51 protein-coding genes and 1 riboswitch (2 of these 52 cut by a window edge) are annotated in these 56,347 nt (G+C 68.3%); of the genes, 26 read left to right on the top strand and 25 right to left on the bottom strand.

What is annotated here, in order from left to right:
* Positions 1 to 1,391, top strand: the 3' portion of a protein-coding gene (locus tag ABZS29_RS07545) for a dihydrolipoamide acetyltransferase family protein (protein ID WP_355459473.1). The gene continues 22 nt to the left of window position 1, outside the view; 1,391 of the gene's 1,413 nt are visible here — the last part of the coding sequence; its start codon lies off the left edge, out of view; its stop codon occupies positions 1,389 to 1,391.
* Positions 1,392 to 1,538: 147 nt separating this feature from the next.
* Here the strand turns inward: ABZS29_RS07545 and ABZS29_RS07540 are convergent, their stop codons facing one another.
* On the bottom strand, positions 1,539 to 2,243 hold the full coding sequence (locus tag ABZS29_RS07540; RefSeq protein WP_355459471.1) for a TetR/AcrR family transcriptional regulator C-terminal domain-containing protein: 705 nt from the start codon (positions 2,241 to 2,243) through the stop codon (positions 1,539 to 1,541).
* A 95-nt stretch (positions 2,244 to 2,338) separates the two neighbouring features.
* On the opposite strand from ABZS29_RS07540, the gene ABZS29_RS07535 reads away from it, so the two are divergent.
* Positions 2,339 to 3,487 carry a hypothetical protein gene (locus tag ABZS29_RS07535; RefSeq protein ID WP_355459469.1) on the top strand — a complete coding sequence of 383 codons (1,149 nt, stop codon included), beginning with the start codon at positions 2,339 to 2,341 and terminating at the stop codon, positions 3,485 to 3,487.
* On the opposite strand, the gene ABZS29_RS07530 is transcribed toward ABZS29_RS07535, so the two are convergent.
* The gene (locus ABZS29_RS07530) at positions 3,484 to 4,311 is read right to left on the bottom strand and encodes an aldo/keto reductase (protein WP_355459467.1); all 828 of its coding nucleotides are present in this window, start codon (positions 4,309 to 4,311) and stop codon (positions 3,484 to 3,486) included. The two genes, ABZS29_RS07535 and ABZS29_RS07530, sit on opposite strands and share 4 nt — an antisense overlap.
* Positions 4,308 to 5,483, bottom strand: coding sequence for an MFS transporter (locus ABZS29_RS07525; protein WP_355459465.1), 1,176 nt, complete (start codon positions 5,481 to 5,483; stop codon positions 4,308 to 4,310). The genes ABZS29_RS07530 and ABZS29_RS07525 overlap by 4 nt, the downstream gene beginning before the upstream one ends.
* A 123-nt stretch (positions 5,484 to 5,606) precedes the next feature.
* Here ABZS29_RS07525 and ABZS29_RS07520 point away from each other — a divergent pair, with 123 nt between their 5' ends.
* Positions 5,607 to 6,059 (top strand): MarR family transcriptional regulator, encoded by a 453-nt coding sequence (locus tag ABZS29_RS07520; RefSeq protein WP_355459463.1) that lies wholly within the window; start codon positions 5,607 to 5,609, stop codon positions 6,057 to 6,059.
* On the opposite strand, the gene ABZS29_RS07515 is transcribed toward ABZS29_RS07520, so the two are convergent.
* Entirely contained in the window at positions 6,052 to 6,909 is an 858-nt protein-coding gene (locus ABZS29_RS07515) for a LysR family transcriptional regulator (RefSeq protein ID WP_355459461.1), read from the bottom strand. The genes ABZS29_RS07520 and ABZS29_RS07515 overlap by 8 nt on opposite strands.
* 71 nt (positions 6,910 to 6,980) lie before the next feature.
* Here ABZS29_RS07515 and ABZS29_RS07510 point away from each other — a divergent pair, with 71 nt between their 5' ends.
* The 6 genes from ABZS29_RS07510 to ABZS29_RS07485 all read left to right on the top strand — a co-directional run bounded on the left by ABZS29_RS07510 (position 6,981) and on the right by ABZS29_RS07485 (position 13,539).
* Positions 6,981 to 8,033, top strand: coding sequence for an SDR family oxidoreductase (locus ABZS29_RS07510; protein ID WP_355459459.1), 1,053 nt, complete (start codon positions 6,981 to 6,983; stop codon positions 8,031 to 8,033).
* Positions 8,034 to 8,166: 133 nt separating this feature from the next.
* Positions 8,167 to 8,745, top strand: a complete 579-nt coding sequence (locus ABZS29_RS07505) for an XRE family transcriptional regulator (RefSeq protein WP_355460839.1) — start codon at positions 8,167 to 8,169, stop codon at positions 8,743 to 8,745.
* A gap of 72 nt (positions 8,746 to 8,817) precedes the next feature.
* Positions 8,818 to 9,969 (top strand): FAD-binding oxidoreductase, encoded by a 1,152-nt coding sequence (locus tag ABZS29_RS07500; RefSeq protein ID WP_355459457.1) that lies wholly within the window; start codon positions 8,818 to 8,820, stop codon positions 9,967 to 9,969.
* Positions 9,966 to 11,642, top strand: coding sequence for an FAD-dependent oxidoreductase (locus ABZS29_RS07495; RefSeq protein WP_355459455.1), 1,677 nt, complete (start codon positions 9,966 to 9,968; stop codon positions 11,640 to 11,642). The genes ABZS29_RS07500 and ABZS29_RS07495 overlap by 4 nt, the downstream gene beginning before the upstream one ends.
* Positions 11,639 to 12,541, top strand: a complete 903-nt coding sequence (locus ABZS29_RS07490) for a dihydrodipicolinate synthase family protein (protein WP_355459454.1) — start codon at positions 11,639 to 11,641, stop codon at positions 12,539 to 12,541. Before ABZS29_RS07495 ends, ABZS29_RS07490 begins: the two co-directional genes overlap by 4 nt.
* Entirely contained in the window at positions 12,538 to 13,539 is a 1,002-nt protein-coding gene (locus ABZS29_RS07485) for a proline racemase family protein (protein ID WP_355459452.1), read from the top strand. The genes ABZS29_RS07490 and ABZS29_RS07485 overlap by 4 nt, the downstream gene beginning before the upstream one ends.
* Here the strand turns inward: ABZS29_RS07485 and ABZS29_RS07480 are convergent, their stop codons facing one another.
* A complete protein-coding gene (locus tag ABZS29_RS07480) occupies positions 13,540 to 13,887 on the bottom strand; it encodes a UBP-type zinc finger domain-containing protein (RefSeq protein WP_355459450.1) in 348 nt (115 codons plus the stop codon).
* 44 nt (positions 13,888 to 13,931) lie between these two features.
* Positions 13,932 to 14,570 carry an HD domain-containing protein gene (locus ABZS29_RS07475; RefSeq protein ID WP_355459448.1) on the bottom strand — a complete coding sequence of 213 codons (639 nt, stop codon included), beginning with the start codon at positions 14,568 to 14,570 and terminating at the stop codon, positions 13,932 to 13,934.
* 35 nt (positions 14,571 to 14,605) lie between these two features.
* Between ABZS29_RS07475 and ABZS29_RS07470 the strand changes: the two genes are divergently transcribed.
* The 4 genes from ABZS29_RS07470 (at position 14,606) to ABZS29_RS07455 (ending at position 20,357) form a co-directional block, all read left to right on the top strand.
* Positions 14,606 to 15,580, top strand: coding sequence for a GlxA family transcriptional regulator (locus tag ABZS29_RS07470; RefSeq protein WP_355459446.1), 975 nt, complete (start codon positions 14,606 to 14,608; stop codon positions 15,578 to 15,580).
* Between the two features lie 111 nt (positions 15,581 to 15,691).
* Positions 15,692 to 18,742 (top strand): glycoside hydrolase domain-containing protein, encoded by a 3,051-nt coding sequence (locus tag ABZS29_RS07465; RefSeq protein WP_355459444.1) that lies wholly within the window; start codon positions 15,692 to 15,694, stop codon positions 18,740 to 18,742.
* Between the two features lie 86 nt (positions 18,743 to 18,828).
* Positions 18,829 to 19,443, top strand: a complete 615-nt coding sequence (locus ABZS29_RS07460; RefSeq protein ID WP_355459443.1) for an RNA polymerase sigma factor — start codon at positions 18,829 to 18,831, stop codon at positions 19,441 to 19,443.
* Entirely contained in the window at positions 19,440 to 20,357 is a 918-nt protein-coding gene (locus ABZS29_RS07455) for a hypothetical protein (protein ID WP_355459441.1), read from the top strand. Before ABZS29_RS07460 ends, ABZS29_RS07455 begins: the two co-directional genes overlap by 4 nt.
* Here the strand turns inward: ABZS29_RS07455 and ABZS29_RS07450 are convergent, their stop codons facing one another.
* Genes ABZS29_RS07450 through ABZS29_RS07440 form a run of 3 tightly spaced genes read right to left on the bottom strand, consistent with a single transcriptional unit; the run spans position 20,358 to position 22,536 of the window.
* A complete protein-coding gene (locus ABZS29_RS07450) occupies positions 20,358 to 21,188 on the bottom strand; it encodes a biotin-dependent carboxyltransferase family protein (protein ID WP_355459439.1) in 831 nt (276 codons plus the stop codon).
* Positions 21,185 to 21,790 carry an allophanate hydrolase subunit 1 gene (locus ABZS29_RS07445; protein ID WP_355459437.1) on the bottom strand — a complete coding sequence of 202 codons (606 nt, stop codon included), beginning with the start codon at positions 21,788 to 21,790 and terminating at the stop codon, positions 21,185 to 21,187. The genes ABZS29_RS07450 and ABZS29_RS07445 overlap by 4 nt, the downstream gene beginning before the upstream one ends.
* Complete coding sequence (locus ABZS29_RS07440; protein WP_355459435.1) at positions 21,790 to 22,536, bottom strand: 5-oxoprolinase subunit PxpA; 747 nt, start codon at positions 22,534 to 22,536, stop codon at positions 21,790 to 21,792. The genes ABZS29_RS07445 and ABZS29_RS07440 overlap by 1 nt, the downstream gene beginning before the upstream one ends.
* An 85-nt stretch (positions 22,537 to 22,621) precedes the next feature.
* Between ABZS29_RS07440 and ABZS29_RS07435 the strand changes: the two genes are divergently transcribed.
* The 3 genes from ABZS29_RS07435 to ABZS29_RS07425 all read left to right on the top strand — a co-directional run bounded on the left by ABZS29_RS07435 (position 22,622) and on the right by ABZS29_RS07425 (position 25,204).
* Entirely contained in the window at positions 22,622 to 23,344 is a 723-nt protein-coding gene (locus ABZS29_RS07435; protein ID WP_355459433.1) for a GntR family transcriptional regulator, read from the top strand.
* A gap of 40 nt (positions 23,345 to 23,384) precedes the next feature.
* On the top strand, positions 23,385 to 24,812 hold the full coding sequence (locus ABZS29_RS07430) for an aminopeptidase P family protein (RefSeq protein ID WP_355459431.1): 1,428 nt from the start codon (positions 23,385 to 23,387) through the stop codon (positions 24,810 to 24,812).
* 164 nt (positions 24,813 to 24,976) lie between these two features.
* Positions 24,977 to 25,204, top strand: coding sequence for a hypothetical protein (locus ABZS29_RS07425; RefSeq protein WP_355459429.1), 228 nt, complete (start codon positions 24,977 to 24,979; stop codon positions 25,202 to 25,204).
* Between the two features lie 3 nt (positions 25,205 to 25,207).
* Here the strand turns inward: ABZS29_RS07425 and ABZS29_RS07420 are convergent, their stop codons facing one another.
* On the bottom strand, positions 25,208 to 26,629 hold the full coding sequence (locus ABZS29_RS07420) for an alpha/beta fold hydrolase (RefSeq protein WP_355459427.1): 1,422 nt from the start codon (positions 26,627 to 26,629) through the stop codon (positions 25,208 to 25,210).
* Between the two features lie 98 nt (positions 26,630 to 26,727).
* Here ABZS29_RS07420 and ABZS29_RS07415 point away from each other — a divergent pair, with 98 nt between their 5' ends.
* The 5 genes from ABZS29_RS07415 (at position 26,728) to ABZS29_RS07395 (ending at position 30,329) form a co-directional block, all read left to right on the top strand.
* Entirely contained in the window at positions 26,728 to 27,090 is a 363-nt protein-coding gene (locus ABZS29_RS07415) for a DUF3817 domain-containing protein (protein WP_355459425.1), read from the top strand.
* Positions 27,091 to 27,237: 147 nt separating this feature from the next.
* Positions 27,238 to 27,332: riboswitch (glycine riboswitch) on the top strand.
* A 77-nt stretch (positions 27,333 to 27,409) separates the two neighbouring features.
* Positions 27,410 to 28,783 carry an L-serine ammonia-lyase gene (locus ABZS29_RS07410; protein ID WP_355459423.1) on the top strand — a complete coding sequence of 458 codons (1,374 nt, stop codon included), beginning with the start codon at positions 27,410 to 27,412 and terminating at the stop codon, positions 28,781 to 28,783.
* A 1-nt stretch (position 28,784) separates the two neighbouring features.
* Positions 28,785 to 29,636: a DUF3592 domain-containing protein gene (locus ABZS29_RS07405; RefSeq protein WP_355459421.1), complete on the top strand. Its 852-nt coding sequence runs from the start codon at positions 28,785 to 28,787 to the stop codon at positions 29,634 to 29,636.
* Positions 29,637 to 29,661: 25 nt separating this feature from the next.
* Positions 29,662 to 29,895 (top strand): CopG family transcriptional regulator, encoded by a 234-nt coding sequence (locus tag ABZS29_RS07400; RefSeq protein WP_355459419.1) that lies wholly within the window; start codon positions 29,662 to 29,664, stop codon positions 29,893 to 29,895.
* Positions 29,896 to 29,897: 2 nt separating this feature from the next.
* Positions 29,898 to 30,329 (top strand): PIN domain-containing protein, encoded by a 432-nt coding sequence (locus tag ABZS29_RS07395; RefSeq protein ID WP_355459417.1) that lies wholly within the window; start codon positions 29,898 to 29,900, stop codon positions 30,327 to 30,329.
* A gap of 2 nt (positions 30,330 to 30,331) precedes the next feature.
* Here the strand turns inward: ABZS29_RS07395 and ABZS29_RS07390 are convergent, their stop codons facing one another.
* From ABZS29_RS07390 to lysX, 3 genes are all read right to left on the bottom strand, one after another.
* Positions 30,332 to 31,162, bottom strand: a complete 831-nt coding sequence (locus tag ABZS29_RS07390) for an alpha/beta hydrolase (RefSeq protein ID WP_355459415.1) — start codon at positions 31,160 to 31,162, stop codon at positions 30,332 to 30,334.
* A gap of 34 nt (positions 31,163 to 31,196) precedes the next feature.
* On the bottom strand, positions 31,197 to 32,102 hold the full coding sequence (locus tag ABZS29_RS07385) for a hypothetical protein (RefSeq protein WP_355459413.1): 906 nt from the start codon (positions 32,100 to 32,102) through the stop codon (positions 31,197 to 31,199).
* Positions 32,103 to 32,182: 80 nt separating this feature from the next.
* The gene (gene lysX, locus ABZS29_RS07380) at positions 32,183 to 35,539 is read right to left on the bottom strand and encodes a bifunctional lysylphosphatidylglycerol synthetase/lysine--tRNA ligase LysX (protein WP_355459411.1); all 3,357 of its coding nucleotides are present in this window, start codon (positions 35,537 to 35,539) and stop codon (positions 32,183 to 32,185) included.
* Between the two features lie 110 nt (positions 35,540 to 35,649).
* Between lysX and ABZS29_RS07375 the strand changes: the two genes are divergently transcribed.
* Together ABZS29_RS07375 and ABZS29_RS07370 are read left to right on the top strand one after the other, a co-directional pair.
* Positions 35,650 to 36,336, top strand: coding sequence for a DUF998 domain-containing protein (locus ABZS29_RS07375; RefSeq protein WP_355459409.1), 687 nt, complete (start codon positions 35,650 to 35,652; stop codon positions 36,334 to 36,336).
* On the top strand, positions 36,333 to 37,076 hold the full coding sequence (locus ABZS29_RS07370) for an alpha/beta hydrolase (RefSeq protein WP_355459407.1): 744 nt from the start codon (positions 36,333 to 36,335) through the stop codon (positions 37,074 to 37,076). The genes ABZS29_RS07375 and ABZS29_RS07370 overlap by 4 nt, the downstream gene beginning before the upstream one ends.
* Here ABZS29_RS07370 and ABZS29_RS07365 read toward each other — a convergent pair.
* The 5 genes from ABZS29_RS07365 to ABZS29_RS07345 form a co-directional block, all read right to left on the bottom strand.
* Complete coding sequence (locus tag ABZS29_RS07365) at positions 37,073 to 38,302, bottom strand: ROK family transcriptional regulator (RefSeq protein ID WP_355459405.1); 1,230 nt, start codon at positions 38,300 to 38,302, stop codon at positions 37,073 to 37,075. The two genes, ABZS29_RS07370 and ABZS29_RS07365, sit on opposite strands and share 4 nt — an antisense overlap.
* A gap of 69 nt (positions 38,303 to 38,371) precedes the next feature.
* On the bottom strand, positions 38,372 to 41,296 hold the full coding sequence (locus ABZS29_RS07360) for an AAA family ATPase (protein WP_355459404.1): 2,925 nt from the start codon (positions 41,294 to 41,296) through the stop codon (positions 38,372 to 38,374).
* A gap of 106 nt (positions 41,297 to 41,402) precedes the next feature.
* A complete protein-coding gene (locus ABZS29_RS07355) occupies positions 41,403 to 41,615 on the bottom strand; it encodes a hypothetical protein (RefSeq protein WP_355459402.1) in 213 nt (70 codons plus the stop codon).
* Positions 41,616 to 41,754: 139 nt separating this feature from the next.
* A complete protein-coding gene (locus ABZS29_RS07350) occupies positions 41,755 to 41,970 on the bottom strand; it encodes a hypothetical protein (RefSeq protein WP_355459400.1) in 216 nt (71 codons plus the stop codon).
* A 27-nt stretch (positions 41,971 to 41,997) separates the two neighbouring features.
* On the bottom strand, positions 41,998 to 44,880 hold the full coding sequence (locus ABZS29_RS07345) for a type 2 lanthipeptide synthetase LanM family protein (protein WP_355459398.1): 2,883 nt from the start codon (positions 44,878 to 44,880) through the stop codon (positions 41,998 to 42,000).
* 421 nt (positions 44,881 to 45,301) lie between these two features.
* On the opposite strand from ABZS29_RS07345, the gene ABZS29_RS07340 reads away from it, so the two are divergent.
* The gene (locus tag ABZS29_RS07340; RefSeq protein WP_355459396.1) at positions 45,302 to 46,345 is read left to right on the top strand and encodes an MsnO8 family LLM class oxidoreductase; all 1,044 of its coding nucleotides are present in this window, start codon (positions 45,302 to 45,304) and stop codon (positions 46,343 to 46,345) included.
* 20 nt (positions 46,346 to 46,365) lie between these two features.
* Entirely contained in the window at positions 46,366 to 47,823 is a 1,458-nt protein-coding gene (locus ABZS29_RS07335) for an NAD-dependent succinate-semialdehyde dehydrogenase (RefSeq protein ID WP_355459395.1), read from the top strand.
* Here ABZS29_RS07335 and ABZS29_RS07330 read toward each other — a convergent pair whose 3' ends face one another.
* From ABZS29_RS07330 to ABZS29_RS07300, 7 genes are all read right to left on the bottom strand, one after another.
* Complete coding sequence (locus ABZS29_RS07330) at positions 47,824 to 49,044, bottom strand: glutathionylspermidine synthase family protein (protein WP_355459393.1); 1,221 nt, start codon at positions 49,042 to 49,044, stop codon at positions 47,824 to 47,826.
* Complete coding sequence (locus ABZS29_RS07325) at positions 49,044 to 49,463, bottom strand: hypothetical protein (RefSeq protein ID WP_355459391.1); 420 nt, start codon at positions 49,461 to 49,463, stop codon at positions 49,044 to 49,046. The genes ABZS29_RS07330 and ABZS29_RS07325 overlap by 1 nt, the downstream gene beginning before the upstream one ends.
* 39 nt (positions 49,464 to 49,502) lie before the next feature.
* Complete coding sequence (locus tag ABZS29_RS07320) at positions 49,503 to 50,402, bottom strand: polysaccharide deacetylase family protein (RefSeq protein ID WP_355459389.1); 900 nt, start codon at positions 50,400 to 50,402, stop codon at positions 49,503 to 49,505.
* A 16-nt stretch (positions 50,403 to 50,418) separates the two neighbouring features.
* Entirely contained in the window at positions 50,419 to 52,860 is a 2,442-nt protein-coding gene (locus ABZS29_RS07315; RefSeq protein ID WP_355459387.1) for a glycoside hydrolase family 2 protein, read from the bottom strand.
* Positions 52,861 to 52,937: 77 nt separating this feature from the next.
* Positions 52,938 to 53,546: an SGNH/GDSL hydrolase family protein gene (locus ABZS29_RS07310; RefSeq protein ID WP_355459385.1), complete on the bottom strand. Its 609-nt coding sequence runs from the start codon at positions 53,544 to 53,546 to the stop codon at positions 52,938 to 52,940.
* Between the two features lie 10 nt (positions 53,547 to 53,556).
* Positions 53,557 to 54,654 carry a Gfo/Idh/MocA family oxidoreductase gene (locus ABZS29_RS07305; protein WP_355459383.1) on the bottom strand — a complete coding sequence of 366 codons (1,098 nt, stop codon included), beginning with the start codon at positions 54,652 to 54,654 and terminating at the stop codon, positions 53,557 to 53,559.
* Complete coding sequence (locus ABZS29_RS07300) at positions 54,651 to 55,400, bottom strand: sugar phosphate isomerase/epimerase (RefSeq protein ID WP_355459381.1); 750 nt, start codon at positions 55,398 to 55,400, stop codon at positions 54,651 to 54,653. Before ABZS29_RS07300 ends, ABZS29_RS07305 begins: the two co-directional genes overlap by 4 nt.
* A 283-nt stretch (positions 55,401 to 55,683) precedes the next feature.
* Between ABZS29_RS07300 and ABZS29_RS07295 the strand changes: the two genes are divergently transcribed.
* Positions 55,684 to 56,347: the 5' portion of a LacI family DNA-binding transcriptional regulator gene (locus ABZS29_RS07295; RefSeq protein WP_355459379.1), read on the top strand. It continues 350 nt past the right edge of the window; only the first 664 of its 1,014 coding nucleotides appear in the window; it begins with the start codon at positions 55,684 to 55,686; the stop codon falls past the right edge of the window.

Here is a 56,347-nt window from a genome sequence, read left to right as displayed (position 1 = left end):
ACCTCGGCGAAGGGCTGACCGAGGGCGAGATCGTGCGGTGGCTGGTCTCCGCGGGTGATGTGGTGGCGGTGGATACGCCGGTCGCCGAGGTCGAGACCGCGAAGTCTGTCGTTGAGCTGCCGTCGCCTTATGCGGGGGTTGTCGAGGAACTGCACGGTGAGGTCGGGACGGTCATTCCTGTGGGGAAGCCGTTGATCACGATTGGTGCTGGTGGTGGTGCGTCCTACCGTGAGGAGGAGCGCGCGGGGTCGGGGAACGTTCTGATCGGTTATGGGACGGGGGAAACCAGCTCTGCTGGACGTCGGCGCAAGCCGCGTGGTTCTGTCGCTCCTGTCGAGTCGCGGGTGGTGCGCGTGGTCTCACCCCTCGTACGGCGGTTGGCACGCGATGCCGGCGTGGATCTGCGGACGGTGGTCGGGTCCGGCGCGGATGGGCTGATTGTTCGGCGGGACGTGGAGCTGGCAATCGCTCGCGCTGGTGGCCATGCGGCGGATGAGGTCGTGCGTGGTTCCGCCGCTGCCGCCGTGGATGTTGTTAGCCAGAGCCCGGTCCCTGTGGCTGAGCTGGATGCGGCGGCGCCGGCCGGTGCTGCGGGAGCCGCAGGCAGTGGCACGAGCGCCACAAGTGCCGTGGGTGCTCGTGAGAGCGCGCAGCCTGTGGTTGCGGCCGTTGGCGCAGTTGACGCTCGTACCGGCCTGCCGGAGTTGCGGCGGGAGGGGATGAGCGGGTTCCGGAAGGTGGTGGCTGCCACTCTGAGTCGGAGCCGGCGGGAGATTCCGGAGGCTACGACGTGGGTGGACGTGGATGCGACCGCACTGCTCGACCTGCGGGAGTCGTTGCGGTCGGCAACTGATTCGGGGCCCGGGCTGCTGGCGTTGATGGCTCGGTTCGTGGTGGCGGGGCTGGCGAAGTATCCGGAGCTGAACGGGGTTGTGGATACGGAGCGGGAAGAGCTTGTTCAGTTCGACGGGGTGAACCTGGGGCTGGCGACGCAGACTGAGCGTGGGCTGGTGGTTCCGGCGGTGGCCAATGCGCATCAGTTGACGGCGCGCGGGCTGGATCGGGAGATCAAGCGCTTGACCGAGACTGCGCGTGCGGGGCGGCTGACGCCGTACGAGTTGGGGTGTGGGACGTTCACGCTCAACAACTACGGGAGTTTCGGCGTGGACGGCAGTGCGGCGATCATCAATCATCCGCAGGTCGCGATCCTCGGCGTCGGACGGATCATCGACCGGCCGTGGGTTGTGAACGGCGAGCTCGCGGTGCGCAAGCTGACGCAGCTGTCGCTGGTGTTCGACCACCGGGTCTGCGACGGCGGGACGGCCGCCGGCTTCCTGCGGTTCGTGGCCGATGCATTCGAGAATCCCCAGTCCGTCTTGGCGGATCTCTGAAAGGCATGAGAAGTGAGTGGCCGGCCCCGTGAGCCGGCCACTCAAGCGGAGCGGACCCGGTAACCGAGAAGAGTTGTACGGCGACAGCCAGTAGCGCAAGCGATTGATTGGGCACAGTGGTGACGGGTCATCCCTGTGTCACGAAGGTCAGGAAAGTTGCCTCGGGCGCAGACCGACCAGAATCACCCGGAGTCCCGCGGAAAACCGGGCTTCGGGGCCGGCCCGGTTGGCCCGGTTGAGGTACGCGGCGAGACTTTCGGCGCCGACGCCGAGCTGGTCGCCGGCCTTGTTCGCCCACTGACGCTCGGTGAGTCCGCTGCGCCGAACCATCGCCGACCAGGCGGAGTCGGTGACCGCTGAACCAATCAGGTAGTGGAAGACGGCCGAGACGGCTGAGTCGAGATGCTCACCCTTGAAGCGGGCGCCGGCCAGGATCGTGACCAGCTGATCAGTGAAGGCCTGGTAGTTCGGCCCGAGGCCGGCATGCGTTGCCAGCAGCTGCGGCGCCCACGGGTGCTCCCACAACGCCCGGTACGCCGCTGTGCACGCGGTCGTGAGGTGGTCGCGCCAGTCGCCGGCGGTCGGCGGGGTGAGCGCCGTACTGAGGATTTCGTCGACCGCCAGCTCGAGCAGGTCGTTCTTGTTGGCGATCCGCCAGTAGAGGGCTGAGGTCGCGGCGGTGCCGAGCGCGGTCGCCATCTTCCGCATCGAGAAGCCGTCGAGACCGTCGCGGTCGAGAAGCTCGATCGCGGTCCGGACGATCTGCTCGCGGGTCAGCGGGGCGCGGGTCGCCTCTGCTTCGGTCCGGAGCCATACGGAACCGAGGGCTGTTCGTTCGTCTGCTGCACGCACTGAAACAGTGTGTCAGATTCTGGGACGGTGTGCTCGCAACCAAAGTTTGGCGGCTGACGGACCAAAGGTGCCGCCGGTCGGCGAAGACTCGGGGCATGGATGAATCGCGGATCGATCGGGCGCAGTTCCTGCGGCGGGCGGTGGCTCTTGGGCTGGTGACCACCGTTGGTTCGGCGGGGCGAGCCTTTGGTGCGGGAGGTGGCGCCGAGCCCGGGGTCGGTGGGCGGCGCGGGTTGAAGCTGAAGGGCGTGGCTTACGACTGTGGGACCGGGTTCTTGGGGGACGACAGCCGGGTGCGGTGGAGCCGGGAGCTGATGGCTGGGGAGGTTCGTGCGATCAGGGAGCGGTTGCGGGCGAACTGGGTGAGTGTTTACGGGAGCAGCGTCGAGCGGTTGATGGAGACGGCGACCGAGGTGCATCGGCGCGGGATGGCGGTTTCGCTGCAACCTCGGTCGTTCGACGAGCCGCAGGCGGATGCGTTGGCGAAGCTGCGGGAGGTGGCGGTCGCGGCGGAACGATTGCGGCGGCGGGGTGGGCCGGAGGTGATTCTGGTGGTCGGGTGCGAGTTCATGTTGTTCACGCCGGGGATCGTGCCGGGGGCGGACTTCTTCGAGCGGGTCGCCTATCTGACCGCGGGTGAGTTCGACATGGCTGAGCTGCAACGGAAGTTCCGGGCTTTCACCGCGCAGATGGTGAAGGTTGCCCGGCGCCACTTTCACGGCCGGATCACGTACGGCGCCGCGCACGATCTCGAGGATGTGGACTGGTCGCTGTTCGACATCGTGGGGCTGGACTACTACAGCTACCACGAGGATCCGGCGGATCACACAAAGGAGCTGGCGCCGTTCCGGCGGTGGGGCAAGCCGATCCTGGTGCTGGAGTTCGGTTGCTGCACGTTCACCGGGGCGCCGCAGCTCGGCGGGATGGGCTGGGACATCGTCGACTTCAGTGGTCCGGAGCCGGTGATCCCGCCGCAGTACGTGCGGGACGAGCGGGCGCAGGCCGACCATCTGGTGAACATGCTCGAGGTCTTCGCCGACGAAGGCTTCCTCGGCGCCTCGATGTACACGTTCATCTCACCCGACGCCCCGCATCGGCCGAACGACCGCCCGCACGACGAGGACATCGCGGCGTTCAGCCTCTGCAAGGTGATCCGGCGGACCTCCTCGGACCCGGCGTCGCCGTACCGCTGGGAACCGAAGAAGTCCTTCCATGCCGTCGCGCGGTACTACGCGAAACACTAGGCCACGTTGAAGGTGTCCGGGTGCGGGCCGGTGCGCTCGTCGCGGTCGAGCGGGGCGATCGCGGCGAGATCCTCGTCGGAGAGGACGAAGTCGAAGACGTCGAGGTTCTCCTTGATCCGGGCCGGGGTGACGGACTTCGGGATGACGATGGTGCCGAGCTGGAGGTGCCAGCGCAGGACGATCTGGGCCGGCGTGCGGTCGTGCTTCGCGGCCAGCGCCCGGATGACCGGGTCGGCCAGCAGCGCGCCGCCCTTGGCCAGCGGACTCCATGCCTCGGTGCGGATGCCGAAGTCGGCGCCGTACGCGCGGACGTCGTGCTGCTGCAGGAACGGATGCAGTTCGACCTGGTTGACCGCCGGCGTGATTCCGGAGACCTCGGCGAGCCGGTCGAGGTGATGCGGCTGGAAGTTGGAGACGCCGATCGCGCGGACCCGGCCGTCGGCCTGCAACTTCTCCAGCGCGCGCCAGGTGTCGACGTACAGGTCACGCTCGGGGGTGGGCCAGTGGATCAGGTAGAGGTCGAGATATTCGAGACCGAGCAACGAAAGGCTGCGGTCGAAGGCTCGCAAGGCATTGTCGTAGCCCTGATCGGCGTTCCACAGCTTGGTGGTGATGAAGAGCTCGTCACGATCGATGCCGGAGGCAACCAGTGCCTTCCCGACGCCGGCCTCGTTCTGGTACGCCGTCGCTGTATCGATACTGCGGTAGCCGGCTTCTAGCGCCGCGGTCACGGCGGTCGTGGTCTCGTTGTCGGGCACCTGGAACACGCCGTACCCGAGCTGGGGCATTTCGACGCCGTTGTTGAGTTTCACGGTCGGGATCATGAGTAGCTTCCTTGGGGTACCAGTGCGTGGGAGTTCCGGTCGAGGGCTCCGGAGACGAGAGCGACGGTCAGCCCGGCGACCGCCAGCGCGGCGCCGACCCAGTTGGGAGCGGTGTAGCCGAGGCCGTGCGAGATGGTCAGGCCGCCGAGGTAGGCGCCGATCGCGTTGCCGAGGTTGAAGGCGGCGATGTTGGCCGCGGACGCGAGCGCCGGAGCGCCGGCGGCCTTGTCCATGACCCGCTTCTGCAGCGGAGCCACGGTCGCGAACCCGGCGGCGCCGAAGAGCGCGATGGTGATGGCCGACGGCACCTTGGCGTGGGCGGTGAAGACGAACACGACCAGGACGGCGGCCAGCAAGGCGAGGATCAGGTACAGGCTCGGCATCAGCGAGCGGTCCGCCGCCTTGCCACCGAGCAGGTTGCCGACGACCAGACCGCCACCGAACAGCACGAGCAGCCAGGTGACCGCGCCGGCCGAGAAGCCCGCCACCTCGGTCATCATCGGCGCGATGTAGGTGAACGACGCGAACACTCCGGCGAACCCGAGCGCGGTCATCGCCAGTGCCAGCCACACCTGCACGTTCTTGAAGACGGCCAGTTCAACGCGCAGGCCGGGGCCTTCAGCCGTGTCCTGTCGCGGGACCAGGAAGACGATCCCGAGCAGTCCGATCACTCCGAGCGCCGTCACCGCCCAGAACGTCGACCGCCAGCCGAACTGCTGACCGAGCGCCGTACCGCCGGGGACGCCGAGCACGTTGGCCACCGTCAGTCCGGTGAACATCAGTGCGATCGCGCTCGCCTGCTTGGCCTTGGGTACCAGCGAAGCGGCGACCACCGAGCCGACGCCGAAGAAGGCTCCGTGTGCCAGAGCGGCGACGATCCGGCCGGTCATCAGTACGCCGTACGTCGGCGCGACCGCGGAGAGTAGGTTGCCGGCGATGAACACGCCCATCAGCGCGATCAGGACGGTCTTGCGGGACACCTTGGAGCCGATCGCGGTCAGCAAAGGAGCGCCGACCACCACACCGAGCGCGTAACCGGAGATCAGTAGGCCGGCCGACGGGATGCTGACCCCGAAGTCGGTCGCGACCTCGGGCAGCAGCCCCATGATCACGAACTCCGTGGTGCCGATCCCGAACGCACCGATCGCCAGAGCGAGTAGCGCCGCAGGCATGTTCCTTCTTCCCGTCGAATGTAGTCTTGTGACTGTTACCGGCGTGCGCGATAGTTGTACACGCGGGTTATTGCATAAGCGCCATGATGGCGCATGCAATCGTAAAGTTCAAGTGGAGGAGCCGTGGGACTACCGGACGACGCTGCCGAGGCGCGGGCACAGGGCTGGCGCACGCTGGCCGCTCTGCACGCCCGGATCGAGGACGAGCTGGAGCGCGCACTGCAGAAGCAGCACGGTCTCTCCGTGAGTGAGTACGGCGTGCTCGACGTGCTGGCCCGGCAGGACGAGCACCACCTGCGGATGAACCAACTGTCGACCGCGGTCGTGCTCAGCCAGTCCGCGACCACGCGACTCGTGAGCCGCCTGGAGGACCGCAAGCTGCTCGAGCGCTACCTCTGTCCGACCGATCGCCGTGGCATCTACACCGAGGTGACCGAGGCCGGTCGTGAGCTGCTCGACCAGGCCCAGCCGACGCACGACGCCGTACTGACCGAGGCGCTGCGCAAGGCCTCGGAGCTCCCCGAGCTCGCCCCACTGGTCGCCGCCCTGGACAAGCTTCCGCTGTCGGTCAGCTGACGAGCTTGATGAAGGCTGCCGCCAGTGCGTCCGGGGTGCCGCGGGTGTAGGCGGTCAGGCCGCGGGTGATCGGCGGTTCGGGGCGCAGGATGTGGCCGTCGTACGAGGCGGGCAGGATGTTCTGCGGGACCAGCGCGGGACCGAGCCCGGCGGCGGCGAGGGCCGGTGCGGCGGCGGTCTGTTCGGTCCGTACGGCGATCCGCGGCTCGAAACCTGCTTGTGCACAAGCAAGATCCAGTACGTCGGACAGTCCGTGACTCGGAGCGTAGTGAACCCACGAGCGGTCGGCGAGGTCGGTCAATCCGACCGTGTCGCCGACGGCCGCTGGATCGTCGGCGGCGACCACGACGACGAAGTCCTCGGAACCCAACGAGTGCAGTTCGCCCGGCCAATCGATGGGTTCGGGGCCGATCGCGAGGTCGGCCTGGCCGGCGGACATTGCTTCGACGAGTTCGTCGGTGTGACGGTGTTCGAAGAGGCGGATGCCGACGCCGGGATAGGCCTGGCGCCAGCGGCGTAGGGCGGCCGGAAGGACGCCCAAGGTGATCGAGTAGAGCGTGGCGATCTGGAGCTCGCCGACCTCGAGACCGGCCGCCTGGCGGGCGGCGCAGTGTGCGCGGTAGGCGTCGGCCAGCGCGGCCCGGGCGTGCGGGATCATCGCGCGACCGGTCGCCGTGGGCCGGACGTTGCGAGGCAGGCGCTCCAGCAGCGGACCGCCGGCAGAGCGCTCGAGGGCGCGGATCTGGTGCGACAGGGCCGGTTGAGTGACGTGCAGTTGCTCGGCGGCCTTGGTGAACGAGCCGGTGTCCACGACGGTGACCAAATACTCGAGCTGCCGCAGAGTCGTCATGAGCACAGCTTATGACTCCGGTGAAAACTATGCCTTGGTGTTATCCGTGCAGGTCAGACAGGCTGTTGGGCATGGAGAATGTGGCGTTGGTGGTCGGTGCGCGAGGTGTCATCGGGACGAATCTGGTCGAGCATCTGGCCGCATCGGGGGAATGGCGAGTGATCGGACTCTCGCGGCGCGGAGGCGTCGACGTACCGGGGAAGGTGCGGCAGATCGCGGTGGATCTGCTGGATCCCGACGACACGCAGGTCAAGCTGGCCGAGCTGACCGACGTGACGCACGTGTTCTACGTGGCGTATCAGGATCGGCCGACCTGGGCCGAGCTGGTGGCGCCGAATCTGGCGATGCTGGTCAACGTCGTCGATGCGATCGAGCCGGTGGCGCGGGGGTTGCGGCACGTCAGTCTGATGCAGGGCTACAAGGTGTACGGCGCTCATCTGGGCCCGTTCAAGACGCCGGCGCGGGAGGACGATCCGCCGCATCTGCCGCCGGAGTTCAATGTCGATCAGCAGAACTTCCTCGAGCATCGTCAGGTCGGCAAGGCCTGGAACTGGTCGGCGTTGCGGCCGTCCGTGGTCGGCGGTGTTGCCTTGGGCAACCCGATGAACCTCGCGGTCGCGATCGCCGTCTACGCCTCGCTGTCGAAGGAACTCGGCGTACCGCTGCGGTTCCCGGGCGAGCCGGGCGCCTATGAGACGTTGCTGGAAGTGACCGACTCCGGCCTGCTGGCGAAGGCCGCGGTCTGGGCGGCGACTGCACCGGCCGCGGCGAACCAGGCGTTCAACATCGCGAACGGTGACCTGTTCCGCTGGAGCGAGTTGTGGCCGAAGATCGCCCGCTGGTTCGAGATGGAGGTTGCTCCGCCGCTGCAGATGTCGCTGCAGGATGTCATGGCCGACAAGGAACCGGTCTGGAAGCAGCTGCAGGCGACCCATGACCTGGCGGCAACCTCCTTCGCCGAGGTCTCCTCCTGGCCGTTCGCCGACTTCGTCTTCGGCTGGGACTACGACTTCTTCGCCGACGGCTCCAAGGCCCGGCGAGCCGGCTTCCACGAGTACATCGCCACCGACGAGATGTTCTTCAGCATCTTCGCCGAGCTCCGCCGCCAACGGGTGATCCCGTGAACGGCGTACCGACGGACTGTTAGTGCGCGTGGTCCGCGCTGGGTCGCAGGGCGTGGATCGCCGTCGCCGGCCGCTTGAATGCCGCCTAGTACCAGTCCTTCGGTACACCCTCTAAGCTCCCGGTGTGGCGGCGATGGGTGCGGGACGAGTGCTGGGCGCGAACCTGCGGGCGCGCCGCGACGAGCAGGGGATCTCGCTGTCCGAGCTGGCTCGGCGCTCGGGGATCGCGAAGGGGACGCTGTCGCAGCTGGAGTCGGGGAGCGGGAATCCGACGATCGAGACGGTGTTCAGTTTGTCGAACGCTCTCGGCGTGCCGGTCTCGGCGCTGCTGAGCGACGCCCCGACGGCTGATCTGGTCCTCGTGCGGGCGGCGGAGGTCGAGGTGCTGTCCGGGGAGGCGATCGATCTGCGGATGCTGCGGCGGCTGGAGCCGGCTGGTGGGCTGTTCGAGATCTATACGCAGGACGTACGGCCAGACGCTGTGCAGCATTCGGACGGTCATCCGGGGATCGAGCACCACGTAGTTTTGAGCGGGCGCCTGCGGGTGACCTCGCGGGGGCGGACCGAGGAGCTCGGGCCGGGGGATTACCTGGCCTTTCGGGCGGGTGGGCCGCACGAGTACGAGGCGGTGGACGGGCCGGTGCGCTCGGTCCTGCTGCTGGAGTACCCGCCGGATGCCGCTCCGACCGGGCCGGGACCGCATCTCAGCTGATTGACCGCGGGCCGATCGGCGTCGTACTCTCGAAATCGTTCAGTTTAATGAACGTTTCGCGAGGAGGTCGCCGTGCTGCCCGACGTGGTGGTCGTGGGTGCCGGGATGGTCGGCGCGGCCTGTGCCGAGGCGCTGTCGGCGGCCGGGGTCCGGGTGCTGGTGATCGACCGCGACGGACCAGCCTCCGGTACGACGGCCGCCGGCGAAGGGAACGTGCTGGTCTCGGACAAGGAGCCGGGTCCGGAGCTCGAGCTGGCGCTGGCATCGCGCGCTGAATGGGAGACCGTGCTCGCGCGGCTGCCGGAGCGAGCCGCCGACGTCGAGTGGGAAGCCAAGGGCGGCGTGGTCGTCGCGACCGGCGATCCCGCGCCGCTGAGGGCGTTCGCGGCGAAGCAGCAGGCGGCCGGTGTTGATGCTCGGGTGATCTCGGCGGCCGAGGCCTTCGAGCTGGAGCCGTTGCTGACGCGTCGGGTCACGGTCGGGGTGCACTATCCGGACGACGCGCAGGTGCAACCGGTGCTGGCGGCAACGGCCTTGCTGACCGCAGTTCGTGAGCGGGGCGGTGAGGTTCGGTCGGGGGTGACCGCGCTGGGAGTGCGGCGGTCTGCGTCCGGGCGTGTCATCGGGCTGGAGACGACCGCGGGCGTGATCGCGTGTGGCGCCGTACTGAATGCTTGTGGGCCTTGGGCCGGCGCGTTCAGCGCGGAGGCCGGAGCGCCGATTCGGGTCTTGCCGCGGCGCGGGATGATTCTCGTGACCGCGCCGCTGCCGGAGTGTGTGCGGCACAAGGTCTATGACGCTGACTATGTGGGTGCGGTCGGGAGTGGGGACGCCGAGCTGCAGACATCGACGGTGGTTGAGTCGACGCGGGCTGGGACGGTGCTGATCGGATCCAGCCGGGAGCGGGTCGGGTTCGACGAGTCGCTGCGGATTCGGGTACTGCGCGAGCTGGCGCGGAAGGCCGTGGGGTTGTTTCCGTTTCTGGCCGAGGTGGCGGTGATGCGCGCGTACGGCGGGTTTCGGCCTTATGCGCCTGATCATCTGCCGGTGATCGGGGCCGATCCGCGGGTGCCGGGGTTGTGGCATGCGACCGGGCATGAGGGTGCCGGGATCGGGTTGGCGGCTTCGACCGGACGGTTGATGACCGAGCTGTTCCTGGGGTTGGCCCCGCATGTCGCAGCTGAGCCGTTCCGCGTGGATCGGGAGGCGGTGATCTCCGGATGACTGCGTACTTCGCTCATGAATCTGAGGACGTCGTACCGGTGACTGTGGATGGTGAGCCGGTGGAGGCGGTTGCCGGACAGACAGTTGCCGGGGTGATGCTTGCGCGGGGGCAGGAGGCTTGGCGGATGACGCGAGGTAATGGGCGGCCGCGGGGTGTGTTCTGTGGGATCGGGGCTTGCTACGACTGCTTGGTTGTGGTGAACGGGGTTTCGGATGTGCGGGCTTGTCAGCGGACTGTGTCTGCCGGGGATGAGATTCGGTCGCAGGCTGGGGCCGTGTTGCCTCGAGGTGGGGCTGGTGGTTCGGCTGGCGAGTCGCTGACAGCTGATGTTGTGGTCGTGGGGGCCGGGCCGGCGGGGATGGCTGCCGCCTTGGCTGCTGCTGATGGTGGCGCCTCGGTGGTGCTTGTCGACGCTGGGCGTGCTGTGGGTGGGCAGTTCTATCGGCAGGCTGCGCCGGAGTTCGGCGTACGGCGGAAGTCGTTCAGTGGCGAGCGGGTGCTGTCGCATGAGCTGATCACGTATCTGCCGGAGTCTTCGGTGTGGGCGGTCGAGGGGCTGCGCGTGTGGGTGCAGCGTGGTCCGGCGGACGCGGCTGGGCGGTCGGTGCTTGCTGTTGACGGGCAGGCACTGGTGCTGGCTACTGGTGCTTACGATCGGGTTTTGCCCTTTCCTGGTTGGGATTTGCCGGGGGTGTACACGGCGGGTGCGGCGCAGGCGTTGGCGAAGGGGCAGCGGATCGCGGTGGGGCGGCGGGTGGTAGTTGCGGGCACGGGGCCGTTCCTGCTGCCGGTCGCGGAATCGCTGGTCGGGGTGGGTGCGTCGGTGGTGGGGCTGTTCGAGGCCAATCGGTTGTCGACGGTTCTTCGCGGGTGGGCGCCTGACGCGTTGGTTGCTGTGGGCAAGGTGTGGGAGTTGGCGGGGTATGCGAGCACGCTGGCGCGGCATCGGGTTCCGCTTCGGCATGGGTGGACTGTGGTCGAGGCGCACGGGACTGATCGGGTGGAGGCTGTCACGGTCGTCCGGTTGGACTCGGGGTGGAAGCCGGTGGTGGGTTCGGAACGGCGGATCGAGTGCGATGCGGTGTGCGTGGGCTTCGGGTTCACTCCGCAGTTGGAGTTGGCGGTTGCGGCTGGGTGCGAGCTGACCGACGACGGGCTGGCCGTGGTGGTGGATGGATCGCAGGAGACCAGTACGCCGGGTGTGTACGCCGCCGGTGAGATGACGGGCATCGGAGGCGCAGCCCTGTCAGCCGCCGAAGGTGAGATCGCCGGGGCGGCTGCAGCGCGACACGCTGGCGCGGCGCGAAATGAGAGTGCGCAGGAGGCGCTCACGGCAGGGCTGAGGGACAAGCGGCTTGCGCGGTTGCGGCGGTTTGCGGGTGCGCTTGCGCGGGCGTATCCGGTTCGGGACGGGTGGCGGAGTTGGAGTACCGGCGAAACCATCGTCTGCCGGTGTGAGGAAGTTCGGCGCGGTGAGGTTGAGGCCGTGGCCGAGTGTGGAGTTGCGGGGCGGGCGTCGCGGCTGAGTAGCCGGGCGGGGCTCGGGTTGTGCCAAGGGCGAGTCTGTTCACGCAATGTGGCGGAGCTCCTGGGCGAGAAGACATCGATGAAACGACCGATCGCCGTACCGGTGCGGCTGGGCGATCTGGCAGAGGCTGAGGAGACGTTGTGACGGAGAAGCTGGACGGCGTGATCGTGGCGACGGCGTTGCCCTATCTGGAAGATGCGGGGGCGCCGGCGGGGTTGCGGCCGGACCTGGATCGGTATGCGGAGCACTGCCGGTGGCTGGTGGAGAACGGGTGCCGGGGCGTCGGCCCGAACGGGTCGCTCGGGGAGTACTCGTCGCTGAGTGATGACGAGCGCCGGGCGGTGGCCCGTACGGCGATCGATGCTGTGGGCAACGATGGCGTCGTCGTGGTCGGCGTGCACGGGGTCGGGGCGCACCAGGCGCGGGCGTGGGCGGAGAAGGCGGCGGAGGACGGCGCGGACGGCGTACTGTGCCTGCCGCCGACGATGTACCGGGCGAACCGGGGCGAGGTGATCCACCACTTCACCGAGGTGGCGAAGGCCGGACTGCCGGTGATGGTCTACAACAACCCGATCGACACGAAGGTCGACCTGACGCCGGCGCTGCTCGCGGAGATCGCGCAGATCGAGAACGTGGTCGCGGTCAAGGAGTTCTCCGGTGACGTGCGGCGGATCCTCGAGATCCGCGAACTGGCTCCGGACCTCGCGGTGATCGCCGGGGCGGACGACCTGACGCTGGAGGCGCTGCTGATGGGCGCGACCGGCTGGTTCGCCGGCTTCCCGAACGTGTTCCCGGCCGAATCGGTCCGCTTGTACGACCTGGCCCTGGAAGGCAAGCTGGAGGAGGCCCGGGCGTTGTACGAGCCGTTGGTCGCGGCGTTCCGCTGGGACTCGCGGGTCGAGTTCGTGCAGGCGATCAAGTACGGCATGGACTACGTCGGTCGGTACGGCGGCCCCTGCCGCCCGCCGCGGGGCCCGCTGGTTCCCGAGCACGTCGCACAACTGGAGCAGGACATGAAGAAGGCTGTGGGGTCCTTGCGATGAGGTCCGTCCGGACGATCTCCGCGATCGACTCGCACACCGAGGGGATGCCGACCCGGGTCGTCACCGGCGGGGTCGGAGTCGTCCCCGGTACGACGATGGCCGAGCGGCGCGAGTACTTCATGAAGCATCTCGACGGGCTGCGGCTGTTCCTGATGAACGAGCCGCGCGGTCACGCGGCGATGAGCGGCGCGATCCTGCAACCGCCGACCCGGTCCGACGCGGACTGGGGTGTGCTCTACATCGAGGTCTCCGGCTGCCTGCCGATGTGCGGTCACGGCACGATCGGCGTCGCGACCGTGCTCGTCGAATCCGGCATGGTCGAGGTGCAGGAGCCGGTGACCGTCGTCCGCCTCGACACCCCGGCCGGGTTGGTCGTGGTAGACGTTGCCGTGAGCAACGGTCGCGCGGAACACGTCACGCTGCGGAACGTCCCGTCGTACAGTCATGCTTTGGATGCCGTGGTCGAGGTGCCCGGGCTGGGTCCGGTGACCTACGACCTCGCGTACGGCGGCAACTTCTACGCGATCCTGCCGCTGGAGCAGCTCGGCCTTCCGTTCGACCGCGCGTACAAGGATCAGATCCTCGCCGCGGGCCTCTCGCTGATGGACGCGATCAACGCGGCCGACCGCCCGGTGCACCCCCTCGATCCCGGCATCCACAGCTGCAAACACGTCCAGTTCACCGCACCCGGCCTCGACGGCGCCCACTCACGCAACGCGATGGCGATTCACCCCGGCTGGTTCGACCGCTCTCCCTGCGGCACCGGTACGTCGGCCCGGATGGCCCAGCTGCACGCCCGTGGCGAGCTTGCCCTGGACACCGACTTCGTCAACGAGTCCTTCATCGGCACCCGCTTCACCGGCCGCCTCGTCGAGGAAACCACCGTCGGCCCCCACCAAGCCGTCGTACCCACCGTCACCGGCCGAGCCTGGATCACCGGCACCGCCAACTACTTGCTCGACCCCGACGACCCGTTCCCCACCGGTTTCGTGCTGTAGCTAGTTGAGGTGGTTCTGCCAGTCGCTCGGGACGTTGCCGGCGGGGCCGGGGACTGGCTGGTCGGCGGGGCGGGACTGGGGGTCGGCGAGGGCCGGGCCGTCGTAGTACTGGGATTCGCCGTAGTGCCAGAACCAGTCTTCGCCGGGCTCGAAGCTGCGGACGATGGGGTGGCCGGTCTCGGCGAAGTGGGCCGAGGCGTGCTGGGCGGGTGAGGAGTCGCAGCAGCCGATGTGGCCGCATTCGGCGCAGCGGCGGAGGTGAAACCACCAGCCGTCGTTGCTCAGGCACTCCGCGCAGCCGGTACCGCTCGGCGGGACTGTGCTGTCGATCCCAGAACTCTCCGTCATACCGCACATCCTTACCTGCCCGAGGCCGCCGGACAAGCGACCTGCTACTCGGGCCAGGCGGAGTTCTGGATGATCTCGACGAAGTCGGTACGGCGGTAGCCGGGCTGGAAGTGGGCGAGTACGTCGGCCTTGACGTTGCCGAAGGTGGTGACGGGGCGGTCGACGAGGCCTTCGGTGAAGGCGGCGAGGATCTGCGGCTTGAAGTCGGGGCGCGGGTGCGCAGCGACCACGGCGGCGCGTTGGGTGGCCGACAGGGAGTCGTAGTCGAGGCCCAGTACGTCGTACTCGACGCCGCGGGTGACGAGCGCGATCTCCGGGGCCATGTGAAGTGGGATCTCGGGCGTGGTGTGCAGGGCGATGGCGGTCCAGACCCGGTCGGCCTCGAACACCGGGACGCCGTGCGACGCGAGGAAGCGGCGGGCCTCGTCGGCGCCGTCGATCTCGAAGCGCTGGTCGGTACGGCGGTAGCGCTCGGTCAGGCCGAGGTCGTGGAACAGGGCGCCGACGTACAGGAGTTCGGGATCGAACGGGAGGCCGTCGGCGAGGCCGCGGAGGGCGCCGAACAGGTAGACCCGGCGGGAGTGGTGATAGACGAGCGGGGTGGCGGCGTCCCGGACCAGTTCGGTGGCTTCGCGGGCCATGGTGCTGTCGGGGATCTTGATACCGGCGATCTCTTCGGTCATGCCTTCAGGTTGGCGGGTCCGGCTACGCTGCTGCCATGTCCAAAAGGCCAGGTGAACCACAGATTCGGACACGCCGGATGGCGTTCGTCGTGTACGACGACGTGACGCTGCTCGACGTGAGCGGGCCGCTCGAGGTCCTGCACCAGGCCAACCGCGACACCCCGCGGTACGAGACGGTCCTGGTCTCGCCGACCGGCGGGACCGTGCGGACATCCACCGGTCTGACGCTGGCCGACACGGTCGCTCCGAGGGAGGTCGATTACGTCGACACCGTGGTCATCGCCGGTGCCGATCACCTCGCCGAGCATGTCCCGGACGACCTCCGCGAGACCGTCGCCGTACTGGCGGATCGGGCGGGCCGGGTCGCCTCCGTCTGCACCGGGGCCTTCGTGCTCGCCGCGCTCGGAGTGTTGGACGGCAGGATAGCGACCACGCACTGGCGGCATGCCGCAACCCTCGCGCGGCAACATCCGAAGGTCCACGTCGAGCCTGACGCGCTGCACATCACCGACGGCCAGTACGTCACCTCGGCCGGCATCAGCGCTGGGATCGACCTGATGCTGGCGCTGCTCGAGGCCGACCATGGTGCGGAGGTCGCCCGCGAGGTCGCACGTGAGTTGGTCGTATTCATGCAGCGTCCGGGCGGGCAGTCACAGTTCTCGACCGCGATCGCGACCCCGCCGGCCAAGAGCGATCCGCTGCGCCAAGCGACCGCGGCCGTGATCGCTGATCCGGCAGCCGACCACAGCCTGCCAACGCTCGCACAACAGGTCGCGGTCAGTCCGCGGCATCTGACCAGGCTGTTCCAGCTTGAGCTGCAGACCACACCGGGCCGCTGGATCGAGCGTGTTCGGCTCGACCGGGCGCAGCAACTGATCCTCGACGGACACAGCATCACGTCCGCGGCCCGGCACAGTGGTCTGGGCAGCGACGAGACGCTGCGGCGAGCATTCGCCCGGCATCTGAGCACCACGCCCTCGGAGTACAAGCGTCGCTTCCAGGCGGTTTGATCAGGCGGATATACGAATTCGGTGGAATGGTCTAAACGGGTTGCTGGACCACTTCGGCTGTAGCCGTAGATCGTTGACGGCATCAGATGGCCGCCCCCGGAAGGACCCAGCATGCCGTCAGTCCGCCGTCTCGTCATTGCCGCCCTGGTGGCCGCCGTGGCCTTCGCTCCGAACGCCCAAGCCGGTACGCCGCCGGCGCGTGCCGCCGTCCAGACCGCACCCGGAATCGACTACTGGACCGAGCCCGCCAGCACCAGCGTGTTCCGTGACACTCTGCCCAGCAAGGAGTCCGGACGCGCGATCGCCCTCGACACTGCGATCAACGAGGAGGAGAGCGCTCAGATCGTGCTGCGCTCGGCCGCCGGGTTCACCGTGGACGGGGTCACGTTCTCCGCGCTCACGAACGGCGGGCAGTCGCTGGCCGCGAGCAACCTGTCGTACACCTTCGTCGACTACAAGTACCTGAACCGCAACACCGGCTTCGGTAATCAGCAGATGTATCCGCCCGTCCGCAAGGCGCCCGGCGACTTCCCGGATCCACTGTCCAACGCGCGGACCGCGACCGTGGCGCCGCGAACCACACAGTCCATCTGGGTGACCGCCGCGGTCCCGAAGGGCACGGCCGGCGGCGTCTACACCGGTACGGCGAAAGTTGCCACCAGCAAGGGAGAGGTCGCGGTACCGATCTCGGTCGACGTCCGCGCGGTGACGCTGCCGGACCCGAAGGACCAGACGTTCGAGACGACGCTGTGGAACGTGTTCTTCGGTGAGATCTCCTGGGCGCCGGACGGGCAGACGATGGAGCAGACCTACAAGTACCCGCGGTACAGCGCGCAGTACTGGGATCTGATGGACAAGGTCGCGACCCAGCTGAAGCGGCACCGGACGAACACGCTCACGCTGCCACTGGTGAACATGCTGGTCGACGGCAACACCACCGTGACCGACAACAGCAACGCCGGCGGCGTCTACAGCTTCGACTGGAGCCGGATCGACGAGGTCGTCCAGTTCATGCTGGACCGGGGCGTGGTGAAGCGGCTGGAGGGCTTCTGGGTCTCGGCCGACACCTACAACTGGGGGCGTCCGCAGGACGGCGTCCGCGAGGTCGAGATCATCGACGGGAGCGGTGGCAAGGGCCGCCGCAACTACGTGAACTGGAACTCGGCGAAGGCGAACAACTTCATCGACCAGTTCATCCCGCAGCTGAAGCAGCACCTCGACGCCAAGGGCTGGACCGAGAGCCTGAAGTACTGGATGCACGTCGGTGACGAGCCGGTCGGCGACGCCGAGGAGACGGCGTACCGGGGGATCGCGCAGCGGATGCGGTCGCACTGGCCGGACGTCCGGATCGGTGACGCGGCGTTCCACGAGCCGACCGCGTCGAACCTGGCCTCGACGATGTCGGTGATGGTCCCGAACCTGCTCAACTACGACGGCAACCGGGCGACCTATGACAATTTGCGGGCTCAAGGCAAGGATCTGTACTTCTACAACTGCAACATCCCGGTCGGCAACTTCCTCAACCGCTTCATCGACCAGCCGCAGTTCAACCAGCGCCTCACTCCGTGGTACGCCTACTCCCGCGGCGCCAACGGCTACCTGCACTACTCGATGAACGGCTGGCTGGCCAAGCTCGACGACACCGAGTCGAAGGGTGACCACGAGATCGTCTGGCCCGATGTCGCGAACAACACCATCCAGTCGACGATCCGGTACGAGTCGCTCCGGGACGGCATCGAGGACTACGAGGTGCTGAACCTGGTCGGGAAGCGGAATCTCAAGCTGGCAAGGGATCTGGCCTCCGCGCTGACCCAGACAGCGGACAAGTACAGCCCGGACACGGGCTACCAGGCAAGGATCCGGCGGATCGCCCTGGACGCGGCAGCCGGTACGCCGATCGCTCCCGACCTGGCGCGGAACGTCATCGCGACCGCATCGAGTGCGGCTGCCGGCCACGAGGCTGCGAAGGCAGTCGACGGGGACGACGCGACTAGCTGGCAGCCGAGTGGTACGGGTGCGCAGTGGTTGCAGCTCGACTTCGGGCGGCAGGTGCAGCTCGACGGTCTGCAGCTGAACTGGTCCGGAGTTGCGGCCGGCAACTACTCGGTGCAGGTCTCGTACGACGGCACTCGCTGGAGCACGGCGTACACCGGTGGTGGCGGTGCCTTCGCGGGCATCAACGGAAAGGCGCGGTACGTCCGGCTCGACTTCAGCAGCGGAGTATCGGGGCTGAACGGCGTGGTGGCGGCGGGTAGTCCGCTCGCGAAGCAGAACGTGCTGGGCGGTCGCACCTACACCGTCAACCCGGTGCCGAACAACAAGCCGGACAGTGGGATCGAGTCGACCGACGGTGTCCTGGCCGACGCCCACGACGACGGCCGGACCTACGGATTCGGCGCCGGTCAGACGACCGCGACGGTCACATTCGACCTCGGGTCGGTGCGCACCCTCGACGAGGCCCGGATCCACGCGTACGAGGAGTATCCGTCGTACCGGCCGGACAAGCTGACGATCTCGACCAGCACCGACGGCACGACCTGGGCGCAGAAGGGATACCTCCCGGGGACGCCGAACGATCGGTCGAAGATCTGGTACCAGTTCGACTTCACCCCGACCAACGCCCGCTATCTCAAGGTGACCCTGACCAAGGCGTACGGCGGGGACGCGTCGGTGATGCTCGTCGACGAGATCGAGGCGTACGCGAGCACCGGCCCGGCCAACCTCGCCGCGGGCGCGTCGTACACGAAGAGTTCGCCACCGCACGCCAACTACCCCGACACCGGCGCCAAGGAGTCGACCGACGGCGTGATTGCCGGGCACCACGAGGACACTTTCAACTACGGCTATACCTTCGCCGTCGGTACGACGGGGAGCGCGAAGGTGACCGTGGATCTGGGCTCGGTGAAGTCGATCGGGCGGGTCGAGGTGCACGACAACTTCGACGGGGTGACGAAGTACTCGCCGGACACGGTGCGGATCTCGGTCGGTGATACTCCGGACGCGGTGACGCAGGTCGCTTCCGGCGGGGTCTCCTCGGCCCAGTGGTTCCGGTTCCCGGTGCAGGCCACGGGACGGTACGTGCAGGTCGAGTACGAGAAGTACTCGCAGGGCGTCGCCGCGGACTGGATCTTCGTCGACGAGATCGCGGTCTACCCCAACTGACCCACCACCCCCCGGGATCCCGGCCGGCGCTTCACGACACATACCCAGTGAGAACCCCCGATGGGGGACGATCTGGAGGTGATGGCGTGACGACAGCGCTGGCTGGGAGACCTGAGGGGTTGCCGACGACGATGAGTGACGGCGAGCTCTGGCGGCGGGCGGTCGAGGGGGAGACCGAGGCGTTCGGAGCGCTGTTCGACCGGCATGCCAAGGCGGTCTACAACTTCGTCTTCCGGCGGATCGCGTCGTGGAGCGATGCCGAGGACCTGACGTCGCTGGTGTTCCTGCATGCCTGGCGACGAAGGGCCGAGGTGGTTCTCGTCCACGACTCGGCCCTGCCGTGGTTGCTGCGGACGGCCGACTACGTGCTGCGCAACGAATGGCGCAAGCAACACTTCCGGCGGCTCAATTTGTTGCGCCAGGCACCGACCGGCGACGAGCCGGACCATGCCGAGCACGTGGCCGCCCGGATCGACGACGAGCGCGAGGCCAAGCGCCTGCGGGCCCTGCTGCGCAAACTGCCGCGGCACGAACGCGAGATCGTCGAACTCTGCTTCTGGTCGGGCCTCGACGCGGCGGCCGCCGCGGTCGCCCTCGACATCCCGCTCGGCACCGTGAAGTCCCGGATGTCGCGCGCTCGCAAACGTCTTCGCGACCTGAGCGTCGCTGTCGGTACGGAATCCCTGGAGGACCTGTCATGAGAGAGCTGCTCAACCGCCGCCCTGACCGCCCGCTGCCGCCGGCGCAGCACGAACGGATGCGTGCCGACCTGTTGGCCGAGCTCGACAGCGAATCAGCCCGGACGCCGCGTCGGACGCTGGTTCCGGTCGCCGCTGCTGCTGCGGTGCTGCTGGTCGCGGCCGGCCTGGCCGTCGTCGTACCGGCGCTGCAGAAGAACGACGCCGGTACGCCGGTCGCCGGGGCCGGTGAGCCGGTCGTGCGGGACCTGTCGGCGGCCGACACCGCGGCGTTGCAGCAGCAATGCCTGGCCGAGGCCGACCGGATCACGGTCAAGCAGCTGCCGCGGCCGTTCCGCTCGTACCAGCCGGTGCGGGCCTTCGAGTTCGTCGATGTGAAGGATCCGAAGGTCGTGAAGACCTGGCTGATCGCCAAGGGCAGGGCCGACGTCTGGCAGGACGGCGTACCGCCCGTGATTGACCCGGCGACGGAGCCGGACGGCTACTGGCTCTGCTCCCGGACCGCGGGCGGTGCGATCAGCGAGTCGAGCATCCGGCAACCGGGCGGCGACCTGCCGTCGGAGGTCCGGCGGGTGGCCCGGAACGCGGGCGTCTTCGCGGGATCGGTGCAGCGGGTCACGATGCAGCCGAAGGGGCAGCCGGAACGCGACGCCTATCTGACCGACGGATTCTGGTTCGCGCCGACCGTCGGCCGGGTCGGCTGGGGCCTGTACGACGCCGACGATCCCGACTTGGCGGACTTCGTGTTCCGCGCGTACGACGCCGATGGTCGCGAGGTCTACTCCAGTGCCAACCCGCCCAAGCCGCTCGTTTGTACCCACCAGTGGCAGAAGGTCGACAAGGACGGCACCAGGACGCCGGAAGGCCCGGCGAACCCGACTCCGCCGCCCTGCCCGACGTACAAGTGGCCGTCCTGATCAGAGGGTGAAACGGACCGGCTGCCCTGGTCGTAGCTGGGCGCAGGCCGGCAGGGACGCGGCGGCGACGTAGGCGATCACCGGGTAGCCGCCGGTGACCGGGTGGTCGGCGAGGAAGACCACGGGGATGCCGGACGGCGGGATCTGGATCGCGCCGAGGGCCATGCCTTCGCTGGAGAGTTCGCCGTCGCGCGAGCGCTCCAGCGGGGTGCCGTCGAGGCGGACGCCGACCCGGTTGCTGTTGCTGCTGACCTCGTAGGTCTGGCCGAGGAACGACGACCAGCCCGCATCGGTGAACCAGTCGCGGCGAGGTCCCGCGGTGACGTGGACGGCCACGGTGCCGGCTGCGGGGTCGGCGACCGGGGCGAGGTCGACGCCCGGCATCGGTCCGCAGGCTCGGCCGATCGGCAACGAAACGCCGGCCTGCAAGGGCGCCGGGCCGAGGCCCGAGAGCAGGTCGGTCGAACGCGAACCCAGCACAGCCGGTACGTCGATGCCGCCGCGAACCGCGACGTACGTCCGCAGACCGGAGCGCGGCGGACCGAATCGCAGGACCTCGCCGGCCCGCAGGAGGGAAGGCGCGTTCAGCGGTACGCCGGTGCACGGGGCGCCGGTCACCGCGATGGTCAGGTCGGTGTCGGCGTGCAGCACGAGACCGCCGAAGGTGATCTCGATCGCTGCGGCACCGGGGTCGTTACCAACCAACCGGTTGGCTAGTGCGTACGACGCCGGATCGCAGGCACCGGAGGCCGGGACGCCAAGGGCCGCCTGACCGATCCGGCCCCGGTCCTGAATAGTTGCCAATGGCCCCGTTTCCAGGATGGTGATCATCCGCGCCCCGCGTCGACGAAGCGGACCCGGCGGCCGGGGTGGAACAGGGCCGCCGGATCGCGTTGCTGGTCGAAGATCTTCAGGTCGGTGTGCCCGATCAGTTGCCAGCCGCCGGGCGACTCCCGTGGGTAGACGCCGCTGAACTCACCGGCCAGGGCGACCGCGCCGACCGGGACCTTGGTGCGTGGTGACGAACGGCGTGGGATGTTCCAGTCCGCCGTACCGGTGAGGTAGCCGAAGCCGGGAGCGAAGCCGCAGAACGCGACGGTCCAGTCCTCGCCGGTGTGCCGCTCGACGACCTCGGTGACGGTGCAGCCGAGCAGGTCGGCGACATCGGCCAGGTCGGCGCCGTCGTACACGACCGGGACCTCTAGCAGCTCTCCGGCGCTGCGGGCTGCCCTCAACGGCTGCACGTCCAGCAGATGATTGCGCAGGATGTCGAGGCTGCCGGTGGTCGTGACCAGCACGGTTCGCGCGGCCGGGACGATATCGACAGCGTGCGGCGGCGGGTCGGCGACGAGCGCGGCGTAGTAGCCGAGCACCTCGTCGAGGTCGTCGAGCTCGACCAGCAATGAGCAATCGCCCGCGGGCAAGATGCGCATCAGAACGGACTCAGCGTGACGCCGGCGTCCTCCAGTGCGGCCCGAACCCGGCGAGCGATGCCGACCGCGCCCGGTGTGTCCCCGTGCACGCAGATCGAGGCGGCATCGACCGTCAGCTCACCACCCGCGCTGTCAGTGATCGGCCGGCCGGTGGCCATCGCCGTACAGCGGGCGGCGATCTCGTCGGCGTCGTGCAGCACCGAGCCGGCCTCGCGCCGGGAGACCAGCGTGCCTTCAGGCGTATAGGCCCGATCGGCGAAGGCTTCGTGAACCACTGTGAGCCCCGCTTCGGCGGCCAGCCGCAGCCAGGCCGAGCCGGGCAGACCGAGCACGGGAAGAGTGCGGTCGTAGTCGGCGACCGCGCCCACGACTGCGGCCGCCTGCGCCTCGTGATGGCCGATCGTGTTGTAGAGGGCGCCGTGCGGCTTGACGTAGCGGACGCGGTCCCCGGCGATCCGGGCGAACGCGTCGAGGGCTCCGATCTGGTAGACGACCTCGTCGCGCAGCGCAGCCGGCTCGATGTCGACGAACCGGCGGCCGAACCCGGCCTTGTCCGCGTAGCCGACATGGGCGCCGATGGCGACACCGCGCTCGACCGCCTGACCGGTCACCCGGCGCATGATCGAGGGATCGCCGGCGTGGAAGCCGCACGCCACGTTGGCGCTGGTGACGACATCGAGCAGTGCGCTGTCGTCGCCCATCGCCCAGGAGCCGAATCCCTCACCGAGGTCTGCGTTGAGGTCCATACGTCATGCTAAGAGATTGTTCAACAATCCTGCAAGAGGCTTGTTCTACTTTCGCGGTGACCTGAAGTAGGCGATGATGCCTGCCATGAGCACGGGTGAGGCCGACGGGAGCCGGCAGGCGTGGTTGCGGACGGTCGCGGCGGATGTCGCGCGGCTCGACCGCAGTAGCTCCGCCGAGCGGGCCGCCGACATCCTGCGCCGCAGTATCACCGAAGGCGCCCTGCCGCCCGGTGCCCAGCTGTCCGAGGTCGAACTCACCGAGGTGCTGGAGGTCAGCCGCAACACGCTGCGCGAGGCGTTCCGGCTGCTGACCCACGAGGGTCTGCTGATCTACAAATTGCACCGCGGTGTCTTCGTCCCGGAGCTCGACGAAGCCGACGTGGTCGACCTGTACCGGCTGCGCCGCGTGCTCGAGGTCGACGTGGTGCGCGGTCTCGCCGAGCGCGACCCCGAACTGCCGGACGCCCGGCTCGAACCGCTGCACGACGACGTCGAGGCGGCCGAGGCCGCGGCGCGCGCGGACCGCTGGCCGGCCGTCGGTACGGCGAACATGCGGTTCCATCAGCACCTGATCGGCCTGGCCGACAGTGCCCGGATGGACGCGATGACCGGCCGGCTGCTCGCGGAGCTGCGACTCCTCTTCCATGTGATCGCGACACCGCGGGAACTGCACGAGCCGTACATCGCCCGGAACCGCGCTTTGCTGGAGTTGCTCGAGGCCCGCCGGTACGACGATGCCGCGGCGAACCTGCACCAGTATCTGCTCGAATCCGAGATCGCGATCCTCGAGGCTTTCCGGGCCCGATAAGGGGTTGCGCGGCCCCGGCGCGACCTGAGTTGATGAGGGTATGAGTGACGAGCGGACCGACCAGACGCCCAAGTCGTATCGCCCCATCGACGCAGCAGGTTTCCGCGAGTCCATAGCGCGCGGCTGGGGGCCGGTCGACCGGTCCGTCAGCGTGCCCGCCGGGCTGGCCGAAGCGGCTGCCGAGCATCGGCGCAAACTGACCGCGGCGCTGCCGGGCCGCCGGATCGCGCTGGGTGCCGGCCACGCGCCGGTCCGCTCCAACGACACCGACTACGACTTCCGCGCCGACAGCGACTTCGTCTGGCTGACCGGTTGTCAGGCGGAGGGCGCCGTACTGGTGCTGTCGGCCGACGGCGACGCCACCTTGTACCTGCGAGAGGCGGCCGGGCCGGAGGAGGCGGACTTCTTCGCGAACGCGCGCGACGGTGAGTTGTGGATCGGCCCGGTGCCGGGCCTGAAGGACTGGTCCGAGGCGCTGCAGATCGCCTGCCGTCCGATCGAGGAGCTGCCGTCCGCGCTCCGCGGCGCGGTGCCGGCCATGCTGTCGGTGCCTGGCGTCGATCCGATGCTCGACGCGCTGGTCCGGACCTCGCCGTACGACGGGAACGCGTTGCGGCAGGCCATCTCGGAGCTGCGCCGGATCAAGGACGACTGGGAGCTCGACCAGTTGCGGGATGCGGTCGACGCGAGCGTGCTCGCGTTCCAGGATGTCGCGCGCGAGTTGCCCGAGGCGATCCGCGGCGGTGGTGAGCGCTGGCTGCAGGGCACCTTCGACCGACGCGCCCGGACGGCGGGCAACGGTGTCGGCTACGCGTCGATCGTTGCCGCTGGCAAGCATGCGCCGGTGCTGCACTGGGTCCGCAACGACGGTGCGGTGAACGAGGGTGACGTGATCCTGCTCGACGCCGGAGTCGAGACGCGCACGCTCTACACGGCAGACGTGACCCGCACGTTCCCAGCCACCGGCGAGTACACGGCAGCACAGCGGCAGGTTCACGACCTCGTACACAAGGCTCAGCTGGCGGCTCTCGATGCTGTGAAGGCAGGAGCGCCGTACCGGGCGTTCCAGCATGCGGCGATGGTCGTACTGGCCGAAGGGCTGCGGGACTGGGGTCTGCTCGACGTGTCGCTGGACGAGTTGCTGGGGCCGGATGGTCAGCAGCACCGGCGGTTCATCGTCTGTGGCACTGGGCACTACATCGGGCTCGACGTGCACGACTGTGACGCGGCCCGGCCGGAGACGTACTTCGCTGGTGAGATCGAGGCCGGGATGGCGCTGGCGGTCGAGCCTGGGCTGTACTTCCACCCGAACGACGAGACCGTGCCGCCGGAACTGCGCGGGATCGGCATCCGGATCGAGGACAACGTGGTCGTGCATGCGGACCGGCTGGAGATCCTCACCGAGGCGCTGCCGATCGACACCGACGGCCTCGAAAAGTGGACCCAGAAACACTTGCACGGAAAGTAGTCATACGATCACTTAAAATTATTGGTGACGTCTAGTAACACATTCCGGCGGCAACACGATGTAGTCGTCGGGGAGGGTCGAACTCGGCCCGGCGCGTGACAGTGGGGGGCCGCGGTCACGCGCCGGCCGAATTCCGACACCGGGGGATCACTTGGGGAGTGATGATGAATCTGCATGTCAGGGTGGTGCATTACGGGGACCGGCACTGGTACGCCGATATCGATGATGTCGACGATCCTCAGCCTGACAACCCTTTCTGGTACGCCGATCACTGCCGCAGTCACGCGCAGGCCCTCGAGGCCGCGTGCGCCGAGCTGATCGCGCTGTCCGATCGCACTCGGCGCGGCGACCACTTGTACCGCGTTCTCGAGATCCACGGCATCGCCGTCTGAGCGTCAGCCCGTCGGCGGTACGGCGGCACACGACGTACCGCGCTGGGGAACCTTGCGGTCGACGAGGTAGCGGTCAATGGTCGTGGTCATGCATGGGCTCTTGTTGTAGCTGCCATGACCCCAGCCGTCGTAGGTGAGCAAGACGCCGTCGCGACCCAGCTGGCGCTGCACGTTCTGCGCCATCGTGTACGCCGTGGCCGGGTCGTGGCGGGCGTTGGAGAGCAGGATCGGCGTCCGAAGGTTGTCGACGTCGAGCCGGTGCTGAGGATTGTTGGCAGGCGGCGCGCCCAGACAGAGCGAGATCGCCATGAACTGACCCGGGTACGGCATGTCCGGGTTGTTGCGGGCCAGCCGGTCGAGGAGAGCGGCGTACTCGCGATAGGAGCCGACGCGCAGATTCCAGTCCTGGCAGAACGGGACGAGCGTGTTGGCGACGAGCTCGGTGGTCGGCGGTGGCGGCGTGGGGATGACACCCTTCTGCAGGGTGGTCGCCAGTGCGTTCCACTGCGGGGCGTAGAGCATCCGGAAGACCGCGAACGATGCCATGAACGGGTTGTCCGCTGTGCTGCGAAGCTCGGCCCAGCGGGCGCGAACGTCTTGGCCGTGCAGGGCGCACGTGGTCGTCCGGTCGCACCAGCTGACGAACTCGTCGAACGAGTCCTGGACGGACACGGCCTGCGGATCGAGGAACTGGCGCGGCGTCGCGAGGCTGTGGTCGAGGACGCTTTCCAAGACCACGGCGCGGACTCGGTTCGGGTAGGTCTCGGCGTACTGCGCTCCGAGGGGCGTGCCGTACGAGCTGCCGTGGAAGGTGATCGTCTGCTCGCCCAGTGCACGGCGGATCGCATCGACGTCGCGGACGGTCTGCCACGTGTCGACGTGGTCGTAGAGCGGGCCGGTGTGTTGACGGCAGTCGGCCGCGAGGCGGCGGTTGTAGTCGATCAGCGCGTCGAACTCGGCTTGGTCGCGGACGAGCGGTGACGGCATCGCGGCGTACAGGCTGCTGGTGCACTTGACGGGGTTGCTGCGGGCGATGCCACGCGGATCGAAGCTCACGATGTCGAAGCGGTTCTGCAGCTCGGGACTGAAGCGATCCATCCCGGTCTTGATCCGGTCGACGCCCGAGTCGCCCGGTCCGCCGGGACCGAACATGAGGACGCCGACGCGCTGCTGTTTGGCCGTCCGACGGGCGATCTCGAGGCCGAAGGTCGGGCCGCTCGGGTTTCGCCAGTCGATGGGGAGCTGGAGTACGGCGCACTCCGAGCCCTTGACCTCCTCGGGGTCGTCCTTGCCTTCGGCCTTGCAAGCGGTCCAGTGCACTGTCGGTGCGGCGGCCGCGGCCGGCACGGTGGCGAGGCCGGCCGCCGTGACTGTCAGGACCGCACCCCACGCGGCGGTCCTGTGCAGTAATTTGAAGTTCGTCATCTTGCCGATCCTGTCGGCAACCGCTTGCTCACCACATCGGGGACAGCCCCTTAGACCACCCCGGCGTGGGCTTGGGGGACTTGTTAGGGTCGGCGGCGATGACACACTCACGGTGGTTCCGGACGGTGGCGATCGCTGAAGCGATCTCGTGGACCGGCCTGTTGATCGGCATGCTGTTCAAGTACGTGCTGTCCGACAACGAGCTCGGCGTGAAGATCTTCGGCCCGATCCACGGCGGCATCTTCGTCGTGTACGTCGTGACCGTGCTGCTCGTCCGCGGCCCGCTGCGCTGGTCGTGGCCGGTCACCCTGGCCGCGCTGGCCGCCAGTGTTCCGCCGCTGTTCACTTGGTTCTTCGAGATCTGGGCTAGAGGTCGGGAGGGACGGCCTGACGCCTACTGCGCGGCACCCGGCACGGCACCTCGCCGCACGGGTGCAAAGGGCAAGATGCTCCGCATCTAACCCTCCGCCCCCGCGCACCGAGCTACCGCACCGGGCACCTGCTCGCTACGGCGCCAGCCCGCCCCTCCCGACCTGCGCACCGGCCGGATTGACGGCAGCCAGCAGGCCGCCGTACCGTCGCGTCCGGAAGCTAACTCAACAGCCGCATGAACCCGTGCGGGAGAGACCCGGCCACCTGAGCCGGGCGCCGTAGGAGCAACTCTCCCCAAGAATCTCTCAGGCACCTTCACCGTACGGGCGAGGCACCTCTGAAAGGCAACAGCCTGACAGAGCGGGGAGGACACCAATCGGTCAACGTCGACCGGAAGGGACCTCCGTCATGGCGATCAGTGTCTTCGACCTGTTCAGTATCGGGATCGGCCCGTCGAGCTCACACACCGTGGGCCCGATGCGAGCGGCCCGCACGTTCGTCCTCGGCCTCCGCGACGCGGGTCTGCTGACCGCGACCGCCCGGGTCGAGTCGCAGCTGTTCGGCTCGCTCGGTGCGACCGGGCACGGCCACGGCAGCAACAAGGCGGTGCTGCTCGGGCTCCAGGGTGAAGACCCGGAGACTGTCGCGACGCACTCGGTGGACGCCCGGGTCGAGACGATCCGCGAGCTCGGCCGGCTGCGGCTGGCCGGCACCCACGAGATCCGGTTCGACGAGAACACCGACCTGATCATGCATCGCCGCAAGGCGCTGCCGTACCACCCGAACGGGATGACGTTCGTGGCGCGCGACGCGGACGGCGCCGTACTGCGGGAGCGGACGTACTACTCGGTCGGCGGCGGGTTCGTGGTCGACGAGAACGCGGCCGCCGGCGACCGGATCGTGCCGGACAGCACGGAGCTGAAGTACCCGTTCCTGAGCGGCGCCGAGCTGCTCGACCGCTGCCGAGAGTCCGGGCTGTCGATCGGCGAGGTGATGCTCGCCAACGAGCTGGCCTGGCGGACCGAGGAGGAGATCCACTCCGGCCTGCAGAAGATCTGGCAGGTGATGCAGGACTGCGTCAAGGAGGGCTGCGAGACCGAGGGCGTGCTGCCCGGTGGTCTGAAGGTGCCCCGGCGCGCGCACGCGTTGCACGCCAAGCTGACCCGCGATCCGTGGTCGGTCGATCCGCTGAAGGTGATGGACTGGGTCAACCTGTTCGCCCTCGCGGTCAACGAGCAGAACGCGTCCGGTGGCCGGATCGTCACCGCCCCGACGAATGGTGCCGCGGGCATCATTCCCGCCGTACTGCACTACTACCGGCGGTTCGTGCCGGGGGCAACCGACGATGGTTGTGTTCGGTTCCTGCTGGTGGCCGGGGCGATCGGCGTTCTGTACAAGGAGAACGCGTCGATCTCCGGTGCCGAGGTCGGCTGCCAGGGCGAGGTCGGTTCGGCCTGCTCGATGGCGGCGGCCGGTCTGTGCGAACTGCTCGGCGGTACGCCGGAACAGGTCGAGAACGCGGCCGAGATCGCGATGGAGCACAACCTCGGCCTCACCTGCGACCCGGTCGGCGGCTTGGTGCAGATCCCTTGTATCGAGCGGAACGCGATGGCCGCGGTGAAGGCGATCAACGCGGCCCGGATGGCGATGCACGGCGACGGCGTGCACGTGGTCACGCTCGACAAGGTGATCAAGACGATGCGCGAGACCGGCGCCGACATGAAGATCAAGTACAAGGAAACTTCTCGTGGCGGCCTGGCCGTCAACGTGATCGAATGCTGACGTGCTGCGTTACTGGTGGGTGCTGCCGGGTGGACTGGCGGTGGTCGGGTATCTGCTGTCGTTCGCGGGAGTGACGCGGGCACAGCGAGCCCAGTGGGTGAATGGCCGGATCGTCGACCTGGAGTCACCCGGGCACGGTGACAGCAAGGACGGCGGCATCCCGGTCACCGTCGCCTTCCGCGACCCCGGGTCCGGCCGCGAGCTCAGACTGTCCAACACCGGCGGCAAACACGGTTTTCCGCTCCGGGCGGCGTGGATCGGTCGCGAGGTCGCCGTCCACTATCCGAAGGGCCGGCCGGAGAAGTTCCGGATCGCTCTCGACGACTCCGATCGCGACGGCCGCGGTTTTCCGCTGCTCATGCTCGTCATCCTGCTGGTCGGCCTGGTCATCCACGCAGGCATCGCCTGGGGCTACGAATGGGCCATCGTCGGCACCGGCGTTCTCGCGATCCTGATCGGCCTCTTCGGTCGCGACGCCCACTTCGCCCGCATCCGCGGCAACCTCCTCGCCGACGCGGTCGCCGTACCGGCCCGGGTCGTCGCGGTCACCACCGACGTCCACACAGACGGCGAAGGCAGCGAGATCATCAACCACGCCCCCGTCGTCGCCTTCACCACCACCGACGCCCGCGCCGTCCTCGTCCAGCCCCTCGACCACTTCCCGAACCCAGGCCAATCCCTCGGCCGCGAGTTCACCCTCCACTACGCCCGCACCGACCCCACGGTCTACACCCTCGACCTCGACTACGACCGCGAGGACCGCCGCAAAACCACCCGCTACACCACCTGGCCCCTAGCCTTCGGCCTCGCCGCCATCACCACCGCCGCCGTACTGCTCTGGAGGAGTACGTAACAGGTACGTGTGTTAGGGTTGGTACATGTCGATGAAGCGCACCAACGTCTACGCCGATTCCGAGGATCTGGCGTTGATCAAGGAAGCAGCACGTCGGCGGGGTATTTCGGAGGCCGAGATCATTCGCGAGGGTATTCACCTGGCGGCGATGGCGAATCGGGTGTGGGACGAGCCGCTCGACTGGCCGACCTTCGAAGGCAGCGGTGAGCCGGTCACGAAGGCTGACATCCGTGCGGAAGTAGTCCGGCGTACCGCCTGATGATGCTGCTCGCCGACACCTCCGGCATCATCGCGGCATTCGACCGCAATGCTCCGGAAGCTTCTCTGTGCCGACGACTGCTGCAAGAGGCAGGGACGGTCATCTTGTCGCCGCTGGTGCTGGCCGAGGTCGATCATCTGTCCCGGGCGCGGCTGGGGCGCGAGGCTCGGACGACGATCTTGAACCTGCTCCAGGACCAAGTGGCGAAGCTGCGCTTTCACATCCCGGATGTCGGAGCCGAGACGCTGGCGACGGCATTGGATGTGATCGATCGGTACGCCGATCTGGATCTCGATCTTGCCGATGCAGTCACTGTCTGCCTGGCCGCCGACTACCGGACCGACAGCATCCTGACGCTCGACCGACGCGACTTTCGTGCGGTCCGGCCGCTCACTCCGCACAAGGCGTTTCGGCTGTTGCCCGACGACCTCTGAAGTCAGCTCTTCGCGGTCGTTTGCAGGATGGTTCGGGTGACCAGGTCGGGGGCGTCGTTCATGGGGACGTGGCCGGCGTTCAGGAGGGGGATCATCCGGGCCTGGGGGAGTTGGAGGTGGGCTCGGGCGGCTTGGACGGGCAAGAGGATGCGGTCGTGGGTGCCCCAGGCGATGGTGACCGGTACGTCGGGGACGTCGCCTTCGAAGGTGGTGCCGCGGCGGGCGTGGGCGGCGACGCGGTCGAAGGCGACGCAGTCGCGGAGGGCGCGGGACTCGGCGACGACGGCTTCGGGGGAGCGGAGGGCGGGGCGGTGGTAGATGGTGCCGGTCAGGACGCGGCGGCCGGCGGGGGTGCGGGACAGGCGGTGGACCGTGGCTTCCGGCGTACGGCGGGCGACGCGGCGGAGGTTGGTGAGCAGGCTGATGGCCCAGCGGTTCTCGCGGGGTGACCAGAAGCCGGCCGGGGAGAGTGCGGTGACCGAGCGGGCCAGGCCGAGTTGGCCGAGGCGCAGGGAGACCAGGCCGCCGAGGGAGTTGCCGGCGACATGCGGGTGGTCGAGGTTGAGTGACTTGCAGAGCGCGTCGACGGTGTGAGCCAGGCTGTCGAGTTCGTCCGGTACGCCGACGGGAACGTCGGGGGACGCGCCGAAGCCGGGGAAGTCGAGCGCGATCACGTCGTGGTGCTCGGCGAGCTGGTCCAGGACCGGGTCGAACGCCTGCCAGTGGTGACCGATGCCGTGCAGCAGCACCAGCGGTTCGCCGGAGCCTTGGCGGGTGTAGGCGACCTCGACTCCGGGGACACCGGCCACGGTCACGCTCGCGGTTGCACTCATGTGCCCATCGTGACACAACCAATGTCACATAGCCTCAGTAAGCTTCGACCTCACTGGTCGACGCGTTGCCGGTCACGCTCGGGCGCAGGTCGATCTTCCACGACTTGTCCGGCCCGAACGCCTGGTCGAACTTCAGGAACGAGCACCCCGTCGCGAAGGCCCGTCGCTCGGTGTTCCAGTCCGCACCGCTCTTGTAGTACAGGTGGTAGGCCCCGCCGATCCGGGTGATCGCGGCCGCCTTGCCGGCCCGGATGTACGTCATCACATGCGGTTCCCGCGGCGGCTTCCCGTCGGTGACGACCGAGATCACGACATCCTTCGCCGTACCGTTCGTGATCGACAACCGTCCGGTTCCGGCCGGCCCTCGCCGTACCAGGGTCTCGGCGTTCTCCGGGCGGACCAGCTTGGGTGCCTTGCCCGGGTTCGGCAGCCTCCCGCCGAAGGCGAGCTTGAGCTTCGTCAACGCCACGAGCGCCGGCGCGAGGTCGGCCCGCAACTGTCGTTGGACCTTCTGTGAGGTGTAGGGCCCGCCACCGCAGCGCGCGTCGAGCTCGGCCTGCTCCGGATCGGACAGCTTGTACGCCGCCACCCCGATCCGGTCCTGCAGCAACTGGTGTACGGCGCTCAGCCGCCCCTCGACCGTCAACGCGGCGAGCCGCCCGGAGGCGGCGTTCAGCGCTTTCGACACATCACCCATCGCCTGCGCGAGGCCCTCGGCGGTCTGTGCGCCGGCCAGCGCTCGCAGACTCGGCGCCAGCGACTTCTCCGCCTTGCTCAACTCACCTTGGTACGCCGCCTGCCCCAGCGTCCCTTGGGGCACTGACGAAACGACGGCCGACGAGCCACCGACGGGCGTCGGTGGTGTTCCACCGTCGACCAGCGGTCCCGCGCATCCCGCCGTGACGCACAGCAGCGCCCCAACTACCGCAACCTGCCTCATCAACCCCGCCCCAGTAAGCCCAGCCCCGCGCCCTGCTCCAGGCTACGGGGCCGACCCACCGGGGACGACCCGGTGCAACGTTAAGAATCGCGCGAGGCCGGGCGGACGAACGGGAACGCGAGCGTGGCGCGGATGTTCTGGCCGGTCAGCATCATCATCACCCGGTCGACGCCGATGCCCAGTCCACCCGTCGGCGGCATCGCGTACTCGAGCGCGCTGAGGAAGTCCTCGTCCAGCGACATCGCCTCGGGATCGCCGGCCGCGGCCTTCAGCGACTGCTCGGTGAGCCGCCGCCGCTGCTCGACCGGGTCGACGAGCTCGGAGTACGCCGTACCGATCTCGGCGCCGAAGGCAACCAGGTCCCAGCGCTCGGCGAGCCGCGGCTCGGTCCGGTGCGTCCGGGTCAGCGGCGACGTCTCCAGCGGGAAGTCGGTGTAGAACGTCGGCAGCGTCGTGTGCGGCTCGACGAGCTCGTCGTACAGCTCCAGCACCAGCTCGCCGGCGCTCAGCTCGAACGTCGTGTGCACCCCGTGCTTGACGCACAGCTCCCGCAACGTCTCCACGGACGTATCCGCAGACACCGGTACGCCGGTCGCCCGGGCCACCGCGTCGTGCACGGTGATGACCGGCCAGTCGCCGGAGATGTCGATCTCGCCGTCCGGCCGTTGCACGACCGGTTTGCCGAAGACCGCGGTCGCGGCCTCGATCAGCAGCTCCCGGGTCAGCTCGCGCATCACGTGGTAGTCGGCGTACGGCTGGTAGGCCTCGACCGAGGTGAACTCCGGGTTGTGGGTCGCGTCCGCGCCCTCGTTGCGGAAGTTTCGGTTCAGCTCGAAGATCTTGCCGAGCCCGCCGACGCTGAGCCGCTTCAGGAACAGCTCCGGCGCGATCCGCAGGAACAGGTCGGTGTCGTAGGCGTTGATATGGGTCTGGAACGGCCGCGCGTTGGCGCCGCCGTGCACCGCCTGCAGCATCGGCGTCTCGACCTCGATGAACCCGCGGTTCTCGAAGCCGTTCCGCATCGCGCGGACGGCGGCGCTGCGCTGCTGCATCATCCGCAGCGAGTCGGGGTTCATCACCAGGTCGATGTGTCGCTGCCGCACCCGGGCCTCGGGGTCGGTGAACCCCTTCTGCTTGTCCGGCAACGGATGCAGGCACTTGGCCGCCATCATCCACTCGGTCGCCGCGACCGACAGCTCGCCGCGCTTGCTCGTCACGACCTCGCCGGTCACGCTGACGTGGTCGCCGATGTCGACGAGTCGTCGCCAGTGGTCGAGCGCCGCATCGCTGCACGCATCGGCGGACAGCATCACCTGCAGCTGGACCAGGCCGTCCTGGATCTGCGCGAACGACAGACCGCCGTGGTTCCGCATCCGCAGTACGCGGCCGGTGACGGAGACCGTGTGGCCGGTGTGGTGATCGGGCGGCAGGTTCTGGTGCAGCTCGCGGATCCGCTCGATCGTCTCGGTCCGCAGCACCGACACCGGGTACGGATCGATGCCGGCAGCAACAAGTCCGACCAGCTTGGTACGGCGGATCTGCTCCTGCTCGGTGAGTTTGCGCTCCGGAAGAGTCGGCCGGAGCAGGGTTTCCTCCTGCTCACGCACGGTCGCGGCGAACCGCTCACCGTCGCCGGCCTGAATCGCGTGCCGTTCACTGCTGGTGGCCTGGTCGACCCGGGTCCACGGCCGGGGCGCGGGGAGGAAGCCTTCGGCGGTCCCGGCGGCCAGCAGCAGCCGGGCCAGCGAGACGCCGCGGGCGTAGCAGATCAGTCGCGGCGACCAACGGGGCAGGTATTTCTCGTTGGACTGGTAGAGGCTCTCCAGCTGCCAGAAGCGGGAAGCGGCGGTGAGCAGTGCGTTCGTGAGCCGCAGCACCGGGCCCGCGCCCACCCGCTCGGCGTCACTGAAGATCTCGCGGAACATCGCGAAGTTCAACGAGATCCGGTGCAGACCGAGGTCACCGCACGCCTCCACCAGGGAGGTGACCATGAACTCCATCAGCCCGTTCACGGACTCCGGATCGCGACGCATCAGGTCGAGCGAGACTCCGCGTACACCCCAGGGCACGAACGACAGCAGACCGCGGACCTCGCCGTCGGCGTCCCGCGCGATCACCATCACGCAGCGCGCGTCGGCCGGATCGCCGAGCCGGCCCAGCGCCATCGAGAAACCACGCTCGGTCTGGCCGCCGCGCCACTTCTCGGCCAGCTCGACGTACTGCGCGAGAGCCTCCGGGGACAGGTCGCCGTGCCGAACCACCTCGGCGCGGTAGCCGGCCCGCTGGGCCCGCGTCACCGCCTGCCGGACCGGCCGCATCGTGCGGCCTTCGAGACTGAAGTCGGCGACGTCGATGATCGCCTCGTCACCCATGGCCAGCGCCCGCAACCCGGCGTCGACGTACGCGCGGGCCGCTTCTTCGCTGGCCGACACGACCGCCGGGGACCAGCCGTACAGCCGGGCTTCCTCGGTCCAGGCCTCGATCGCACCGGGCCAGGCCGCGGGATCACCGAGGGGATCACCACTGGCCAGGCTGACCCCGTTGACCACCCGATAGGCGATCGCCGAGTCGCCGGCCGCCGAGAAGATGACCGCCTTGTCCCGGCGAGTCGCGAAGTACCCGAGGGAATCGCGCTCACCGCTCTCGAGCAGCAACCGGCGTACGCCGAGCTCCTCCGGCTGGGTCAGGTAGCGGACCCGGCGGGCCGATCGCAGGAAGATCGCGAACGCGAGCACCAGCGACGCGGCCGAGATCGCGCTGACCACCAGCCCGACCCACCCGTGCCCCTGGTGACCGGCGAGCTTGCTGTGCTGCTGACCGAACGCGGCCACCACCGCCCAGCCGATCTTCTGCCGCTGCCCGCTCAGTGTGTTCGGGAAGATCTGGGTCAGCGTGACGCTGACCGCGACCGAGATCAGCATGCCGGTGATCAGCGCGCCGATCGCGAGCCGCCGGCTGCCCGGCGCCAGCCGGGCCGGAAACGCGCCGCGGATCTTCCACAGCAGCACGATCAGCGCGCTCACCACGACGACCTGCAGGATGCCGAACTCGAGATCCTTGATCGTGATCCGGTCCAGATCGTCGATCCAGTCCGACTCCGGGTTGGTCAGCTTGACCGTACTGAACGCGACGAACGCGATCAGGCCGAGCAGCCACAACCCTTCGAACACCCACAGCACCCAGAGCAACGCGGCGCGTTTCCCGCGCAGTAGCGCACTGCCGACGACGGCGAGATAAACGGCCGGGAAGAACGTGTGCCCGGCCGGGATCCCGAAGAAGTCGAACGCCTGGTCGACCCGTCTCACATAGGCCGGGGCGAACAAATGCAACACAATTGCAAGGAACGACCAGATCGACGCGAGCACGACGACCCGCCCGACCCACACCGCAGCGCGGTGCTGCCACGCCGGAATCACCTTCGACTGTTCAGACCGCACGCTGCGATCATCCCACTCCCGGGGCCGAACTTTCGGTCGTGCTAGCTCTACCTTCCGGGTATACCTGAGGCGACAGTCACAGCCTTGGGTCATATGGAAGGCTTACGGCCATGCTCGCCGTCCCCGAGGGGTTCCCGTACCGCCTGACCCGGAACCTGATGATCGCCGCCGGCATCCTCTACTGCAGCCTGCTGCTCGAGGCCGCCGCGGGCTATCCGCTGAACGTCCACACGTCGTTCCTCAGCGAGTTGGGCGCGCGCGACCAGTCGACCAGCCTGTTCGCGCGGGCGATGGATCTCGGGGCGAGTGTGCTCGTGCTGGTCGCCGCGATCCTGTCCCGGCCGGCGGCGCGGATCCACCGCGACGTCAAAGGCCTGATGATCAGTACGGCGGTCTTCGGCCTCGGGACGCTGTTCGACTCGTTCTTCCCGATGGACTGTGCGCCGTCGGCCAGCGAGGCGTGCCGGCTGGCGGAGGCGCACGGGCACGAGGGTGCGGAGTTGGTCGTGCACGAGGTGACCTCGACGCTCGCCGGGCTCGGGACGATGGCGGTCGGCGTGTTCGCCATCCTCGTCCTGCGCCGCATCGGCTGGGGCGGCGCCTGGGGCCGGGTGGTCGCCGTACTGGCTGGAGCGGTGGTGGTGACGAACACCTGGCTCGGCCTGGAGACCGGGCTGGAGGTGCTCAGCGGGGACGACCTGCACCCGCCGGGCATCCTGCAACGCGTCGCGATCTTGCTCGTCTGTGTTTTGCTGGCGGTGTTGCTTCCCGCTCTGAAGCGAGGTTTCCGGCGATGACGACACCATGGATTCTGCTGCCCGGGATGGCCGAGACAGCGGAGGAGTTCGCGCGCGTCCGCGAGCTGCTGCCGGAGATCGAGCTGCACGTGATCGATCCGTGGCAGACGCCGGTGAACGCGGATCCCGCCGTACTGCGGGCTGCCGCCGGCGTGCCGGCCGGAGTTGCGGTCGGGCTGATCGGGCACTCGATCGGCGGGCTGGCGGCGCTGCGCTGGATGCTGACGCGGCCGGACGAGGTCGTGCGGCTGGTCCTGGTCGACTCGACGTTGCCGTCGGAGACGGGGCAGCGCTGGCTCTATCCGGGGACGGCCGGGGACCGGGTGATCCGGGCGGCGCTTGGTTTCCTCGGCCTGGTTGGCTTGCCGAAGCTGCTCGGTCCGACGGTGCGTCGGCAGATCGTCAAGCTCGGGAGTGTTGCCGGACAGGATCCGTTGCCTAAGGCAACCGGGCGACGACTGTACGGCGATTCTCGTTCCTGGCAACGGTTCTGGACCGAATTGACTGCGAGCTGGCTGGCGGCCGTTGCGGTGGGCAAGCTACTTCCGGGGAGCGGCGGCGTACCGGCGGTGTTGCTGGTGGCAACCGGTGGCACCTCGAAGCGTGGTGCCGACGACTGGCTGGCCGGTCAACGCGAGTTGGCCGCGGCGTTGTCCGGACGCGTCGAAGTCCTCACCGACTCGGCCCACCTGGTCCATGTCGACCGCCCCGACGCCATCGCCGCGGCGGTTCGCTCCTAGGTGGTGCTGGTCAGCGTCGGGGTCGGGAGCTTGCGCTGCCAGACCTCGTCGAGCGCCATCCGCATCGCACCGGTCACGACCGCATCCTCGGCCAAGGCCGACAGCTCCAGCTTGGGGTGGTTCAGCGTCAGCAGCCGCAGCTGGTCGGAGATGGCGTCCAGCAGCACCGCGCCGGCTCGAGCCACACCGCCACCGATCACCACAGCAGTCGGATCCAGAACCAGTACGGCGGGCGCCAGCGCGCGAGCGAAGTCGCGAGCGACCTGCTGCACGACCGCCTGAGCCACCGGATCCCGCTCAGCCGCGGCGGCGAAGACATCCGCCGTGTCGAGCTGGTCACCACCGAGCTCGGCCAACCGAGAACCCGGGTTGTCGAGCGCAGCCTGGCGGCCAAGGGTGGCGATCGCCTCCGAGCCGACCGCACGCTCCAGCGGCCCGCGGCTGTCCTCAGGGTTGATCACGTCGTCCGGCGCGGTCGCGATGAAGCCGATCTCACCGGCCGCACCCGTCCCGCGGTGCAGACGGCCGTCGATCACGATGCCGGCACCGAGCCGCTCACCCCACTGAACCGCCAGCAGCGTCCCCGTGCCGCCCCGAGCCGCCGCGATCGCCAAAGCGGCCAGGTTCGCGTCGTTGTCGAGGATGACCGGGCAGTCGAGCAGACTCCGCACGTGCTTGATCAGGTCGATCGCGGACCAGCCCGGCACACTCGGTACCAGCTGGACGCGACCGGTGTGCTCGTCCACGATGCCCGGGCTCGCCGCGACCGCCGCCGCGATGTCATCCGCCGGCACCTCGGCCTCGGCCAGCGCTTCCGTGATCACCTCGCTGATCACCCCGAGCAACTCCTGCGCGGTCCAGCCCGGACCAGAACGCCGTACGAGCGAGAGCTTGCGACCGGCCAGATCGGAAACACCCACGGTCACCCGGTGCGGACCGACATCCAGCCCGAGCACCGGCGCCGCGCGCCCACGCAACGACACCCGGATCGCCGGCCGCCCCAGCGAACGATCCGCCGAATCCGGCCCGTGCTGCTGCAACCAGCCCGCATCCAGCAGCTCGTCGACAGCCTGCGCGACCGTAGGTCTGGCCAGCCCCGTCCGCTCGACCAGTTCGGCAACACGCAGCGGCGCAGGTGCCGACCGGCGAACCGCGTCCAGAACCGCGGCCACGTTGATCCGCCGCAGCATCGTCGTACCGCCGCCGCCGACCGTTCCCTTGCTCATGTCCGACCCCTTGCCTGCCACCCGCCCACTCTATATACAAAGCGAGCGTTCATAAATTACGTTCTGAGGTCAGTCTTGCAGCACGGTCCGCGCGAAACTGCTCAACGCCTCCCGATCGGGCTGTTGGGTTTTGGTCATCAGGCTGGCAACGTGCTTCTCCACCGTTCGCGGCGAGATGTGCAGACGTGAAGCAATCGACTTGTTCCCGATCCGGTCGACGAGTAGCCGGCACACCTCGTACTCCCGGGTGGTGATCCCCAACCGCCGAAGATCCGCGGGGACTTGGTCACTCCCGGTCCGCCGCTGCGAAACCGTCGCCCCAAGCTGGCGCAGCAATCCGCGGCACGCGCTGGCTACCGGCTGGACATTCGCGTCGTGGAAGTACTCTTCGGCCTGCCGCAGCCATCCGATCGGGTCGCCCCAGCCATCGGCGTGCGCCGGCTCGGCCACCAATCGCATCCCGAGGTGCCGAGCCATCGGGAACAGCGACGATGTCTCCAGGGCCTCGGTCATCTTGGCGCTCGCAGCGTCAGCTTGGCCGTCGCGCCCCAGCAGAACGGCATGAGCCATCTGGACGAACTGCTTGTTCCAGCGCATCCCACTCGCTGCCTTATCGGCGAGCGCCTCGAAGTGCGGCCAGCTGTTCCGGCCGGCCAGTACGCCGAGCAGCAGGGCCAGACCGTTCTTGCCGGAGGTGTGGAACGTGGTCGGATTCTGGGCGTCGTACGCGAGCGCCTGCGCCATGTCGGACTCGGCGAGCTCCCGGTTCTCCTCCAGCAGCGCGCAGAAGGTCCGGCCGAGCCCGTACGAGACCGGCAACTCGTACGGCATGTTGTCACGGGCCAGGCCGGTTGCCTCCTCCAACGACTGCTCCATCGCGCTCCGGCGGCCCCGATGGGCTTCGAGAATCCCTCGGTATGCCAGGAAGAACGTCGCTGTCCCGTTCAGCCGGAGCCGGCGAGTCACCTGGAAACCCTCGTCGATGGTCGCGGCCGCGAGACTGTACTCCCCGCGCAGGACCGCCTGCAGAGCCAGGATGCAGTTGACCTCGTAGGCCAGCGTGATCGCACCGATGCGCAGTGCCTGCTGCCGAGCTCGCTCCAGCTCCGCGACACTGCCGGTGGCCAGACAGATGCTGCCGCCCTCGTAAACGTGCGCCAGGATTCGCTGCAGCGCCATTCCATGTTTTTCGGCGACCTGGCGAGCGCGCCGGAAATAGTCGATCGACTCGTCGAGATCACGCTCTCGAGCCAGCATTCCGAGCAGCTGGAAGGCTTCACAGGCGACGTCCGGCAGGTCTGCCTGCTCGGCGGCCGCGGCGGCCCGGGTCGCCAGCTCGGTCGCAGTACGCAGGCGGCCGGGGTTCGTCCGGGCCAGCTCGAGATTGGCGGCCAGGATGTCGACCGGCGCAGTGTCGACGGGGTCCGCGCCGCTGCCGAGGAACGTCCGGGCCACGGCCAGATGGGTCTCTGCCGCCGCTTGCCGACCAGCCGCGTACTCGGCGAATGCCAGGTGCACGTGCAGCCCGGCCACCTTGCGGTGGTCGAGATTGCGGTCAGCCATGTCGTCGACAGCGGCTGCGTGGAGGGCGAGGTCGTCGAATTGCCCCACCGTTCTCAAGGCCACCAGAAGCAAACCCAGCACCTCCGCGCGCTGCTCGAGGTCCGGGTCGGCTGCCAGCAGCCTGTTCGCGCGCTCGAGAAGTTTGACCGCAGAGCTGGTGGAGCCTTCGTCGAAAGACCGTCGGCCGGTCTGTGCGAACAGTCGGCCCGCACGGCCCAGATCGCCGCCGGTCTCGGTCAGCTCGGCCACCATCGGAGACCACTCGCCGGGCAGACCGGGATGCAGTTCCTCGATCGCGTCCGCGCACCGTTGAGCCAGCTTGGCGCGCTCGGTCGGCGTCAGGCCGGCCAGCAGCGCATCGGCGGTCAGCGGATGGCAGAACGCGTACCAGTCCGGAATCGGTTCGTCCGGCCCGACCAACTGCGCGGCGACGCCTGCACGAAGGGTTGCCAGCAGCAACCGCTCGTCGGTCCCGGTCGCCTTGCGGACGACGCTCAGTGGAAACCGGTGCCCAATCACGGCGGCCAGGACGAGAATGTCGCGAGACTCACTGCCGAGTTGATCGGTGCGGCTCGTGATGCTCCGGACCACTGCGGCGGGTACGTTGGTGCGGAGCCCGTCGATCATCTGCAGGCTGCCGTCCGGCCGCGCCAGGAGCTGCCCCGACCGGCTGGCTTCCTGGAGCAGTTCCTCGACGATGAACGGGACGCCGGCGCTGTCCTGCCACAAACGTTGACACAGCTCGTCCGGCAGACCGTCGACCGGAACCTCGAGGCAGGCGGCCGCGAGCTCGACAACCTCGGCGGGCTGGAGCGGCTGCAGCTCGAGGAGGCCGGCCGAGCCGCGTTGCGCGGCGATCCTGGCCAATTCCGTTGCGTGGCAACGATCCGGGCGCACTGTCGCGACCAGCGCGATCTGCTGGTCCTCGAGGTTGTCCAGCAGGTACTCCACGACGGCCATCGTCTCCGGGTCCGCGTCGTGCAGATCCTCGAGGACGAGGAGGCAGCCGCGGTCACGGCCGACCAACGAGAGGAGACGGAGGACGGCCTCACCGAGCACTACTGGTGAGGCCGTTGCGTCGTGGGCGGTCCCGTCGTCCCAGTCAGGGACGAGTCGTCCAAGCACCTGCCGGTACGGCCCGAGGCTGTCCGGGTCCGGCATCTCGCCGCGCCGGATCAGGGCCAGCAGCGCCTCGGTGAAAGGGCGGAAAGCGACCATCGTTCCCAGTGCGCCGACCCGGCCGCGCAGTGCGGCCATCCCATGGTCGAGTGCATCTGCGGTAGCGAGCGCCGCGAGGCGGCTCTTGCCGATTCCAGGCTCGCCGACCAGGAAAACGGCACCCCCGTGCCCGGCGCGTGCTGTGGCCAGCAACTGAAGGAGCTGGTCGATCTCCGAGTTCCTGCCGACCACCCTGGGCGAACGGGTCTGCATGGTGGCCACTGTAATCACCGATTGCTGATACCGCAGCGGTACCGGCGAGGTCGGCCGGACAGACGTCCGGCCGACCCCACTGGTTCAAACGCTCGCTGGACGGAGGTCAGTGATGGCTGACCGACGTTGTCGTCTGAGGATCGCAGACCGCTGTGACGGCGGCAGCGAACGCAGACAAACCGACCACGCCGGTCAGAGCCATCGCCCGGGCGCCGATCCGGATGCGGGTCGGCAGGGTGACTGGGCCCAGGGGGTCGGTCTCGGTATCGGCCTGGCTGGAACACTCGTCGTTCTGGAAGTTGTCGTTCTGGGCGGACATGTTTCTTCTCCTGTTGCCGAATGGACGCAAGCCGGAGCACCCGAAGCCGATTCGCGCCAGACCGGTCAGCAGATCTGGAGACGGAACCGCACGAGGTGCCCGGGAGCGTGGGCGTGCTGTTGGTACCGCAGCGAATCGCTCAGGTGCTGATCACCGTGGTGGTGACGGAATCGAACGATCCCATCGCGACGGCGACTCCTGACAGTCCGACCACACCGGTCAGGGCCAGTGTCCTGGCGCCGATCCGGAGGCGGGTGGGCAGGGCGATCGGGCCTAGCGGATCGGTCTCGGTCGCGGCCTGGTCAGCGTGGTCGCGACACTCGTCGTTCTGGAAGTCGTGGTTCTGGGCGGTCATGCGGTTCTCCCCTGTGCTGTGTGAATGTCAGCGCATTGCAGTGCGCCGCCATCCGGTGGTTGATTCCAGCAACAGCACGGACGGCACGCGTTCTGGGAACGCCAGCCGGAGCAACCCGTAGCCGATTCCCGCCAGACCGGTCAGCAGACCTGGAGATGGAACCGCACGAGGTGTACCGCACTGTGGTCCGTACTGCTGTAGTGCAGCGAGCACCAGCCGGATACGGGTTTGCCGTACCCCCTCAACGGCTGGGTGTTCGCTTCGGTCGATCCACGCCAGTGGTTCGACCGCGCCGAACTCGCCATGACACAAACTGAGGTCTGCGAGTACCGGACGTTCGGAGGCGGTCCTCAAATACATTTCGAGGTCCACGGGTTTTCCTGCCGCCAGTTGAGCCAGGGTGGTGCCGGCATCGCCGGAACACCAACCAGGACTGGGGTTCTGGCTATTGCGGTCTAGATCGGCTGCGGCCGAGGCTGCGGCCGCGTACTTGTCGCCAGGGACGGCGTACCGGCCGAGTGCCCAGGCGATGCCCTGGTAGCCGCGGGCGAAGCCTGCGCGGGGTGCGGCCTGTCCGTTGCCGACGACCTGGACCAGGTCGTCGGCGTAGCGCTGAGCGAGCCGGGCAGCAGCCGGTACGTCGCGGATCGCCTGCATGGCGGCGAGCCCGCCGGCCGCGCCCTCGGCGTACGTCGGGAACTCCGTCGGGTCCAGCGTGAGCTGACTTGTCAGGCCGAGTGCTGCGCGGAGCCAGGTGGACAGCTCGGCGTCGCCGAGGAGCGAGGACAAGCGGTCCAGTCCGTAACTGATGCCGCCGAGGCCGTGCAGTCCCGGGCCGATCAGCTGCGTCGATTCCAGGTCGGAGGCGAGCGCCTCCAGCAAGTGGGGGACGGGGCGAATGACATCGCGCGCCAACTCGCAGTACTTGCTCTCCCCCGTCAGTGCGCCGACCTGGGCGAGGAAGAGCGCCGTACCGGTGTAGCCGTTGGTGAGTCCGGCGCCCATCGGCCGCACTGCCCAATGGTTGTCGTCGAGGAGTTCCAGTCCGATCCAGTTCGCCGCACCGCCGGTTTGACCGATGACCTGGGCAATGATCTCGTCGGCGATGTCGGTGGCGGCTGCCAGTACGCCGTCCGGGTCGGCGCCCGCGGTGCCGAGCGATTGCCGGGTTGTCGTGCTCCTGTGGACGATCGGTTCGGGCCGGGTGGCCAGGGTCGCCGAGATCAGCCACCGCTGCCGGTGCTGATCGACATCACTCAGCGCTGCGATCTTCTGCTCGACCTTGGCGAGTCCGGCGGCGGCGAGCACACCAGGCAGGCGGGTGCCGTCGGACGCCCAGACGTCGCTGCTGCCTGGCTGGACCGTGAACAGCGGAATGTCTCCGGCCCACATGTCGTCCAGCTCGTGGGGGACGAGACGGTGCAAAGAAGGATCGGCCTCCCACAGGAGGTCGAGCAACTGGCTCCGCCCGTCGGCTCCGCGAAGGGCGTTCGGATGCGTGGCCTCGTCGAGCAGGCCCGCGTACAAGCTGGTGTTGCGGGGCACGAGGCGCACCTGGTCGGATGCGCAACGGGCCAGCATGCCGCTCGGTCCGAGGAGCTCTCCGCGGTTGCGGGCGATCGCTTGATAGGCGTCGCGGAAGCCCATCAGTAGGGCGGTCTCATGGTCACGTGGCTCGATCGCTGCGCCGCCGAGCGTCGGCCTGTTGTTCGCGCCGGCGACCATGCCGGGCACTCGGACCAAGTGCATCGAATCCATCCCGGCATCCGCCCATTCGACACGCAACGAGGCAGTCGCTGCGGCGTCCCCGCCGAGCCCGGAGATGTCGGCCACCGAACCGCCTTCTCCGACAAGCAGAAGCGGCAGCAAGGCTGTGCGCGAGACCGAGCTTCGAAGTGCCCGGTTCGCCGGGTCGCCCCCGGTCGTGCCAGGCGGAGTCGGGGACGGGTGGAACAGCGTTTCGATGTCCACCAGCACCGGGTGTTCGCCGTGGGCGATGAGGTTTTCGTAGTGCATGTCGGTGCCGTCGAGGACGTACAGCAACGCGAGTAGCGCGCCTTGGCGGTGGTAGAAGCGGCGTACGGCGCCTGCGTCGGGGCAGGGGGCGGCGGTGACGAACTCCAGCCAGCCATAGTCGGTACGGCGTTCCAGGCGGACTGTTTGCAGGTCCAGACCGGTCTTACTGTTCAGCCAGTCGACGAACTCGTTGAAGTGGCCGTGGAGGTCGAGGGGCCGCGGTTTGTACACGACGCGGCGGCCGTCGGCGAAGATGAGGATGGCGGTGCAGCGGCCACCGCGGTGAGCGTCGCCGCTGGTCTCGATGGAGACCAGAGCGCCGGGATCGCGGCCGTCCAGGAGGCCGGTGACGAGCGACTCTCGGTCCTCGGCGAGTCGTGCCAGCAGTTCGAGGTGACCCTCGATGCTCTGTCGGCACGACTCGCCCAGGACCCGGGCCAGCACCGGATAGGCGGCCAGGAGTTCCGCCAGCTCGCTCCCTCCGACGAGCCGGTGGGTGAAGTTCAGGAAGCGCAGTGCGGGAGTGGCGCCGACGAGTTCGCCGCGGTCGCGGGCTCGGGCCAGTTCCAGGACCAGGGTGCGGCTTGCGAGTTTGACCAGGCGGAGGCCCAGGCGGCTCAGGAACTGCTCGGTCAGTACGCCGGTGTGGCCGGCGGTGGTCAGGTCGTCGCGGGCGACGGTGAGGAGCGGCTGCAGGCACTCCAGGAAGGCCTGCTGCCAATCGTCGCCGACTGCCACCGGGTGTGGGCACGGGTGGGCGGCGGTGCTGCGCTCGACGTACTGGGCCCAGGCCGGCATCGCGCCGGACTGCTCGTCCGGCCGCAGTGCGGCGGACCACCAGGCGCTGTCGCGCTGATCGGTCCGGGGCGGACTCGCGGTGGTTGAGCTGAGCATGCGCTCAGGCTGCCATCGGCAGTCGGTGCTCGACATGGGTATCGGGCCCCCATATTTCTCGGCCGGACAGGGGATGGGGGATGACAACGAAGGGCAACTGCCGCGGGGCGACGACTGGGGGTTGATCACCCCGCGGCAGCAGCGCCCGGCCGGCCTTTGGTGGAAGGCGGGCCGGATCAGTGGGGGAGCGCTACTACGGCTCCCAGTTCTGCTTCTGCACTCGTCCTTGGCCTCCTCTGCCGCGAATTCTGGAAGGAATGCCGGGAACACTGCCTGACAGGTCAGGCAGACGGCAAGGGATCGGCGCCCCCATCTTTCGCCGGAACGTCGGACGAAAACATGGGGGCAGGACCCCCATGTGAAAACGCGCGTGCGCTGCGACGGTGAGCAGGTGCTATCTCCCGTCGCTCCTGGTTTGCCGGTGTCTGCGCACTCGGTGCTGGACACCGTTCCGCAGCTGCCCGGTCAGTCGGCTGCGGCCGCACTCCGGGAGACCGCGGAGGTTGCACAGGCTGCCGACGACCTCGGCTACCGCCGGTTCTGGTTGGGGGAGCAGCACGGCGTCCGGGGCGTCGGCAGCGCAGCACCTGCTGTGCTCGCCGCAGTTCTGGCAGCACGGACCGATCGGATCCGGCTCGGCTCGGCCGGCGTTCTACTGACCAACCACCAGCCGCTGGTGATCGCCGAACAGTTCGCGGCGCTCGCTGCGGCGTACCCGAGCCGGATCGATCTCGGTGTGGGCCAGCAGTTCAGCCACGCACCCAGTACGGCGGCCGCGCTCGGCGGTAGCGCCCGGGACACGTTCCCGCAGCGACTCGACGAGTTGTGCGGGTTCCTCCGGGACGGGATGCCCGGTCGCGCACCTGTGGGCGATGTGCGGCTGGCACTGGCCGGGCTGCCGCCGCCGGTGCTCGTGTGCGCCGATCACCCCGGTGCGGCCGCGGTTGCCGCCGTACGGGGGTTGCCGGTCGTGGTGCAGCACCACAGTGCGACGGCGATGACCAGTGCGGCGGTGGCGGCGTACCGGGATCACTTCGAGGCCAGTGGGCCGACGGTGAAGCCCTACTTGGCGGTGACGATCGGAGTGGTCGCTGCGGACACGGAAGAAGAGGCGATCATCCGTTTCGCTGAATACGTGCGAGTGAAGACGCGGCTCAGTGTGGCCTCGCCGCGCGCGACCACAGCCGAGCTGATGGCGTTGCTGGAGCCGCCACTGACTGGACGCGAGCGGGGTCGCGCCGAACGGCTTCTGGACGACCCGGGACATGTGGTCGGCTCCAGGACCTCCGTGGTCTCGGCACTCGGCAGTCTGGTCGCCGGTACGACGGCTGACGAGCTCATGCTCGTCCCGCTCGCCTTCGACGGGCTGGTGCGGTCGTCGATCCTGCGCACGATCGCAGCCGGTCTGACGCGTGCGATCCGCACGGTCCCGCGGCACGCTCCGCCGCTCATTGCCACTGCCTGACGGCGACCTATGGTGGGTACATGGACCAGGAGCAGGCCGTTGTCGAGGGATGTCCGACTGAGCTGTTCATCGGGGGCAAGTGGAGAGCAGGTGAAGGCGGCCGCACGCTGGCTGTCGAGGACCCCTCCACCGGTACGACGCTGTGCGAGGTCGCCGATGCCAGTCCGGCAGACGGCGTGGCCGCACTGGACGCCGCGGTAGCAGCACAGGCCGACTGGGCTGCGACACCGCCACGCGAGCGCGGTGAGATCCTGCGCCGCACCTACGAGCTGATGACCGAGCGCACCGACGAGCTGGCGCTCTTGATGACGCTCGAGATGGGCAAGCCGATCGCCGAGTCCAAGGGTGAGATCGCGTACGCCGCCGAGTTCTTCCGCTGGTTCGCCGAAGAGGCAGTCCGGATCGAAGGCAGCTACCAGGTCGCACCCAACGGCAAGGGCCGCTTCCTGGTGATGCGGCAGCCGGTCGGCCCGTGTCTGCTGATCACGCCGTGGAACTTCCCGGCCGCGATGGGCGCCCGCAAGATCGGCCCGGCGGTCGCGGCCGGCTGCACGATGGTGATCAAGCCCGCCGCGCAGACGCCGCTGTCGATGCTGAAGCTGGCCGAGCTGATGACCGAGGCCGGCCTGCCGCCCGGCGTACTGAACGTCCTGACCACCAGCGACTCCGGTGGCGTGATGGAGCCGCTGATCCGCGACGGCCGCGCGCGCAAGCTGTCCTTCACCGGCTCGACGCAGGTCGGGCGCAAGCTGATCGAGCAAGCCTCGGAGCAGGTGCTGCGGACCAGCATGGAGCTCGGCGGCAACGCGCCGCTGCTGGTCTTCGCCGACGCCGATCTCGACCAGGCCGTCGAGGGCGCGATGCTCGCGAAGATGCGCAACGGCGGCGAAGCCTGTACGGCGGCCAACCGGATCTACGTCGAGTCGCCCGTCCTCGAGGAGTTCTCCCGGCGGCTCACCGAGCGGATGAGCGCCCTGACCGTCGGCCGCGGCACCGCGGACGGTGTCGACGTCGGACCGCTGATCGACGCGGCCCAGCGGGACAAGGTCAAGGACCTGGTCGACGACGCGGTCGACCGCGGCGCCCGCGTCCTGACCGGCGGATCGATTGCCGAGGGCAACGGATACTTCTTCCCGCCGACCGTGCTCGCCGACGTACCGCGGGACGCCCGGTTGCAGAAGGAGGAGATCTTCGGCCCGGTCGCCCCGCTGACCGCGTTCGACACCGAGGACGAAGCCGTCGCGATGGCGAACGACACGGAGTACGGGCTCGTCTCCTACCTGTTCACCAACGACCTGACCCGCGCATTGCGCATCTCCGAACGCCTCGAGACCGGCATGATCGGCCTCAACCAGGGCATCGTCTCCAACCCCGCGGCGCCGTTCGGCGGCGTCAAGCAGTCCGGCCTCGGCCGCGAAGGCGGCTCGGTCGGCATCGACGAGTACCTGGAGACCAAGTACGTCGCCATCAACATCTAGTTATTCGGCCAGCCAGCGCTGCACGGTCTCGGCGTCCGGGCGCGGGCTGGTGCCGATGGCGTGCGGGACGAAGCGGGCGTAGTAGTCGGTGATCGGCCCGTCGGACTCGCGCACCATCATGCCGGCAGCGGATCCGTCGACGATCCAGCTGCCGAGCACGGCCTGGTTCCCGTCGTACGACGGGAGTGGGTGCCACTGCTGGTAGACCATGGTCTCCATGTCGTAGGGACCGTCCTGTGTGTGGTCCTCGTCGGCGGTGTGGATGACGATGTTGCTGCCCTCACGGCCGTGCAGCGGTTTGGCCACCCACTCGGTCAGGTCGCCCGGATGTCCGAAGTACGAGGGCAGCAGGTTCGGGTGGTCGGGGTAGAGCTCCCAGAGCACCGGCAGGATCGCCTTGGTGGACAGCATGGTCTTCCAGACCGGCTCGATCCACTGCACCGGCTGGCGTTCCGTGCCGGCCAGGATGAATCGGCCGAACTGCTCGTCGAGCATGTCCTCCCACGGGTACAGCTTGAACGCCGTCCGGATCGGTCGGTTTCCCCAGTCCACAAAGGCGCGCTGCGCGGAGTCCCAGCCCACGTCCTCGATCTGATGCCCGTACGTCGCCAGTCCGGCCATGGCGGCGGTGTCGCGCAGGTACGCGACCGTCATCTCCTCCTCACCGGAAGTCTCGGCGGCGGAGTGGAAGAAGTGCGCCTCGTTGCCCGGCAGACGACCCGCAGCGAGCTGGCGGGCCCACCACTGCACCAGGCGGTCGTGGACCGAGTTCCACTGGTCGGCGTCCGGGAAGACGTCCTCCAGCCAGTTCCACTGGATCACTGCGGACTCGACCAGTCCGGTCGGGGTGTCGCCGTTGATCTCCAGCATTTTGGGGTGCGTGCCGTTCCAGGCCAGGTCGAAGCGCGCGTACATGGACAGGTCCTCGCGCTTCAGCGACTGCTGGACCAGAGCGAGGGTGCCGGGCGCCAGACCGAGCTGGGTGTCGGAGAACCGGTCACCGGTCGCCATCACCTCGGCTGCGTGCCGGCACATCGCATAGAGCTCCTCGGTGACGCTCTCGAGGTGCAGCACCTCGTCCATGGTCACCTCGTACCAGGCGCTCTCGTTCCAGTACGGGCGTTCGGAGCCGTCGGGCATGTCGGTCATCGGGAACACCAGTCCCTGCTGGACGACCTTGTCGCGCCAGCCAGACCGCGGCTTAGTTGTGTGCCGCCACATCAGCCGCCGGACCTCCCATGGCTGGAGTGGCCGAAGCCACCACGCGAGACGGTGCCGATGTCGCCACCGCTCTTGGACAGTCCACCACGCTGGATGGTCGGCGAACCACCACTGCCGCCGCCTCCTGTCCGGTCGTCCCGCTCTCGGGGGACGGTGTAGGTACCGTTGCCTCTGTAGTACCTGCCACCGATGGGCGGTACGTAGGCAGAGCTCCGAGTCGCCATGTAGAACCAGAAGAACCCTGCGCCCGAGCCGTGGTACTCCCGCTCGTCCTTGCAGTTGCTGTCATCGACCCTGGTCTCCGTCTGCGGATCGACACAGATCGCCGCATAGTCGGCGGTGTCGTCGTCGCTGGAGCACCCGGTGAGAGTGGCCGCGACCAGCGCGGTCAGGCCGAGCGTGATGCCGGCACTCCGCATCCGCCTGATGTTCACCTCAAGACTGACGAGGTGGTCATGTCAGCGGTTCCCGTTCATGAGCTGAGTCACAGTGACCAGCTGGAAGCCCCGTGCGCGCAGCTCCTTCACGATCGGAACGACTGCCTCGTCCGTGTACGGCGCGTTGTCGCCGCCGTGCATGTGGAGCACCACGATCGAGCCGTTCTGCACGTGGGACAGCACCTGCTTGATGATCGGCTTCGGTGACTTCGCAAAACCGTCAGCACCCGGTACGTCCAACCCCACTGCGGTCACTCCGGCCGGGGCCAGCTCGTGCAACGCCGTACCGTCGTAGCAGCCGCCGGGGAACCGGAACCAGCGGGTGGCCTGCCGGTCCAGCTGGTCCAGCTGTTTGACTGCCTTCTGGACGTCGGCCAGCATCTCCGCGCGCGGGACCGTGCCGAGTGTGTAGCAGTGCTTGGTGAAGGCGCGATGGTCGTAGGTGTGCGTGCCGAGCTCGAACAGTGGGTCACCGGCCAGCTCCCGGGTGACCTGCGGATACTGCTCCATCCACATGCCGGTCAGGAACATGGTGGCCGGCACCTTCAGTGTGCGGAGTTCAGTGATCAGTTGGGCGTTGTAGTACGACGTGACCTTGCCGCTCAGCAGCCGCTTCCGCATGACTGCTGTCAGGTCGGCGTCGAAGGTCAGGGCGACCCGCTTCTGGTCTCGCGGGCCGTGGTCGACGATCGGCATCAGGTTGCTGTTGTGCGACTCCCCGGGCCGGCCGCTCGGCGTAGGCGTACTTGGCGTCGGTGAGCTGGGCGGGGGAGTGGCGCTGGGTGTGGGCGAGCTGGGCAGGGGAGTCGGCGTGGGTGTCGTACTCAGTGGCACGACACCCGTCGAGGGCTCCTCCTCTGCGCAGCCGGACATCATCAGTACGGCAGCCAGCAGCAGTGCGATTCCCCGTGCCCCAGTCACAATCGCCCAGTATGGCTCACTCTCCGGTCAGCAGATCGTTCACCGAGCGCAGCACCGGTACGCCGACCTCAGCCGGAGCGCTCGCTCCGGTGACGTGGAAGGTGTGGCTCTCGCCGGCCGACAGGGTGATCAGGCAAGAATCCACCCGCGCAGCCGGGTCCAGGCGGTCCGGGAAGAGCGCCAGGTCCTTGGCCAACGCGGTCGCCGTGACAGTGACGTCGTACCCGTCGCTGGTCGGGGTGACCTCAGCTGTGTAGGCGTTGGGCGCGAGCTGCAGTTTCGTGTCCTCGACGAAGTACCAGTACGCCGTCGTGCCGTCGTCCGCGCGGACCTCTAGATACTCGGTGGTCGAGTCCAGCGAAATCAGCGACACCGGCACCGTGTTCAGCGTGGCGGAGCGGGACTCTACTTCGAGAGCGATGCTCTCGCGGGCGAACACCTCGCCGCCCGGACCGGTCGCCCGCCGGGTCAGCGTGACCCTGGTCGACCACGCTTCGTCGGAGTCGTTGTGCGCGGCAACGACCAGCCCGTCGGCGGTCGGCTGCACGCTGAGCAGGCGATCGGCGTACACGCGCTTCAAGGCGAACCACAACGGCTTGCGGATCCCGTGCCCGTCGACCGCGGCCCACGACACGACCGGCCAGTTGTCGTTGAGCTGCCAGATGATCGCGCCGGTGTTCAGCGGGAACAGGCTGCGGAAGTGCTCGATCCCATAGATGATCGCCCGCGCCTGATTGAGCTGCGTCGTCCAGTGCCAATCGTCCATCGTCTTCCACATCGGCAGGTGATCACCAAGACCGCGCTCCAGCTTGAGGTTGCCCTCGAACGCCTTCTGGTGCACGAGCATCTGCTCGCCGTACGGGTCGAGGGGTTCGTCGTGCACCACCGAGGTCAGTGTCGACCAGGCCGGAGGGCCCTGGAACCCGAACTCCGACACGAAGCGCGGCTTGTACTTGCGGTACGTCGAGTAGTCCACCTGGTTCCACACGTCCCAGATGTGCATCGTGCCGTTGCGCTCGTCGTTCGGGTGGATGAAGTGGTCGTACGAGTACGGGCTGCCCGCCGAGTATGGCGTCCGCGGGTCGATCTCGGCGACGATCTTCGGCAGCAGGTCGAAGTAGTAGCCCTCACCCCACTTGCGCCCGGCCAGCGGCGCGCGCCAGCCCCACTCGACGTACCCCCAGAGGTTTTCGTTGTTGCCGTTCCAGACGGCGAGGCTGGCGTGCTTGCTCAGCCGGGTGACGGCCTGCTGCGCCTCGGCCTCGACCTCGCTCCACAACGGCTCCTCCTCGGAGTACGCCGCGCAGGCGAAGAGGAAGTCCTGCCAGACGAGCACGCCCTGCTCGTCGCAGATGTCGTAGAAGTCGTCGGTCTCGTAGATGCCGCCGCCCCAGACGCGCAGCAGGTTCATGCCGGAGTCGAGCGCGTCCTGGATGCTCGTCTCGTACGTCGAGCGGTTCAGCCTGGTCACGAACGCGTCGTCGGGGATCCAGTTCGCGCCGCGGACATAGATCGGCTTGCCGTTGACCGACAGGACGAACGGTCCGCCGTCCTTGTCGGGGGCAACGTTCATCGTGATGTCGCGGAAGCCGACCCGGCCGGTCCAGGTGTCGTCGCCCGCGGTAACGGTCACGTCGTACAAGGGTTGGTCGCCATGGCCGCGCGGCCACCAGAGCTCGACGTCGGCGACGGTGTTCGTCAGCACGACGCTCTCGGTGCCCGGGGCAACCGTTGCTGTGGCTGTCGTCCCGCCGACCTCGACGGTCACGGTCGTCTCGGCAGCGCCTGTGCTCCACGCCAGTGCCACATGCGTCGTGAGGACGCCGTCCGCGCTTGCCAACGGACGGACCGAGTCGATACGGACACCGCTCCAGGACTCGATTCGGATCGGCTTCCAGATCCCCGCGGTCGCGAGGTCCGGGCCCCAGTCCCAGCCGTAGTTGCTGGCCATCTTCCGGATCGCGTTGTAGGGATGCTTGTTCGTGTGTGGCCAGAGCCCGAGCGACTCGGCGAACCGCTGTGCCGCCTCGACCGGAGCCTCGAACGCGACCACCAGTTCATTGCCTTCAGCAACCAGAAGACCGGTGACGTCGAACCGGTAACCGCGGTGCTGGTTGCGGGTCCGGCCGAGCTCGGTTCCGTTCAGCGTCACGGTCGCCACCGTGTCCAGTCCGTCGGCCACCAGTTCCTGCACGACGTGCCCGTCCGCGTCCCAGTCGAAGGTCGTCCGGTACGTCCAGTCCGTCGAGCCGATCCACGCCAGCTTGCTCTCGTTGTCCCCGTCGAACGGGTCGGGGATGAGGCCGGCCGCGAGCAGGTCGGTGTGCACCTCACCAGGCACGGCTGCCGCGACCGGAGTGGTCAGCACCCCGGCGTCGGCCTCGGGCACCGGCCCGGCGACCGCCTGGAGGGTCCAGGTGGCGCCACCCTCGGTGGTCAGATTCTTGCGAGCTGTCACAGCGGACTCCAGAAGGACGTGAACCGGTTTAGTCAGGACAAACTACAGCTCCCAGACCGAAGTCCGGGAGCTGCAATTCAGGGAGCGAGAACGTACCGCTGCCAGATGTCGGCGAGCGCCTCGTGGCCGGCGGCCGAAGGGTGCACACCGTCGTCGGCGAGCGTGGCCGGGCCGACCTCGGCCGCGAGCCGGTTGAGCTCGACATCGGCCGGTACCAGGATCGCGTCGTACTCACGGGCAAGCTTCCGGACGACCTCGATCTTCGGGTCGAGGTCCTCGCGCCACTCGGCGTGCTCGGGCTTCACCTGCAGCACGAACGGCTCGACCAGCACGAGCGGGCACTGCAGCGGCTCGAGCAGTTGCCGGTACGACGCCTCGTACGCCTCGACCGGGGTCGGGTCGTTCTTGTCGTAGCGGCGCCAGGTGTCGTTGATGCCGATCAGGATCGACACCAGCGACGGCTCGAAGGCCAGGACGTCGGTGGACCACCGCGCGACCAGGTCCTTCGCGCGGTTGCCGCTGGTCCCGGCGTTGACGATCCGGGGCCGATCATCGCCGAGGTCCTCGGCGATGTCGCGAACATAGGTGTTTCCCAATCCGGTGGGATCGGTGCGATGACCGCCGTCGGTGACGGAGTCCCCGGCGAACACGACGGTCCACCGGGGATCCAGCTGAAGTTTGTTCACCAGGTCAACTTTACAAAGTCGCCGCGTGCACGTCCCAGTCCTCTTCCAGGACCGGGGCGACCTCGACTGTGCTGGTCACATCCACGAACTGACCGGTGTCGATCGAGTCGGTGATGGAGGCCATCACGTCGACCACGTGGAAAGCGAGCGCTCCGCTGGCCCGGTGCGGCCGGTCCGCGCGGATCGCGCGAGCCATCTCCAGTACGCCGGTACCGCGCTGGGCCGTCGCTTCGGTCGTGGTCAGCGTCTCCCAGTCCTCAGCACCCCGGCGGCGGATCTTGATCTCGCCGTCGAACCCGTTCGGGTCCGGTACGGCGAGGGTCGCCTCCGTGCCGGTGATCTCGACGAACCCGTGCCGCGGCAGCGGTGAGTCGAAGCTGAAGATGCTCTGCGACGACTGCCCCGACTCGAACTTCGCGAGCGCGCTGACGTGCGTCGGAACCGTCACGTCGAAGTCGGTGCCGGCCAGCGGACCCGATCCGATCGTGCGCTTCTCCTTCGACTTCGACCCGATGCCGGCCACCGCTGCGACCGGGCCGAACAGCTGGACGAGCGTGGTCAGGTAGTACGGGCCGATGTCCCACAGCGGGCCGGCGCCTTCCTGGAACAGGAACGCCGGGTTCGGGTGCCACGACTCCGGGCCGGGCGACTGCATCAGGGTCAGCGCGGTCAACGGCGTACCGATCTCGCCACGCTCGATGATCCGGCGCGACTCCTGCAGACCCGGACCCAAGATGGTGTCGGGAGCGCAGCCGAGCCGGAGCCCGGCGTCCTGCGCGGCCGCCAGCAGCTTGCGGCCGCTCTCCTGGTCGAGCGAGAACGGCTTCTCGCTCCAGACATGCTTGCCTGCGGCAACGGCTGCCAGGGCCACCTCGACATGCGCGACCGGGATGGTCAGGTTGACCACGATCTCGACGTCCGGGTGGTTCAGCACGGCCTCGGGAGCCCCGTGGGTCTCGACGCCGTACTCACTCGCCTTGTCCTTGGCGGCCTCGGGCCGAAGGTCGCCGATCGCGACGACCTTCAGGTCGGGAAAGCTCTGCATGCTCTTGAGGTAGGCGTCGGAGATGACTCCGGCGCCGATCACGCCTACGCCGACAGCGGTCATGCGGGTGCGCCCTCTCCGGTCAGGAACTTGAAGGAGCCCTCGACGGCGTCGAAGATCTCGCCGGTGAAGTCGTCCAGCTCGACCACGCGCAGAGCCTGCGGGGCCGCGGCCAGGATGTCGGCGATCGCGATCGTGCCGTCGCCGACTGCCGTCTGGGCCTTGTTGTTCAGCGTGCCGTCGCCATCCTTGACGTGGATCGCCTTGACGCGGTCGCCCCACTTCTTCAGCAGGGCCGGGATGTCACCGCCACCGACGACGCCCCAGTAGGTGTCCACCTCGAGGATCACGTTCTCGTTCAGGTGGTCGACGAAGATCTCCAGCGGGTGGGCGCCGTCGATCTTGTTCTCGAACTCGAACTGGTGGTTGTGGTAGCCGACCGTGATGCCGTGCTCGGCGGCCTCGACGGACGCCTGGTTCAGGGCCTCGGCGGTCGCCTTGATGTCGTCGGCCGACAGCCAGCGGGCCGGGTCGACGTGCGGGTCGATGACGGTGCCGATGCCGAGCTTCGTGGCGGCCTCGTAGATCGCCGCAGCCTCACCCTTGAGCAGGCCGGCGTGGGTGGTAGGCGCCGAGAGACCGTGCTTGGGCAGCGCTTCGGCCAGCCGGTCCGCGTTCGCCGGGATGCCGAACGGTTCCACCTTGGTGAAGCCGATCTCGGCGATCCGGGCCAGGGTGGCGTCGAAGTCCTCTTCGAGCTTGTGCCGGACCGTGTACAACTGGAGGGACAGGTTGTCCACTGCGACCATGGGTTTCTCCTCGTGACCGGCACCGCGCCCGCTGCCCTGGAGCCGCCGTACCGGTGTGGTAGCCGAACCGGTTAAGTAACGCTGGCAACCGTATCCCACAGCAGGTCGCCCCGACTAGGGTCAGCCCAGACCTCGAACGAACGCGACCGGAACCGGCGAGTTCCGATATGCGACCAATAGGGTCACTCTCTGCGCCCACTTGGTGACACGGCGTGGAAACGCGCGCACACTGGAGGATTCCGGACCGACCGTCAGCGGTCCGGCCGCCCGTGAGGAGTTTGTTGTGCCCCGAGTCACCATCAAGGAGATCGCACGCCGCGCCGGCGTCTCCAAAGGCGCGGTGTCCTACGCGCTGAACAACCAGCCCGGAGTCTCCGCGGCTACCCGTGCGCGGGTCTTGAGAGTCGCCGAAGAAATGGAGTGGGTTCCGAACCGTGCCGCCCGTCAGCTGTCCGCGGCACGCAGTGAGACCTTCGGCCTGGTGCTGGCGCGATCCGCGCAGACCCTGACCGAAGAGCCGTTCTACATGGGCTTCGTGGGAGGTGTGGAGTCCGTGCTCGCCGAGCGCTCGTACGCGTTGGCCCTTCAGGTGGTGACCAACTTGGACGACGAGCTCGCGACGTACCGGAAGTGGGCCGCGGAACGCCGCGTCGACGGAGTGATCGTGGTCGACCTCCGGGTCGCCGATCCCCGGATCCCGTTGCTGCGCAAGCTCGGGCTGCCCGCCGTACTGGTCGGTGACCCCGAACTGGCCGACGGCCTGCCCTGCGTCTGGACCGACGGCACCGCCGCCATGCACACCGCCGTCGGCCACGTCGCCTCCCTCGGCCACCGCCGCGTCGCCCGAGTCGCCGGACCCCCGGAGTACGGCGATGTCTGGATCCGCGACCGCGCTTTCGCCGCCGCGAGCAGCCGCTACGGCCTGCAGACCAACGTCATCCACACCG

The sequence above is a fragment of the Kribbella sp. NPDC005582 genome (assembly GCF_040605415.1).
GTDB lineage: Bacteria > Actinomycetota > Actinomycetes > Propionibacteriales > Kribbellaceae > Kribbella.
Note: the sequence above shows the minus strand (reverse complement) of the source record. Positions and strands in the feature narration are given on the sequence as shown.

Bases quoted from the DNA above. Each gene is read 5' to 3' on its own strand.
- ABZS29_RS07420 (WP_355459427.1), bottom strand. From the start codon at position 26,629: ATGACGAACTTCAAATTACTGCACAGGACCGCCGCGTGGGGTGCGGTC.
- ABZS29_RS07410 (WP_355459423.1), top strand. From the start codon at position 27,410: ATGGCGATCAGTGTCTTCGACCTGTTCAGTATCGGGATCGGCCCGTCG.
- ABZS29_RS07300 (WP_355459381.1), bottom strand. From the start codon at position 55,400: ATGGTCGCAGTGGACAACCTGTCCCTCCAGTTGTACACGGTCCGGCAC.
- ABZS29_RS07415 (WP_355459425.1), top strand. From the start codon at position 26,728: ATGACACACTCACGGTGGTTCCGGACGGTGGCGATCGCTGAAGCGATC.
- ABZS29_RS07355 (WP_355459402.1), bottom strand. From the start codon at position 41,615: ATGTCCGCCCAGAACGACAACTTCCAGAACGACGAGTGTTCCAGCCAG.
- ABZS29_RS07375 (WP_355459409.1), top strand. From the start codon at position 35,650: ATGCTCGCCGTCCCCGAGGGGTTCCCGTACCGCCTGACCCGGAACCTG.
- ABZS29_RS07425 (WP_355459429.1), top strand. From the start codon at position 24,977: ATGAATCTGCATGTCAGGGTGGTGCATTACGGGGACCGGCACTGGTAC.
- ABZS29_RS07400 (WP_355459419.1), top strand. From the start codon at position 29,662: ATGTCGATGAAGCGCACCAACGTCTACGCCGATTCCGAGGATCTGGCG.
- ABZS29_RS07330 (WP_355459393.1), bottom strand. From the start codon at position 49,044: ATGTGGCGGCACACAACTAAGCCGCGGTCTGGCTGGCGCGACAAGGTC.
- ABZS29_RS07530 (WP_355459467.1), bottom strand. From the start codon at position 4,311: ATGATCCCGACCGTGAAACTCAACAACGGCGTCGAAATGCCCCAGCTC.
- ABZS29_RS07435 (WP_355459433.1), top strand. From the start codon at position 22,622: ATGAGCACGGGTGAGGCCGACGGGAGCCGGCAGGCGTGGTTGCGGACG.
- ABZS29_RS07365 (WP_355459405.1), bottom strand. From the start codon at position 38,302: ATGAGCAAGGGAACGGTCGGCGGCGGCGGTACGACGATGCTGCGGCGG.
- ABZS29_RS07525 (WP_355459465.1), bottom strand. From the start codon at position 5,483: ATGCCTGCGGCGCTACTCGCTCTGGCGATCGGTGCGTTCGGGATCGGC.
- ABZS29_RS07455 (WP_355459441.1), top strand. From the start codon at position 19,440: ATGAGAGAGCTGCTCAACCGCCGCCCTGACCGCCCGCTGCCGCCGGCG.
- ABZS29_RS07440 (WP_355459435.1), bottom strand. From the start codon at position 22,536: ATGGACCTCAACGCAGACCTCGGTGAGGGATTCGGCTCCTGGGCGATG.
- ABZS29_RS07335 (WP_355459395.1), top strand. From the start codon at position 46,366: ATGGACCAGGAGCAGGCCGTTGTCGAGGGATGTCCGACTGAGCTGTTC.
- ABZS29_RS07515 (WP_355459461.1), bottom strand. From the start codon at position 6,909: ATGACGACTCTGCGGCAGCTCGAGTATTTGGTCACCGTCGTGGACACC.
- ABZS29_RS07445 (WP_355459437.1), bottom strand. From the start codon at position 21,790: ATGCGCATCTTGCCCGCGGGCGATTGCTCATTGCTGGTCGAGCTCGAC.
- ABZS29_RS07495 (WP_355459455.1), top strand. From the start codon at position 9,966: ATGACTGCGTACTTCGCTCATGAATCTGAGGACGTCGTACCGGTGACT.
- ABZS29_RS07390 (WP_355459415.1), bottom strand. From the start codon at position 31,162: ATGAGTGCAACCGCGAGCGTGACCGTGGCCGGTGTCCCCGGAGTCGAG.
- ABZS29_RS07345 (WP_355459398.1), bottom strand. From the start codon at position 44,880: ATGCTCAGCTCAACCACCGCGAGTCCGCCCCGGACCGATCAGCGCGAC.
- ABZS29_RS07325 (WP_355459391.1), bottom strand. From the start codon at position 49,463: ATGCGGAGTGCCGGCATCACGCTCGGCCTGACCGCGCTGGTCGCGGCC.
- ABZS29_RS07485 (WP_355459452.1), top strand. From the start codon at position 12,538: ATGAGGTCCGTCCGGACGATCTCCGCGATCGACTCGCACACCGAGGGG.
- ABZS29_RS07350 (WP_355459400.1), bottom strand. From the start codon at position 41,970: ATGACCGCCCAGAACCACGACTTCCAGAACGACGAGTGTCGCGACCAC.
- ABZS29_RS07370 (WP_355459407.1), top strand. From the start codon at position 36,333: ATGACGACACCATGGATTCTGCTGCCCGGGATGGCCGAGACAGCGGAG.
- ABZS29_RS07360 (WP_355459404.1), bottom strand. From the start codon at position 41,296: ATGCAGACCCGTTCGCCCAGGGTGGTCGGCAGGAACTCGGAGATCGAC.
- ABZS29_RS07505 (WP_355460839.1), top strand. From the start codon at position 8,167: ATGGGTGCGGGACGAGTGCTGGGCGCGAACCTGCGGGCGCGCCGCGAC.
- ABZS29_RS07475 (WP_355459448.1), bottom strand. From the start codon at position 14,570: ATGACCGAAGAGATCGCCGGTATCAAGATCCCCGACAGCACCATGGCC.
- ABZS29_RS07535 (WP_355459469.1), top strand. From the start codon at position 2,339: ATGGATGAATCGCGGATCGATCGGGCGCAGTTCCTGCGGCGGGCGGTG.
- ABZS29_RS07385 (WP_355459413.1), bottom strand. From the start codon at position 32,102: ATGAGGCAGGTTGCGGTAGTTGGGGCGCTGCTGTGCGTCACGGCGGGA.
- ABZS29_RS07430 (WP_355459431.1), top strand. From the start codon at position 23,385: ATGAGTGACGAGCGGACCGACCAGACGCCCAAGTCGTATCGCCCCATC.
- ABZS29_RS07465 (WP_355459444.1), top strand. From the start codon at position 15,692: ATGCCGTCAGTCCGCCGTCTCGTCATTGCCGCCCTGGTGGCCGCCGTG.
- ABZS29_RS07510 (WP_355459459.1), top strand. From the start codon at position 6,981: ATGGAGAATGTGGCGTTGGTGGTCGGTGCGCGAGGTGTCATCGGGACG.
- ABZS29_RS07470 (WP_355459446.1), top strand. From the start codon at position 14,606: ATGTCCAAAAGGCCAGGTGAACCACAGATTCGGACACGCCGGATGGCG.
- ABZS29_RS07480 (WP_355459450.1), bottom strand. From the start codon at position 13,887: ATGACGGAGAGTTCTGGGATCGACAGCACAGTCCCGCCGAGCGGTACC.
- ABZS29_RS07305 (WP_355459383.1), bottom strand. From the start codon at position 54,654: ATGACCGCTGTCGGCGTAGGCGTGATCGGCGCCGGAGTCATCTCCGAC.
- ABZS29_RS07450 (WP_355459439.1), bottom strand. From the start codon at position 21,188: ATGATCACCATCCTGGAAACGGGGCCATTGGCAACTATTCAGGACCGG.
- ABZS29_RS07395 (WP_355459417.1), top strand. From the start codon at position 29,898: ATGCTGCTCGCCGACACCTCCGGCATCATCGCGGCATTCGACCGCAAT.